The 55842-nt window shown below is 58.7% G+C and carries 57 protein-coding genes and 1 pseudogene (2 of these 58 cut by a window edge); 22 read left to right on the forward strand and 36 right to left on the reverse strand.

All coding sequences use genetic code 11. The annotated features are described in order from the left end of the window. From AC07OV_RS06380 to AC07OV_RS06430, 11 genes are all read right to left on the reverse strand, one after another. Positions 1–595 carry the 5' portion of a type VI secretion system Vgr family protein gene (locus tag AC07OV_RS06380; RefSeq protein ID WP_495091809.1) on the reverse strand. 1367 nt of this gene lie to the left of the window's left edge, so only the first 595 of its 1962 coding nucleotides appear in the window; it begins with the start codon at positions 593–595; its stop codon lies off the left edge, out of view. A gap of 6 nt (positions 596–601) precedes the next feature. Next, positions 602–3238, reverse strand: coding sequence for a type VI secretion system ATPase TssH (tssH, locus tag AC07OV_RS06385; RefSeq protein ID WP_495091810.1), 2637 nt, complete (start codon positions 3236–3238; stop codon positions 602–604). Then, a complete protein-coding gene (gene tssG / locus AC07OV_RS06390; protein ID WP_218172596.1) occupies positions 3231–4244 on the reverse strand; it encodes a type VI secretion system baseplate subunit TssG in 1014 nt (337 codons plus the stop codon). The genes tssH and tssG overlap by 8 nt, the downstream gene beginning before the upstream one ends. Beyond that, complete coding sequence (tssF, locus tag AC07OV_RS06395) at positions 4229–6106, reverse strand: type VI secretion system baseplate subunit TssF (RefSeq protein ID WP_176995463.1); 1878 nt, start codon at positions 6104–6106, stop codon at positions 4229–4231. Before tssF ends, tssG begins: the two co-directional genes overlap by 16 nt. Beyond that, positions 6103–6621, reverse strand: coding sequence for a type VI secretion system baseplate subunit TssE (gene tssE, locus AC07OV_RS06400; RefSeq protein WP_176995462.1), 519 nt, complete (start codon positions 6619–6621; stop codon positions 6103–6105). The genes tssF and tssE overlap by 4 nt, the downstream gene beginning before the upstream one ends. A gap of 169 nt (positions 6622–6790) precedes the next feature. Continuing rightward, positions 6791–7273, reverse strand: coding sequence for an Hcp family type VI secretion system effector (locus tag AC07OV_RS06405; RefSeq protein ID WP_176995461.1), 483 nt, complete (start codon positions 7271–7273; stop codon positions 6791–6793). 21 nt (positions 7274–7294) lie between these two features. Further along, positions 7295–8794 carry a type VI secretion system contractile sheath large subunit gene (tssC, locus tag AC07OV_RS06410; RefSeq protein ID WP_494996854.1) on the reverse strand — a complete coding sequence of 500 codons (1500 nt, stop codon included), beginning with the start codon at positions 8792–8794 and terminating at the stop codon, positions 7295–7297. A 78-nt stretch (positions 8795–8872) separates the two neighbouring features. Next, positions 8873–9373: a type VI secretion system contractile sheath small subunit gene (tssB, locus tag AC07OV_RS06415; protein ID WP_176995459.1), complete on the reverse strand. Its 501-nt coding sequence runs from the start codon at positions 9371–9373 to the stop codon at positions 8873–8875. A 39-nt stretch (positions 9374–9412) separates the two neighbouring features. Next, positions 9413–10450: a type VI secretion system protein TssA gene (gene tssA, locus AC07OV_RS06420; RefSeq protein WP_495091811.1), complete on the reverse strand. Its 1038-nt coding sequence runs from the start codon at positions 10448–10450 to the stop codon at positions 9413–9415. Positions 10451–10528: 78 nt separating this feature from the next. Then, a complete protein-coding gene (locus AC07OV_RS06425; RefSeq protein WP_495091812.1) occupies positions 10529–11563 on the reverse strand; it encodes a catalase family peroxidase in 1035 nt (344 codons plus the stop codon). 51 nt (positions 11564–11614) lie between these two features. After that, on the reverse strand, positions 11615–12550 hold the full coding sequence (locus AC07OV_RS06430; RefSeq protein WP_495091813.1) for an anti-sigma factor family protein: 936 nt from the start codon (positions 12548–12550) through the stop codon (positions 11615–11617). A 488-nt stretch (positions 12551–13038) separates the two neighbouring features. Between AC07OV_RS06430 and AC07OV_RS06435 the strand changes: the two genes are divergently transcribed. Further along, positions 13039–13590: an RNA polymerase sigma factor gene (locus AC07OV_RS06435; RefSeq protein WP_176995456.1), complete on the forward strand. Its 552-nt coding sequence runs from the start codon at positions 13039–13041 to the stop codon at positions 13588–13590. 42 nt (positions 13591–13632) lie between these two features. On the opposite strand, the gene AC07OV_RS06440 is transcribed toward AC07OV_RS06435, so the two are convergent. After that, complete coding sequence (locus AC07OV_RS06440; RefSeq protein WP_495091814.1) at positions 13633–14670, reverse strand: AraC family transcriptional regulator; 1038 nt, start codon at positions 14668–14670, stop codon at positions 13633–13635. 203 nt (positions 14671–14873) lie between these two features. Here AC07OV_RS06440 and AC07OV_RS06445 point away from each other — a divergent pair, with 203 nt between their 5' ends. Beyond that, the gene (locus AC07OV_RS06445; protein ID WP_495091815.1) at positions 14874–15815 is read left to right on the forward strand and encodes a SphA family protein; all 942 of its coding nucleotides are present in this window, start codon (positions 14874–14876) and stop codon (positions 15813–15815) included. A 105-nt stretch (positions 15816–15920) separates the two neighbouring features. On the opposite strand, the gene AC07OV_RS06450 is transcribed toward AC07OV_RS06445, so the two are convergent. The 4 genes from AC07OV_RS06450 to AC07OV_RS06465 all read right to left on the reverse strand — a co-directional run bounded on the left by AC07OV_RS06450 (position 15921) and on the right by AC07OV_RS06465 (position 19896). Then, entirely contained in the window at positions 15921–17129 is a 1209-nt protein-coding gene (locus AC07OV_RS06450) for a DSD1 family PLP-dependent enzyme (RefSeq protein ID WP_495091854.1), read from the reverse strand. 59 nt (positions 17130–17188) lie between these two features. Further along, positions 17189–18517 carry a D-arabinono-1,4-lactone oxidase gene (locus AC07OV_RS06455; protein WP_495091855.1) on the reverse strand — a complete coding sequence of 443 codons (1329 nt, stop codon included), beginning with the start codon at positions 18515–18517 and terminating at the stop codon, positions 17189–17191. 73 nt (positions 18518–18590) lie between these two features. After that, positions 18591–18947 (reverse strand): c-type cytochrome, encoded by a 357-nt coding sequence (locus AC07OV_RS06460; RefSeq protein ID WP_495091816.1) that lies wholly within the window; start codon positions 18945–18947, stop codon positions 18591–18593. 130 nt (positions 18948–19077) lie between these two features. Then, complete coding sequence (locus tag AC07OV_RS06465; protein ID WP_495091817.1) at positions 19078–19896, reverse strand: arylamine N-acetyltransferase family protein; 819 nt, start codon at positions 19894–19896, stop codon at positions 19078–19080. 120 nt (positions 19897–20016) lie between these two features. On the opposite strand from AC07OV_RS06465, the gene AC07OV_RS06470 reads away from it, so the two are divergent. The 3 genes from AC07OV_RS06470 to AC07OV_RS06480 all read left to right on the forward strand — a co-directional run bounded on the left by AC07OV_RS06470 (position 20017) and on the right by AC07OV_RS06480 (position 21906). Then, on the forward strand, positions 20017–20253 hold the full coding sequence (locus AC07OV_RS06470) for a DUF6555 family protein (protein WP_176995451.1): 237 nt from the start codon (positions 20017–20019) through the stop codon (positions 20251–20253). 112 nt (positions 20254–20365) lie between these two features. Further along, positions 20366–21346 carry an AraC family transcriptional regulator gene (locus AC07OV_RS06475; RefSeq protein ID WP_495091818.1) on the forward strand — a complete coding sequence of 327 codons (981 nt, stop codon included), beginning with the start codon at positions 20366–20368 and terminating at the stop codon, positions 21344–21346. 131 nt (positions 21347–21477) lie between these two features. After that, entirely contained in the window at positions 21478–21906 is a 429-nt protein-coding gene (locus AC07OV_RS06480) for a hypothetical protein (protein WP_495091819.1), read from the forward strand. Here the strand turns inward: AC07OV_RS06480 and AC07OV_RS06485 are convergent. Genes AC07OV_RS06485 through AC07OV_RS06495 form a run of 3 tightly spaced genes read right to left on the reverse strand, consistent with a single transcriptional unit; the run spans position 21849 to position 24842 of the window. Continuing rightward, positions 21849–23735: an FUSC family protein gene (locus tag AC07OV_RS06485; RefSeq protein ID WP_495091820.1), complete on the reverse strand. Its 1887-nt coding sequence runs from the start codon at positions 23733–23735 to the stop codon at positions 21849–21851. The genes AC07OV_RS06480 and AC07OV_RS06485 overlap by 58 nt on opposite strands. Then, entirely contained in the window at positions 23735–24643 is a 909-nt protein-coding gene (locus AC07OV_RS06490; protein ID WP_495091821.1) for an efflux RND transporter periplasmic adaptor subunit, read from the reverse strand. The genes AC07OV_RS06485 and AC07OV_RS06490 overlap by 1 nt, the downstream gene beginning before the upstream one ends. 10 nt (positions 24644–24653) lie before the next feature. Next, complete coding sequence (locus tag AC07OV_RS06495) at positions 24654–24842, reverse strand: DUF1656 domain-containing protein (protein WP_176995445.1); 189 nt, start codon at positions 24840–24842, stop codon at positions 24654–24656. Between the two features lie 125 nt (positions 24843–24967). Here AC07OV_RS06495 and AC07OV_RS06500 point away from each other — a divergent pair, with 125 nt between their 5' ends. The 5 genes from AC07OV_RS06500 (at position 24968) to AC07OV_RS06520 (ending at position 28851) form a co-directional block, all read left to right on the forward strand. Then, the gene (locus AC07OV_RS06500; RefSeq protein ID WP_495091822.1) at positions 24968–25783 is read left to right on the forward strand and encodes an AraC family transcriptional regulator; all 816 of its coding nucleotides are present in this window, start codon (positions 24968–24970) and stop codon (positions 25781–25783) included. A gap of 207 nt (positions 25784–25990) precedes the next feature. After that, complete coding sequence (locus AC07OV_RS06505) at positions 25991–26287, forward strand: HEAT repeat domain-containing protein (RefSeq protein ID WP_495091823.1); 297 nt, start codon at positions 25991–25993, stop codon at positions 26285–26287. A gap of 429 nt (positions 26288–26716) precedes the next feature. Further along, the gene (locus AC07OV_RS06510; protein WP_495091824.1) at positions 26717–27295 is read left to right on the forward strand and encodes a hypothetical protein; all 579 of its coding nucleotides are present in this window, start codon (positions 26717–26719) and stop codon (positions 27293–27295) included. A gap of 183 nt (positions 27296–27478) precedes the next feature. Further along, positions 27479–27865: a TIR domain-containing protein gene (locus AC07OV_RS06515; protein WP_495091825.1), complete on the forward strand. Its 387-nt coding sequence runs from the start codon at positions 27479–27481 to the stop codon at positions 27863–27865. Beyond that, the gene (locus AC07OV_RS06520; RefSeq protein ID WP_495091826.1) at positions 27865–28851 is read left to right on the forward strand and encodes a caspase family protein; all 987 of its coding nucleotides are present in this window, start codon (positions 27865–27867) and stop codon (positions 28849–28851) included. Before AC07OV_RS06515 ends, AC07OV_RS06520 begins: the two co-directional genes overlap by 1 nt. A gap of 830 nt (positions 28852–29681) precedes the next feature. On the opposite strand, the gene AC07OV_RS06525 is transcribed toward AC07OV_RS06520, so the two are convergent. Then, positions 29682–30152, reverse strand: a complete 471-nt coding sequence (locus tag AC07OV_RS06525; protein WP_495091827.1) for a hypothetical protein — start codon at positions 30150–30152, stop codon at positions 29682–29684. Positions 30153–30350: 198 nt separating this feature from the next. After that, entirely contained in the window at positions 30351–31574 is a 1224-nt protein-coding gene (locus tag AC07OV_RS06530) for an MFS transporter (RefSeq protein ID WP_495091828.1), read from the reverse strand. A gap of 98 nt (positions 31575–31672) precedes the next feature. Between AC07OV_RS06530 and AC07OV_RS06535 the strand changes: the two genes are divergently transcribed. The 4 genes from AC07OV_RS06535 (at position 31673) to AC07OV_RS06550 (ending at position 34080) form a co-directional block, all read left to right on the forward strand. Beyond that, positions 31673–32623 carry a LysR family transcriptional regulator gene (locus tag AC07OV_RS06535; RefSeq protein WP_495091829.1) on the forward strand — a complete coding sequence of 317 codons (951 nt, stop codon included), beginning with the start codon at positions 31673–31675 and terminating at the stop codon, positions 32621–32623. A gap of 95 nt (positions 32624–32718) precedes the next feature. Further along, positions 32719–33450 carry a hypothetical protein gene (locus tag AC07OV_RS06540; protein WP_495091830.1) on the forward strand — a complete coding sequence of 244 codons (732 nt, stop codon included), beginning with the start codon at positions 32719–32721 and terminating at the stop codon, positions 33448–33450. A gap of 47 nt (positions 33451–33497) precedes the next feature. Further along, complete coding sequence (locus AC07OV_RS06545; protein ID WP_176995429.1) at positions 33498–33743, forward strand: DUF3630 family protein; 246 nt, start codon at positions 33498–33500, stop codon at positions 33741–33743. A gap of 94 nt (positions 33744–33837) precedes the next feature. Then, the gene (locus AC07OV_RS06550) at positions 33838–34080 is read left to right on the forward strand and encodes a hypothetical protein (protein WP_176995428.1); all 243 of its coding nucleotides are present in this window, start codon (positions 33838–33840) and stop codon (positions 34078–34080) included. 649 nt (positions 34081–34729) lie between these two features. Here AC07OV_RS06550 and AC07OV_RS06555 read toward each other — a convergent pair. Then, positions 34730–35668 (reverse strand): tetratricopeptide repeat protein, encoded by a 939-nt coding sequence (locus AC07OV_RS06555; RefSeq protein ID WP_495091831.1) that lies wholly within the window; start codon positions 35666–35668, stop codon positions 34730–34732. 245 nt (positions 35669–35913) lie between these two features. Between AC07OV_RS06555 and AC07OV_RS06560 the strand changes: the two are divergent. Beyond that, positions 35914–38627 (forward strand): annotated as a pseudogene (locus AC07OV_RS06560) (AAA domain-containing protein). A gap of 108 nt (positions 38628–38735) precedes the next feature. On the opposite strand, the gene AC07OV_RS06565 reads toward AC07OV_RS06560, so the two are convergent. Together AC07OV_RS06565 and AC07OV_RS06570 are read right to left on the reverse strand one after the other, a co-directional pair. Continuing rightward, positions 38736–39164, reverse strand: coding sequence for a hypothetical protein (locus AC07OV_RS06565; protein WP_494999194.1), 429 nt, complete (start codon positions 39162–39164; stop codon positions 38736–38738). A gap of 480 nt (positions 39165–39644) precedes the next feature. Continuing rightward, complete coding sequence (locus AC07OV_RS06570) at positions 39645–40667, reverse strand: SDR family oxidoreductase (protein WP_495091832.1); 1023 nt, start codon at positions 40665–40667, stop codon at positions 39645–39647. A 100-nt stretch (positions 40668–40767) separates the two neighbouring features. Between AC07OV_RS06570 and AC07OV_RS06575 the strand changes: the two genes are divergently transcribed. Both AC07OV_RS06575 and AC07OV_RS06580 read left to right on the forward strand, forming a co-directional pair. Then, positions 40768–41685 carry an AraC family transcriptional regulator gene (locus AC07OV_RS06575; RefSeq protein WP_495091833.1) on the forward strand — a complete coding sequence of 306 codons (918 nt, stop codon included), beginning with the start codon at positions 40768–40770 and terminating at the stop codon, positions 41683–41685. Positions 41686–41855: 170 nt separating this feature from the next. Continuing rightward, a complete protein-coding gene (locus AC07OV_RS06580) occupies positions 41856–42311 on the forward strand; it encodes a hypothetical protein (protein WP_495091834.1) in 456 nt (151 codons plus the stop codon). A 51-nt stretch (positions 42312–42362) separates the two neighbouring features. Here AC07OV_RS06580 and AC07OV_RS06585 read toward each other — a convergent pair whose 3' ends face one another. Further along, on the reverse strand, positions 42363–43259 hold the full coding sequence (locus AC07OV_RS06585; protein ID WP_495091835.1) for a LysR family transcriptional regulator: 897 nt from the start codon (positions 43257–43259) through the stop codon (positions 42363–42365). Between the two features lie 117 nt (positions 43260–43376). Here AC07OV_RS06585 and AC07OV_RS06590 point away from each other — a divergent pair, with 117 nt between their 5' ends. The 4 genes from AC07OV_RS06590 to AC07OV_RS06605 all read left to right on the forward strand — a co-directional run bounded on the left by AC07OV_RS06590 (position 43377) and on the right by AC07OV_RS06605 (position 47062). After that, positions 43377–44312, forward strand: a complete 936-nt coding sequence (locus AC07OV_RS06590) for an alpha/beta hydrolase (protein WP_495091836.1) — start codon at positions 43377–43379, stop codon at positions 44310–44312. A 481-nt stretch (positions 44313–44793) separates the two neighbouring features. After that, positions 44794–45264 carry a hypothetical protein gene (locus AC07OV_RS06595; protein WP_495091837.1) on the forward strand — a complete coding sequence of 157 codons (471 nt, stop codon included), beginning with the start codon at positions 44794–44796 and terminating at the stop codon, positions 45262–45264. A 404-nt stretch (positions 45265–45668) separates the two neighbouring features. Beyond that, positions 45669–46526 (forward strand): hypothetical protein, encoded by an 858-nt coding sequence (locus AC07OV_RS06600; protein ID WP_495091838.1) that lies wholly within the window; start codon positions 45669–45671, stop codon positions 46524–46526. Positions 46527–46663: 137 nt separating this feature from the next. Continuing rightward, on the forward strand, positions 46664–47062 hold the full coding sequence (locus AC07OV_RS06605; RefSeq protein WP_495091839.1) for a GIY-YIG nuclease family protein: 399 nt from the start codon (positions 46664–46666) through the stop codon (positions 47060–47062). Between the two features lie 231 nt (positions 47063–47293). Here the strand turns inward: AC07OV_RS06605 and AC07OV_RS06610 are convergent, their stop codons facing one another. The 9 genes from AC07OV_RS06610 to AC07OV_RS06650 form a co-directional block, all read right to left on the reverse strand. Next, entirely contained in the window at positions 47294–48247 is a 954-nt protein-coding gene (locus AC07OV_RS06610) for a restriction endonuclease (RefSeq protein WP_495091840.1), read from the reverse strand. A gap of 775 nt (positions 48248–49022) precedes the next feature. Next, positions 49023–49367: a hypothetical protein gene (locus tag AC07OV_RS06615; protein ID WP_495091841.1), complete on the reverse strand. Its 345-nt coding sequence runs from the start codon at positions 49365–49367 to the stop codon at positions 49023–49025. A 107-nt stretch (positions 49368–49474) separates the two neighbouring features. Then, a complete protein-coding gene (locus AC07OV_RS06620; RefSeq protein ID WP_495091842.1) occupies positions 49475–49777 on the reverse strand; it encodes a DUF7660 family protein in 303 nt (100 codons plus the stop codon). Between the two features lie 164 nt (positions 49778–49941). After that, entirely contained in the window at positions 49942–50313 is a 372-nt protein-coding gene (locus AC07OV_RS06625; RefSeq protein ID WP_495091843.1) for a hypothetical protein, read from the reverse strand. A gap of 63 nt (positions 50314–50376) precedes the next feature. After that, a complete protein-coding gene (locus AC07OV_RS06630; RefSeq protein WP_495091844.1) occupies positions 50377–50556 on the reverse strand; it encodes a hypothetical protein in 180 nt (59 codons plus the stop codon). A 391-nt stretch (positions 50557–50947) separates the two neighbouring features. Then, complete coding sequence (locus tag AC07OV_RS06635; protein ID WP_176995424.1) at positions 50948–51148, reverse strand: hypothetical protein; 201 nt, start codon at positions 51146–51148, stop codon at positions 50948–50950. A gap of 42 nt (positions 51149–51190) precedes the next feature. After that, positions 51191–53089 (reverse strand): MAC/perforin domain-containing protein, encoded by a 1899-nt coding sequence (locus tag AC07OV_RS06640; RefSeq protein ID WP_494999134.1) that lies wholly within the window; start codon positions 53087–53089, stop codon positions 51191–51193. Positions 53090–53549: 460 nt separating this feature from the next. Then, positions 53550–53747 carry a DUF6021 family protein gene (locus tag AC07OV_RS06645; RefSeq protein WP_176995422.1) on the reverse strand — a complete coding sequence of 66 codons (198 nt, stop codon included), beginning with the start codon at positions 53745–53747 and terminating at the stop codon, positions 53550–53552. A gap of 14 nt (positions 53748–53761) precedes the next feature. Continuing rightward, positions 53762–53938 (reverse strand): hypothetical protein, encoded by a 177-nt coding sequence (locus tag AC07OV_RS06650; protein WP_495091845.1) that lies wholly within the window; start codon positions 53936–53938, stop codon positions 53762–53764. A gap of 123 nt (positions 53939–54061) precedes the next feature. Here AC07OV_RS06650 and AC07OV_RS06655 point away from each other — a divergent pair, with 123 nt between their 5' ends. Next, the gene (locus tag AC07OV_RS06655; RefSeq protein ID WP_176995420.1) at positions 54062–54583 is read left to right on the forward strand and encodes a DUF3087 domain-containing protein; all 522 of its coding nucleotides are present in this window, start codon (positions 54062–54064) and stop codon (positions 54581–54583) included. Here the strand turns inward: AC07OV_RS06655 and AC07OV_RS06660 are convergent. Together AC07OV_RS06660 and AC07OV_RS06665 are read right to left on the reverse strand one after the other, a co-directional pair. Next, positions 54580–55047, reverse strand: coding sequence for an MEKHLA domain-containing protein (locus AC07OV_RS06660; protein ID WP_457407879.1), 468 nt, complete (start codon positions 55045–55047; stop codon positions 54580–54582). The genes AC07OV_RS06655 and AC07OV_RS06660 overlap by 4 nt on opposite strands. A gap of 16 nt (positions 55048–55063) precedes the next feature. After that, positions 55064–55842: the 3' portion of an MFS transporter gene (locus AC07OV_RS06665; protein ID WP_494999130.1), read on the reverse strand. Its footprint extends 349 nt past the window's final position; the window shows 779 of its 1128 coding nt (coding positions 350–1128); the start codon falls outside the window, past its right edge; it ends in the stop codon at positions 55064–55066.

Below are 55842 nucleotides of genomic sequence, written 5' to 3' on the forward strand. Positions count from 1 at the left end.
TCTGCGCGTACCCCGGCGCCGGTGAGTGCGCACCGTAGGAGTCAGCCAGCACCAAGGTGTGACGCCCTGCAGCACTCTTGAAGTAGTAGTAGATGCCCTCCTGCTCCATCAGGCGGCTGACGAAGTTGAAATCGCTTTCGCGGTACTGCACGCAATAGGTCAGTGGCTTGTAGCTGCCGCTAAGGCCCGAGGTGTCGACGTCGGCAATGCTGTAGGGCGCGAACACCTGCTTGAGGATGTCCGGCACGCTCAGCTCCTGGAAGATCCGGCAGTCGCTGGTCAGCGTGAGGAACCACAACCACGGGCGCAACACCGCCTTGTAGGTGGCGTAGCGGCCCTGGCGCGTGCTGAACGAGAAGTGGCTGACATGCCCGCTGAAATAGCGACTGCCGCCCTTGGGCAGGTCCACGGCCACGGTCATCTGGGTGGCCAGCAGGTCGTCGATGTTCAGGTCGGCGCGCTCGCTGTACAGCTCCACGTGGTATTCGCTGAGCCGGGACAAGCCTTCGCTCGCCTGCATGCGCCGAAACAGCAGCACGTCGGGGCCGAGGACGCTGGTCACCTGGATCTCGCGATGGGTCTGGGTCGTTGCCATCGGGGCTTACCTCGCGGCCTCGGCCGTAAAGGCATAGGCAAACTCGCCCGCCTCCACGCTGACCTGCACGTGGGTCGCCGGTGTACCCAGCAGCAGGCGGTTGAGGAATTCGGTGCTGATCGCCGGCAGCATCGAGTTGGTGAGGATCGCGTCGATCATGCGCCCGCCGCTTTCCAGCTCAGTGCAGCGGCTGGCGATCAGGTGCACCACGTCGTCGCTGTAGGTGAACGGGATCTTGTGGTTGTCGGCGATGCGTTTTTCGATGCGCCCCAATTGCAGGCGGATGATGCTACCGAGCATGGCGTCGCTCAGCGGGTAATACGGAATCACCACCAAGCGGCCGAGCAAGGCCGGTGGGAACACTTCCAGCAACGGCTCGCGCAGGGCCTTGGCGATGTCATCCGGCGCGGGCATGGTCTTCGGATCGCGACACAGGCGGCTGATCAACTGAGTGCCGGCGTTGGTGGTGAGCAGGATCAGGGTGTTCTTGAAGTCGATGATCCGGCCCTCCCCGTCCTCCATCCAGCCCTTGTCGAACACCTGGAAAAACAGCTCATGCACGTCCGGGTGAGCCTTCTCCACTTCGTCCAGCAGCACCACGCTGTAAGGCTTGCGCCGCACCGCTTCGGTCAGTACGCCGCCCTCGCCATAGCCCACGTAGCCGGGTGGCGCGCCCTTCAAGGTGGAGACGGTGTGGGCTTCCTGGTACTCGCTCATGTTGATGGTGATCACGTTCTGCTCGCCGCCATACAGCGACTCGGCCAGGGCCAGGGCGGTCTCGGTCTTGCCCACGCCGGAAGTGCCGGCGAGCATGAACACACCCACCGGCTTGCCCGGGTTATCGAGGCCAGCGCGGGAGGTCTGGATACGCCGTGCGATCATCTCCAGTGCATGGCTCTGGCCGATGATGCGTTGGCCCAGGCGCTCGGCCAGGCGCAGCACGTTGTCGATTTCGTTCTTGACCATGCGGCCCACGGGGATGCCGGTCCAGTCCTGCACCACCGACGCCACGGCCTGTTCGTCGACGCTGATCAGCACCAGCGGGTGTTCGCCCTGTTGCGCGACCAATTCGTCCTGCAACTGGCGCAACTCGATCAAGCCGGTTTCACGATCGGCGGCATCGACCAACTGGCTGCGCAGGCGCTGGATCTGCTCCACCAGCGCCAGTTCGTTATCCCAGCGCCCTTCCAGCTCATCCAGGCGTTCACGTTCGCTGGCCAGCAAGGCCTCGACCGAGGCGCGACGGCTGGCGGTTTCCACGCCAATCGCGGTTTCACGCTCGATAATTGCCAGTTCGGTTTCCAGGGATTCAATGCGCCGACGGCTGTCGTCCACCTCGGCGGGCGTGGCGTGCAGGCTGATGGCCACGCGGGCACAGGCGGTGTCGATCAGGCTGACGGCCTTGTCCGGCAACTGGCGTGCCGGGATATAGCGGTTGGACAAGCGCACCGCGGCTTCCAGCGCCGAGTCCAGGATGTGCACCTGGTGGTGGTTCTGCATGGTTTCGGCAATGCCGCGCAGCATCAGCAAGGCACGGGCTTCATCGGGTTCGTCAACCTGCACGGTCTGGAAACGCCGGGTCAGCGCCGGGTCTTTTTCGATGTGCTTCTTGTACTCGGCAAAGGTGGTCGCGCCGACGGTGCGCAAGGTGCCACGGGCCAGCGCCGGCTTGAGCAGGTTAGCCGCATCACCGGTGCCGGCCGCACCACCCGCGCCCACCAGGGTGTGGGTTTCATCGATGAACAGCACGATGGGTTTGACGCTGGCCTGCACCTCGTCGATCACCGAGCGCAGACGCTGCTCGAACTCGCCTTTCATGCTTGCGCCGGCTTGCAACAGGCCCACGTCCAGGGCGAGCAACTGCACGTCCTTGAGGCTAGGCGGTACGTCACCCCGGGTAATACGCTGGGCAAAACCTTCGACCACGGCGGTCTTGCCGACCCCGGCCTCGCCAACGAGGATCGGGTTGTTCTGGCGACGGCGCATGAGGATGTCGATGACCTGGCGAATCTCTTCGTCCCGTCCGACGATGGGGTCCATCTTGCTGCTGCGCGCCTGTTCGGTGAGGTCGACGGTAAAACGCTGCAAGGCTTCCCGCTTGCTGGGCGCCACGGCGCCGAGGTCTTCACCCGGCAGCTGATAACCGTCGCTGGCAGCCATCTGCGCTTCGGGTGAGTCGTTGAGCAACGCGCCAAACTGTTCGCTCAAATCATCAATGCCAACCTTATTGAACTCCCGGGACACGCCATACAACCCATTACGCAGGCTCGGGGTTTTCAGCAGCGCCAGCAGCAAATGCCCGGAACGCACCTGGGACTCGCCGAGCATCAGGGTGGCGTAGACCCAGGCGCGTTCGACCGCCTCTTCCACCTGGGAAGACAGGTCGGTGACCGAGGTCGAGCCACGGGGCAGACGGTCCAGCGCGGCGGTCAGGTCGCGAGCCAATACCGCCGGGTCGATGCCGTAGTGGCGCACCAGCCGGAGCAGGTCCGAATCGGTAAGTTGCAGGATCTGCTGCAACCAGTGCACCAGCTCCACATAGGGGTTGCCGCGCATCTTGCAGAACACGGTGCTGCTTTCGATAGCCCGGTAGCACAGGCTGTTGAGTTTGCCGAAAAGCGCGACGCGACTGATATCAGCCATGGGCAGGTCCTTGAGAAGAAATGCGAGGGTTGATCAGCAATTGCCGATCATCGTGTTGGGGGGCTTTGCTGCTCAGCCAACTGGTCCAGCCCAGGGGCGCAGACCCCAGGCGCAGGCCCGGCAGCTGTTCTTTCTTGACGATCAGGTTGACGTCCCAGTCCATCGCCAGGCCGACGTACTGGCGCACCCAGTCCTGCACGCGCTGCAGGCTGTCGCCACCGGGCAGCAGGCGACGGGTTTGCGCGAGGTCCAGCGGGCCGATCAGCAGGCGGAATTTGTGCTGGGTGTTCCAGACTTTCTTGCCCATCACCGTGGTCTGGCCGAGCACGGCGGCGTCGGGGCCGCTGCGCAGCGCGCACAGCCCGTCGGCGGGCAAGGTCATCCAGTGGCCGACAAACTGCTCGACCTGCACCGGCACACCCAGGTAATCGCTGAGCAACGCCGCCAAGCCCTCGGCGTTGCGCGTCTGCGGCCCGAGGCGCCCGGCAAAATGCAGCTTGGCCACGTCCGGCACGGCATTGCGGTTAAGCAACGACGCCTGGCCGATGCCGATCAATGAACCCAGGTACTGGGCGAAACGGTCCGCCCCCGGCCGGTCCAGGCTCACCGCCGGTTGGGCACTGGCCCAGGCGCGGTAGAACAGGCTGATCATGCGGTGGTGGAACACGTCGCAGAACGCGGCCAGGGTCGGGTCATTCAGGTTGCGCTGGCGGTCGCGGATGTATTCGGTGAGGTGGATCGGCAACGGGCCGTTGGCGCCCATCAGGCCGAAAAAATTCAGCAGCAACTTGGGCGTTACGCCCGGCTTGAGCGCGGCGATCATCGCCGGTTCGAACGCCAGCGACGGTTGCTGGCCGAAGCGCACGGGCTCATCCGCCGGGCGCGCAGCCTGGCCAATACGCGGCAATTGCGGGAACGCGCATTCGAGTTGGCGCAGCGCGCCGTAGAAGTCAAAGCGCCCAGGGTGCGCCTCAAGGGCGCTGAGCAGGCTCAAAGGATCTCGCATCTGCCCACCCGCGCCGGCCACTGCATGATCACGCCGCGTGCCGTGCTCTTGATCACCGTTTCAGTGAACGAATTGAGTGATACGTACTTGGCGAAAAACTGCTCCAGCACCGAGCCCAGCACAAACACCCCGGCGCCTTCGAAGGCCGACTCATCCAGGGTCACACCTATTTGCAGGCCGCGCCCGTAGGTGATCGGCCCCGGCAGTGGCAGACGCCGCACGATGCTCTCGGCGGTGACCGAACGCAGGCCTTCGATCTGTTTGTGCGCGGCTTCATCGTCGATGCGGCAATACAGGCGCAGCAGGTCACGCAAGGCGGTGGCGCCCTGCTCCTTGTCCTGGTCCAGCAGCGACAAATAGTTGAGGGACAAATGGCTGACCAACCGCCACGCGGTTTCCCCTTCGGCAAACGACGCCGCCGGCACCGTCGGCCCGGCCACGCAACGCACCGACTGCACCGGCGCGCCACTCTCGACCGTGAAGTCGGTACGGCCGCTGCCCACCGGCATGCTCAACACCAGGTCGCGGTTGCTGCACAGGGTGTCGATGCCCAATTGGCGCAGGTCGCTGCGGTGCGGCGCTTCCTGGGCGTCCACCAGCGACAGGAACAGCTCGCTGCCGATGTAGCTGGAGCGCGGTCCCTGGCGCCGTTGCTGCTCGGACAGCACCCGGGTGTCGCGGCGCACCTGGTAAAAGGCCTTCGGTGGCGTGCGCGCGTGCAGGTCGTTGGCACGGTAGAACGATTCGAACGTCTGGCTGGCCTCGGCGCCGCTGCCGTAACCGGTGACGCCTTCGATCTGGTAGATCTCGTAATCCATCGGCCGCGTGCGGTCCGGGATCACGTGGTATTCCGACTGTTGGTCCGACAGGTGCACACGCTCGGTGCGCATCGGGAACAGGTTGATTGCCGGCGTGCAGTACAGGCCGAAATTGGCCGCGCTGAGGCTCTGTTCCAGCACCGGGTCGAGCTTCTTGAACAGCACGATCACGTCCAGCTGTTCCGCCGCGCAACGGCTCACGCTGTTGGCCAGCCCGACGATGTCGGCAAACATGAAGCGCTGAGGCATGGCGAAGTATTCCTGCAGCAGCCGATAGCCCTGGAACGAGCGCGGGCCCGTGGGCAGCAAGGCTTCGCTGTCGCTGTAGCCTTTGCTGCGAATCGCGCTTTTGGGCAGGAACTGGTGCCAGTCCACATGCTCCTGCACCGGCATCACCAGCACTCCCGCCGCCTGGGCCAGCAGGTGTTCGAGGATGCGCGAGGGCATGGCTTCGCCGCCACGGATGTGCAGCGCCAGGTCGTCCAGGGCCAGGTCGCTGAAGGTCAGCCCGGCGCCCACGCGCAAACGCAGGCGCAGCGCCGCCTTGACCCCGCCGAGACGCGACAGGTCGACCCCGGCCACCTGCGCACCGCAGGCAAAGTAGCGCGCCTCGACCAGCTCCACCGGCCACAGGGTCACGTCATGGGCGGTGCGGAATTCGCAGGCGGTCTGGTCGCCCTTGCCCAACTGGCTGTGCAGGGCGCTGTCACGCGGCACCGTGAACCCGGCCGCGAGGCTGCCTTCGCTCATGTCCGGCTGCAGCTGCACCACGGCCATCGACGGCGTGGGCGCCAGGTATTGCGGGTACACCAGTTCCAGCAGGTGGTTGGTAAAGCGCGGGAATTCGGCGTCGATCTTCAACTGCACCCGGGCCGCGAGGAAGCTGAAGCCCTCCAGCAACCGTTCCACATAGGGGTCGGCGCAGGCGTAGGTTTCCAGCCCGAGGCGGCCGGCGACCTTGGGGTAGTCACGGGCGAATTCACCGCCGACTTCCCGCAGATGGGCCAGTTCACGTTCGTAATAGCGCAGCAGTTTGGCGTTCACCGCACGTCCCTTGTCTCGATATCGAAGACCCGGGCCTCGCCTGCTTCCAGGTCGAGTTCGGTCTTCAGGTACAGGCGCTCGGGCAACGGTTGGCCCCACAACTCGCCATGAATTTCAAAGGCCATCTGGTTAGGACTGGCCGCCGCCCCCGAGGGCGCCACCGGCACCACACGGACGCTGTCACGTAAAATCCGCGGTTCGAAATCCCAGATCGCCTGGCGGATGCGCCGCCCCAGCTCTTCCCGGTCCAAACCTGCGGCGGTCTTGCCGGCAAGGTCCGGCAAACCAAAATTGATCACCGACTGAACCGCCAGCGGGTGTGCGCTGAGGTCGCGGAAACTGCCCAGGCTGGTGCTGTTGAGCAGCCACCCCAGGTCACGCAACACCGCCTTGCGCAGGCCGCGCATGGACAGCACACGCTTGTCACGCGGCTCCACGGCATGCTCGGTGTCGTCGTCGCTCAAGCGATCGAGCAACGACGGTTGCAAACGTTCACGACTGGTCAGCTCTGCCATGGAATTACGTTTCCTGTAGTGAGCGGGCTCGCCCCGCGCCAGCGCCAACACCGTACCAATCAAGGACGCCGTGGCGTTTCAGACAGACCGAAGCGAATGGGTTTGTGGCGGCTTCGCCACCCAGCGCGGGGCAAGCCCGCTCACTACAGAGCCTTTTCCAGAGCCTGAGTCAGATCTTCTGGTTCTTCTCCAGGTCCCACTTCTTCGGCGTGCCGGTGATCACGGTGTCGCCGGTGAAGGAGTCGTACTCGTAGCTGATGGTGGTGAAGTTGATGGAGAAGGTTTCGCTCGGGCGTTCGCCATTACTGCTGGCGGAGTAGGAGCTGATGATGGCCTGGCCGAGGATCAGCTTGAGGAACACCTGTTGCTTCTTGTCCGGGCCGCCGGTCTGGATGAAGTGGATCTCGGCATCGCCCAGGCTTTTGCCGCACACCGCCTGCATGAACAGGTCGGCCGAGGCCAGGTCGGTGGCCTTGGTCAGGGAGATTTCCGAGAACGACGGGTTGCTGGTGTCACGGTCGGTGCCGCCGCCGCTGATGGAGATCGCACGGCCCACGCCCATCTGGATGGCGTCGATGGTGATCCAGTCCTTGTGCGCGTCGACGGTGGAAGTGCCCTTGATTTGGGTGCCTTTGAAGTTGAGCAGGATCATGTTGGTTACCTTTCAGGTTGATCAGTTGGATTTGGTGGACGGCAGCTTGGAGACCAGGCGCAAGGACACGGTCAGGCCTTCGAGCTGGTAGTGCGGGCGCAGGAAGAACTTGGCGCCGTAGTAGCCGGGGTTGCCTTCGATTTCTTCCACCACCACTTCGGCGCCGGCCAGGGGTTTGCGGGCCTTGTCGGCGTCGGTGGCGGTGGCCGGGTTGTGCTCCACGTAGCGGCCGATCCAGTTGTTGAGCCACACCTGCATGTCGTCGCGTTCCTTGAACGAGCCGATCTTGTCGCGCACGATGCACTTCAAGTAATGGGCGAACCGGCAGGTGGCGAACAGGTACGGCAGGCGCGCGGCCAGGTTGGCGTTGGCGGTGGCGTCCGGGTCGTCGTATTCGGCGGGTTTGTGCATCGATTGCGCGCCGATGAAGGCAGCCAGGTCGCTGTTCTTCTTGTGCACCAGCGGCATGAAACCGTTCTTGGCCAGCTCGGCTTCGCGGCGGTCGCTGATGGCGATTTCGGTCGGGCAGGTCATGTCGACGCCACCGTCATCGGTCGGGAAGGTGTGCACCGGCAGCCCTTCCACCACCCCGCCGGATTCGATGCCACGGATCTGCGAGCACCAGCCGTAGTGCTTGAACGAACGGTTGATGTTCACCGCCATGGCATACGCGGCGTTGGCCCAGGTGAAGTCCTTGGCGCCGGCGCTGTCGGTGGTCTCTTCGAAATCGAAGGCTTCCACCGGGTTGGTCTTGGCACCGTAGGGCGCACGGGACAGGAAGCGCGGCATGGCCAGGCCCACGTAACGCGAGTCTTCACTGGCGCGGAAGCTGCGCCAGGCGGCGTGCTCGGGGGTCTGGAAGATCTTGGTCAGATCCCGTGGGTTGGCCAGTTCCTGCCACGATTCCATCAGCATCACGCTGGGGTCGGCCGCCGTGATCAACGGGCAGTGGGCCGCCGCGCTGACGCGGGCCATCTGGGTCAGCAGTTCCACGTCCGGCGCGCTGTTGTTGAAGTAGTAGTCGGCGACAAATGCACCGTACGGCTCGCCGCCGAACTGGCCGTATTCCTCTTCGTAGAGCTTCTTGAAGATCGGGCTCTGGTCCCAGGCCACACCCTTGAACTTGCGCAGGGTCTTGTGCACTTCGTTCTTGGAAATGTTCATCACCCGGATCTTCAGGGTCTCGTCGGTCTCGGTGTTGTTGACCAGGTAATGCAGGCCGCGCCAGGCGCTTTCCACGCCCTGGAATTCCTCGTGGTGCAGGATGTGATTGACCTGTTCGGTGAGCTTCTGGTCGAGGGCGGCGATCAGGCCTTCGATGGTGCCGAGCACGTCGTTGGGCATCAGCTGCGTGCCTTGCAACGCCTGTTCAGCCAGGGTGCGCACGGCGGTTTCCACCGCTTCCTTGGCCTTGTCGGTCTTGGGCTTGAACTCTTTTTGCAGCAGGCTGGCGAAGTCGCCGGCGTCGAACGCCGTGGTGGGGGCAAGCTGCCCTGGCTGTTCAGATTGGGTCGTGGACATGAAGGCATCCTCAAATTTTGGGCAAAGCGTCCCCGTACCGGGGCAAACAGGGCACCGGCGGCGTTAACGTTTTTTCAGTTATTCAGGTTGTTTGGGTGCACTGCTCAAGGCTTGCATCACGGTCGGATCGCTGAGCAGCTTGGCCAGCAATTCCTCGGCGCCCACCTTGCCGTCCATGTAGGTCAACAGGTTCGACAGTTGGCTGCGGGCCGTCAGCAATTGGTTGAGGCTCGGCACCTTGCTGGCGATGGCGGCCGGGGTGAAGTCGTCCATCGATTCGAAGGTGATCTCCACCGGCAGGTTGCCTTCACCGGTCAGGGTGTTGGGCACCTGGAACGCCACGCGCGGCTTCATGGACTTGAGGCGCTCGTCGAAGTTGTCGATGTCGACTTCCAGGAACTTGCGCTCGGCCACCGGTGGCAGGGGCTCTGCCGGTTTGCCGGAGAGGTCCGAGAACACGCCCATGACGAAGGGCAACTGCACGGTCTTTTCCGCCCCGTAGATCTCCACGTCGTATTCGATCTGCACACGTGGCGCCCGGTTGCGAGCGATGAACTTCTGACTGCTTTCTTTGGCCACAGGAATAGCTCCGGTGAGTGGGGGTGAGTACTAAAAGGGTCAGTCGTCGCTGTTGCGAATACCGCTGACCAGCGCCAGTTGCGCGAGACCGTCAGGTGCGAGGTCTTGCAGCAATTCCATGAAATTCTTGTCGATCAGCTTCTTGGCCCGTTGCAGCAGAATCGGCACCGGGCTTGCGGGTTCAAAGGTCTGGAAATAGGTGCACAGGCGGTCGATGGTCTGGCGTGCGTCTTCGCGGCTGTTGATCTCACCGCGCACGGCTTGCGGCGCAGCGACAGCGATGGGCGCCGTGGCAGTGACGACCGGTGCGGCTTCGATGGGCGCAACACCTGGCAGACGGCGACGGATCACTTCGCCGGCGCGGCGCAACAGGGTCGCCAGGCCGCTGAGGTCGATGGCACGGCCCACGCCGACCTTCTCGGTGAGCAGCTGCTCGATCTGCACGCTGTGCTTCAAGGCTTGCGCCAGGGCCGCCTCAGTGGCGCTCAGGTTCTGGGGGTCGGCTTCGGCAAACGCGCCGTCGATGATCGCCAGGTTCGCATTCTCGCCGTCACTTTGCTCACCGGTGGCCGACTCCACCTGCCGCAGGCTCACGCTGCCCAGGCTCCGAGCGCTGACCAGCGGCGCATCCAGCACGTCGCGCAGCAGGCCGGTGGGCTCGCACAGGAACGCAAGAATGTTGATGCGCAGCAGCGGGTCGTTGTCGTCGTCGGGATCGAGTTGTGGGTGCAGGCCGTCCCAGCAGTTTTCCAGCAGGGCCTGCACCAGCGCCAGGCCTGCGGCGAGGCCGACAATACCGTTGAGGTTGAGCTGGGCGCGGGTCAGCCAGATGGCCAGGCGCAAGTCGCGGCTGCGCTCCATCAGCGGCAGCGCGAGGGCCATCACCCGTTTCCAGCTCGGCTCGATGGCCTGGGTGATGGTGTCGCCGTACTGCACTTCGGGCTTGCCGAGGGCTTCTTCTTCCAGCTCGAGAAACTGGGGGTCGTATTCGAAGTTCTGGCCACAGGCGTCGGCCTCGCTCAATGGCAAGGCCAGCGCGGTGAAATCCAGTGGTTGAGCTTCGGTGGGCAGGCCCATCGTACTTCCCTCGTTCAAGTTGTTCTGGGAATAGAACAAGCGAGGGAAATGATTTATTCCGCGCGGCGAGAAAAATTCTTAATGCGCGCTTTCTTCCTCGACGCGCCGCCGGTGGGACTCGGCATACGCGGCTTCGCGGGCCGTCAGCAGCGGGTCATCCGAAGGGCCGATGCCGGCGGGCAGTTCCAGCGGGTTGAAGTCCACATCGCGGCAGGCACCTTCCACCTGGGACTGCTGGCGGTCGATGACCAGGGTGCCGGCGTTGATCTGCCGCCGCCCTTCCGGCCAGCGCACGGTGGCGTCGGTGGTCACATCGCCGGGGTTGGCCAGGGTGATGATCAGGTGCCAGCGCACCGGGCCTTGCTCCAGCCGGGTGGCGAAACCGAAGGCGAGGAAGTCCGGGTCGCGGGACTGCCCGGCTGTCATGGGCGTGTAAGGCGTCTCTGGCACCATGCTCCAGCGCACGAAGTGCACCCGGCCGCTGGCGTCGGTCATGCGAAAGGCATTGACACTGTAGAACGTGGAGTTATCAAACCCCGACGCCTCTGGGTGGGAGGCCAGCCAGTTTTCGAACGGGCGGATTTCGGGGTGGCTGTTTTTGAAGGCCTGCATCTTTTGCGGGTCGGGGCCGCTGCCGCCGTACTCCGGCATCGAGGCGCGCAGCTGTTCGTAGAGGCCTTCGGGGGTATTCACCGGGAACACCGGCACGGAGTTCATCGCCATGTACCAGGCCTCGCCTTCCGCGTCGGCCAGGCGCAGGGCCATGCTGCGGATCATGCCGTGCACGTCGGCCTGGGCCGGGTCGCCCCCGGCCGCCGACAAGCGGCCGATCAACGGGAAGTTGCCACGTTGTAACAAGGACGCGCTGGAAATCTCTACCGCATTACCGTTGCTTTCAAAATGGCCGCTGATGCACTGGCCCTTGGCATGGTTGCGACGAAACCCGGGGTGGGTGCCGCCCGCCACGGCTTCCATCTCATCGACGATTTGCACGGCTGTGGGGGACGCAGGATGGAACGACGGCAGCAGCCAGGCGGCGAGGCCTGTGACCACCACGGCAGCAAGGGCGAGGGGCAGGTAATGACGTTTTTGCAGCGAGAAGGTTGTTTTCATCTAGCTATCTGGGATCGCAGCATTGGGAACCCATGCCCGACCCCAGAGCGGTTATTTCTGGATAGCGGCGATCCACATCGGCGCAGGCACAGCAGCAAACAGCTGGGCCGCACTTCGGTCGGCGACAAGTCGGGCAACGGCGTTGAGGTCTACACCTTGTTCGGGCTCGCCGATCAGCGCGTAGCCCAGTTCAGACTGGCGCCAGGTTACTACGTTCATCTGCGCGACGCTTTGCTGGGTGATCGACTGGTCCGGCTTGGGCTCCTTCATCACGCACAGCGCCACCGGCGCGCCATTGGCCGGCAGGTACACCAACTGAATCAAAGCCTTGTTGTTGAAGCGCAGGCGTTGCACGCGCTTGAAGGTCAGGCCGGCGGAACTCAGGTCGGGCACGCGCAGGGCCAGGCCGTCGATGTCACGGATATCGGCGAGGGTCTTGGTGACCACATCCGAGGGCTGTGCGCCGTAGGCGACGGTTTCACGGGTGTACAGATGCTGGTAGGCGGCCGCCTGCTGAACCCAGGGAGAGGTCTGGGCAACGGCCGGCGCACTTGCATCAAAACCGGGCTTGAGGGCACCGCTGAATGCACCAACCTGGAGCACCAGGGCATAGCAGGCAGCACCGGCAACGAACGTCAGGGCCGGCCATGCAAATTTAGGTTGGAGGAACGCGAACAGGCGCGAGAAAACGCTGTCTGCTTTACCGGACGGATGGGCAGCCGCGCGTTGAGCAGGTGCCGCCTCGGGTTCGGCCGCCGCCGAATGCTGGGCAGCCAGGGCCGCGATACTGAGCTTGAGGCTCTCGGGCACAGGCGGCAGGTTCTGGCGGGCGAAGGCTTCTTCATAAGGCAGGCACGAAGCCATCAACCGAGAGACGCGCTCAGCCAGGTCCGGCGACGCATCGATCAGCCGCTCAAGCTCCTGGTTCTGTTGCGACGAAAGCTCGCCGTCAACATAGGCCATTAGCAAGGCATCATCCGCTACCATGGGGTTATCTCTCCGTTTGTCATCAATCAGTTTCTGCTAGGTGGTTCTCGGCCTTATGGGCCGAAGCGGCGAGTCAGCGGGTAGCGACAAGCCATCATATTGACATCAATCCTGCCCTGGCAACAGGCCAGAACACTTTCTAAAAGCAGCCGCAAAAACACTCGGCGACACGTACAAAGACATTAAGAAAACACCCTGGAACTGAAAATATTCCCAGGGCCGAATAAATCTTATATGTTTCACCATGTGTAGGGGTATTTTTCCTGACACGATTGTCAGAATGTTTGGCCTGGTACCTGCATAAGCTGTCAATAACCTTTCAATACCCTGCCAAACTGATACATTTTGTTAACGACTTGATACAATTCGCCGTCATCAAAGGAGCCCCAGCACCGCAAAAAGGACGCCGCGACACAGGCATCCGCTACGGTATCGACCTCGTAGCCTGACCGCACCATTTTAGGCATCAAGAAATAAAAAGAGGAAATATGTCGATCACCGGTGCTGACTTACCCGCACTGCTTCCAGAACTGCTGCCACGCCTGTGGGCATTCGCGTTGCGCATTTCCGGCGACAAGCACGATGCCGAAGACCTGGTTCAGCTCGCCTGCGTGCGTGCGCTGGAACGCTCCCATCAGCTGCAGCCCGACACTTCGGTACTGAGCTGGATGTTTTCGATTGTCCACTCCACCTGGATCAACGAACTGCGTTCACGCAAGGTGCGCAGCCGTTCGCGCATGGACTGGAACGACGAATTCCTCGAAACCGTCAGTGACCCCGAGGCGCCCAACCCGGAGTCGGACCTGATGCACCGGCAGATCATCGAAGCCGTAGAAAAACTCCCCGACGGCCAGCGCGAAGTCATGCTGCTGGTGGGCGTCGAGCGCTTCAGCTACAAGGAGGCTGCCGAGATGCTCGACTTGCCAATCGGTACGGTGATGAGCCGGCTGTCACGGGCGCGTCAAGCAATCGGCGCGCTTTTTGATTCGCCAAAAAGCAAACCTTTGCGCGCTCGCCCCGCCAATTCGTCAACCTCCTGAAACCGCTCTAGGCCGGCGTCCGCAACGGGACCACCCGAAGGACTACGCCAGCCCTCCTCCCTCCCCGCGAAATGCACTGGGGCTCACCCCCGTCCAGCGCTTGAACGCCCGTCGAAAGCTGCGCACATCGCTGTAGCCGACCTCTTCGGTGATCCGCTCGATCGACAACCCCGGGTTGCCCAGCAAGCCCATGGTGCGCGCACGCCGCACCTGTTCCAGCAGGCCCTCGAAGGTCAGCCCGTGCTCGGTGAGGCGTCGGCGCAGGGTGCGGCCGCTCATGTTGAGGTCGCTGGCGACCTTCTCCAACTGGCTGCCTTGCAGGTCGCGAGAGATGGCGCGTTCCACCGCCTGGATGAGGTCCATCTTCTGGTGCAACTGCGCGCTTTCCAGCTCAAGTAATTCCAGGGCCTGACGCAACGCCAAGGCATGGTGATTGGGCAAACGCACGTCCATCCAATGGGGCGCCAGCACCATGCGGTTGTGCAGGCAGCCGAACCGCACGTCATCGCCGAACAGGCGCTGGTACTCCGCTGCATAGGGCGGCGCGGCGTGCATGAACTCGACCCGCAGCGGCATAAAGTCCGCCCCTACCAACGCGCGGCCGTACACCATGATGCTGGCGAAGAACTCCTCAGCGGCAAACACCTGCACCTCGGCGTAGGGCAGCAGGCACTCCACGTCGATGAATACTTCGTGGACGCTTTCATGGGTGCGGGTGGTGGCGATGCCGCCGGAGGTGTGCTGGTGGCGCTCGCCGATGGCGAAGGCATCGCGCAGGGTCTTGCACAGGGAAATCACGTGGCCGAGCAAGCCCAGGGTGCCCAACACGTTCTGGTGCCCCACACACAGGCCCAGGCCCTGGTCGGGCAGCACCTTGAGCGCGCGCTGGATCATCGCGACCGCTTGGCGATAGGAAATGCGTTGGGCCGGGTCATCCAGGTCGGCCAGGGTGAACCCCAAGCCACGGCACAGGGCTTCGGCACTGGCGCCCTTCTGCGCCACCACCTGCCCAAGGGTCTGCAACAGGAACGGCGACACGAGCGCCAGCTCGAATTGTGGGTCAACGGCTTTCCTTTGCATGGATCACGGGTTCCTGACTGAGTGCTTCAGTTCTTGTTTTAGAAACATTCTGACAATCATAGGCGCTTGCAAGAGTCGTTGCATACTGAGTGAAACCTGTCCGGCAAAGTCCCCTTATCTGTCCTCCAAAACCCTGCCTCACTGCGCGCCGAGGGCTTATTTCTATGGCCTGCGGTGCCCTAACAATAATAAAGAGGCCAGACATGAACCCCACCCGTGCGTTTCACCCCCTGCATTTTGCGCTGTTGAGCCTGATCAGCCTGCCGGCCCTGGCCACCGAAGGCGGCGTCGACAACATCGGCCCCGGCACCGATGGTTTCTACATCCTGCCCCTGGACGTGAACAACCTGCCGGACCATATGTTCGCCTTCAACCTGTATTACAACCACTACGAGGCGCGCAAACTGGACATCAGCTCCCTAGGCGGCAAGGTGCCGGACGTGCGCATCAAGTCCGACGCCATCATCCCGCGCCTGGACTACCTGAGCCCGGTGCGCATCTTTGGCGGGCGGCTGGGTGGCTACATCGCGCAGCCCTACCTCAAGCAGCAGGTGTCGCTGTTCGGTATGGCTGACACCCGCGAAAGCATGGGTGACACCACCGTCGCGCCGATCATCCTGTGGGACATGGGCAAGGACCTGACCCTGGCCGCCGCCGTGGAAATCACCCTGCCCACCGGCGAATACGACGCCACGCGCCTGGCCAACACCAGCAATAACTTTTACACCTACAAACCGCTGGTCTCGGCCACCTGGATGCCCAACGCGCGCACGGAACTGTCGATCAAGACCACCTACAGCTTCAACGAAGAGAACCACGACACCGACTACCGCTCCGGGCAGATCTTCCACTTCGATTATTCGGCCAGCTACAAAGTGACCGACAACCTGAGCCTGGGGGTCAACGGCTACTACCTCAAGCAGACCACCGACGATAAGCAGTACGGGCGCACGGTGGTCAACATCTTCGGCGAGGACGTGAACGACGGCGTGCGCGGGCAGGTGTTTGCGATTGGGCCTGCGGTGTATTTCACCTTTCTCAAATACGCCAGTGCGGAGATTCGCTGGGCCAAGGAATTCGACGTGAAGAATCGCCCGGAGGGTGACATGTTGTGGGCGAAGCTGACGATTCCGTTTGCCCTGTAAAATGTGGGAGCTGGCTTGCCTGCGATGGCATCACCTCGGTGTGACTGACACACCGAGGTGCCTGCATCGCGGGCAAGCCAGCTCCCACATTTTTACCTCGGGGTGTCAGGTGTAGACGGGCCAGGTGTCGACGATCTTGCCGCCACGTACCGCGAGCAAATCACCGAACTGCAGCAGCACGAACTCACTCTGGGTGGGCCGCAGGAACACCTGGTCCTCGACATTCAAACCCACCGACGGCGAGCCGTTGACCATCTCCTGGTTCGAACTGCGCCCATACAGGTCATTGCTTTGCAGCCCCTGGGGCGATTCGAATTCGGCCATCCAGTTGCCGCCATAGATAAAAAACGTGCTGCGCTGGTTCGGGTCCCACCACGAGAACACCCGCGACTTGCCGTCCAGCGCCGGGATGTTCACCGGCCCGGTGCTTTTTAATACCGGCGTGGCAATAAATGCGGCGGGCACGTGCTCGCTGAGGGACGCCAGGTCGTAATGGGTAGGCTTGAGCAACGCCGTGCCCACCGACACTTCCGTGCTCAAGCGTTCTTGCTCATGAATGCGATAGCTCGGGCTGCCGGCGGTGTTCAAGGTCAGCCCTTCCCTCCACAACCCGGTAACGTGCTGGCGGGTGAAATCGACATAACCGTTGTAGCGTTGCATCACCTGCTCGAACAGCGCCTGGGGCGAACCAAGGATCCCCGGCACGCCCATGCCCACGAACGGGTCATAGCCCATGAAACCGGCAAATGCCAGGTGCTGCGGGTGGGTGCCGATCAGCGTGAGCATCTGCCCCAGCACGGCGTGATCGCTGATGCCGCCACGGTGCAACCCCACGTCCAGCTCGATATTGACCTGCAAGCGCGTACCCAGGCCCTGCGCCAACTCCAGGTATTGCTGCAGACGCTGCGGCGTGTCCAGCAACCACTGCAATTGCCGCGCAGGGTCGAACGTGCCCCTGTGGGTTTGATAAAACAGCTCGGCCGACCGCACCGGCAGCGGCTTGCCGATCAGGATATCGGCCTCGGGAAACACTTGGGCGTCATGGTTCAAGAAAGGCTGATGAAACGACATCAAGCGCTGCGTTCCCGCGCGCTTGGCGATGTACGCCAACAGCCCTGGCGACGGCAAAGACTTCTCCACCAGCCGCAGGTGCTTGCCGCCGCGCTTCACCGACTGCATCACCACGTCGATGTTGTGGTCCAGGCGGTCAAGGTCGATCAGCATCACCGGGCGCATCGGCCCGTGGGCCTTGAGTTCGGCATTGAGGGTGCGGAAATACTCGCTGTAGTGGCCGCCGCGATCACTCGGGCGCAGCAGCCAGGCACCGGCCGCCAGCACGGCAGCGCTGCCCAGTACAAAATGTCGGCGGTTCATCAGGCCACTCCCAGGATGGATGACAGGTGTGCATTGAGGAATTTGCCGCTGGGGTCCAGCTCGCGGCGTACCCGGGTAAATTCGTCCCAGCGAGGGTACAGCGGCTGCAAGGTGCGGGCGTTGAGGGTGTGTAACTTGCCCCAGTGCGGACGCCCGGCGTACTTCCAGAAAATCGGCTCCACGGCGGCAAAGAAGTTGTGATGGTCCATCGCGTAGTGCTGGTGCACGGAGATCGAGCAACTGTCGCGGCCTTCGAACATGCTCAAGGGGATATTGTCGGCCTTGACGTAGCGGTACTCGATGGGAAACCAGGTGCGCAGGTCCTTGTCGTTGATCAGCTTGAGGATTTCCCGCAGGCACGCCGGGCCATGCTCAGCGGGCACCGAGTACTCCATCTCGTTGAAACGCACATTGCGCACATTGGCGTACACCTGGAACGACTCGGCCACCCGGTCCTGGAAACTGGCAAAGAACCGCAGGCTGTTGAGCAAGGTGCGGCGCGTGTCGGGGAAATCACTGGCGTACTTGTCGAGCTTCTCGATGATCGTCACGAACTCATTGCCACCCGCCTCGGCCGGGTCGATGGGTGGGGTCTCGGGGTCGGTGGTTTCGTTGAGCGCGATGGACAAGGCGTAGTCGGAATGGGTGACCACCAGCATCTCCCAGTGCTGGTTTTCCCGGGTGTTCTTGTCGACGTCTTCCAGCAGTTCTTCGGTCTTGGCGATCCACTGGCGCTCCCGCAAACGGTACGGCGTGCGGTTCTGCGAGCGGATCCGGGTGGCCACGCCCAAGGCGCCGAGGGACACCCGGGCCGCACTGAATACCTCGGGGTGATGCTCGGCGTCGCAATCAAGCACTTCGCCCTGGGCCGTCACCAGTTGCATGCCGGTGACGCAGCCGGAATACGAGGTGAAGCCCACGCCTGTGCCATGGGTGGAGGTGGAAATCGCCCCGGCCAGGGTCTGGTAATCGATATCGGCCATGTTCGGCAGCGCCTGCCCCACCGCCTTGAGCGCCGGCCCCATGCGCGACATCGGCGTACCGGCTGCGAAGGTGGCTTGCAGGGTGGCAGGATCATGCTCCAACAGGCCATTGAAATAGCTCAGGGACAACAGCGTGCCGTCGGTTGGCACCAGCGCGCTGAACGAATGGGCCGACCCCACTGGCCGAATGGTGCCCGGCGCCTGGCGTATCACCTGCACCAGTTCATCCAGGTCCTTCGGCGCCAGGCGCGCCAAGGGCAGGCAGGTCTGCGCCCCCGACCAGTTGCGCCACGGAATCAGGCGTGGCGCACGCGCCAATTGGGCCAGCACCGGGTTGCTGGTCAGCGCCAGAAAGGCGCCGGCAGCCGCCGAACGTTGCAAGAGTTGCCGCCGTGAAAGCGTCATCCACCACCCCTTCTTATTGTTGGATTTGAGTACCGGACATAAAGCTGATCAGCGCCAGGAACTGCTCTTCGGAACACTGCATGCACAGGCCCATCGGCGGCATGCCGTTGTAGCCGTTGATGCTGTGGTCCAGCAGGGTGTCCGCGCCCTGGGCCACACGCGGGCTCCAAGCGATGCGGTCGCCGGTCAGCGGCGCGCCGGACGCCGGGTTGGCGTGGCACAGCTTGCAACTGGTGTCGTAGACCTGGGCCAGCGCCGGGTCGGCGGGCATGGCGGTGGCAGCGGAGGCGCTTTCAGGACGGGGTTTGGGTTTATCGTCACAGGCCGTCAGCAGGCCGAGCAGAGCCAACAATAACGCGATGCGGCGCATGGCCACCCTCTCTTCTTATTACGGTGGAAAGTGCAGTCCACACTAAGGCAGCCGACTCGCGGCGTTGAGGGTTTTGGGGGACACAAAGGGGGGCTTGGGCGGCCAGCCACCCTGCCCCCGCATTGGGCGGTCAGGCCTGCAGCAGGCCTTCGAGGGCGGTGCGCAGCGCAGGCAGTTGCGCCACACGCAGGCCAAAGGTGCTGCCGAGCAACGCCAGCAATTCATCGGCACTGTCGAGGGTGCGCTTTTCGCTGGGCTGGTCAAGGGAGTGGACCGCGTAGTTCGTGTTGTTCAAGGTATAGCGTTTGCCCGGCGCCAGCAGCGCGGCTTTCAACTGGCCCACGAACGTCGAGCCCGGGTGCGTGGAGACGTACCAGTTGCCGATTTCATAGTCGATAGCCACCTGCTCTTGCAGGTCGAACACATACAGGCCGCGCCACTCCTCGGCGACCTGGGCCCACAGCGTGTACTGCCCCTCATGGTGGGTCAGGCGATAGGGTTCGTGGGCGGTGGCTTGCGGCGCTTCGGTGTCCAGGCGCAACGGGCTACTGGGCACCATGCCGCCAAAGCCGACGTCGGTGATATAGCGCACCCCGTCCAGTGTCACCAGGCTCAGGCGATGGGTACGCCCGGTGCGCACGTCCGGCGGCCCGCCCATCACCACCCAACCGGTAATGCCCCGCGCTTCGAAGCCCAGCTCCTGCAACAGCGCCAGGAACATCTGGTTCAGCTCATAGCAATAGCCACCGCGCCCGTCGAACAACACTTTCTGCTCGACGCTGGCCAGGTCGATCGGCACCGGCAGGTGCATCAAGGTCGACAGGCTCTCGAACGCAAAGGTACACACATGCCGCAGTTGCAGCTCTTGCAAGGTCTGCAGGGTCGGCGGTGGCGGCGCGTCATAACCCAGGCGCTGCAGGTAGCGCTGGCTGTGGGACAGGTGGGGCATGGCACATTCCTTGGGCACGTGGCAGAGGCGTCACTATGCCGCGCCAGCGTGCACCTTGTCATTTTGAATGAACCTTTTGCGACGCCAACCTATCCATCTATAACAAGACAGGGAGGCAACATGAGTTCCGCAAAAATCTACACCATCCATTATCAGTTGCACGGTCAACCGAAGTCCTTTGTGGTACGCGCCGAAGTGATGAACAACGCCGAGGCCTGGCACTGGGCAGCGGTGGATGCCGACATCGCCCACGTCAGCCGCGTGGGGCGTGTGGGGCATGAGCAGGTCAAGAAAACCACACGGCCCTGGGCGGAGAAGTTCGGGATTACTGAGGTGACGTGGGTTGCGCCGAAGTGAAAGGAAAAGCCCCGCCTTATAAGGCGGGGTTTTTGCGGGTTATTTGCCTTTTTCAAAGGTGGCGGGCTATAAAATCAAAGATTCGACAGCTACCTGAACGCTGACATCTAGAATGCCCACCAAACCCTCCGCCCAAGCCTCCCGCGTCGAGTACACACGCCGCATCAACCGTGTGCTCAACCACATCGACGCGCACCTCGATCAACCGTTGGACGGCGCGCAGCTGGCCGACATCGCCAATTTCTCGCGCTTCCATTTTCATCGGATCTTCGCCGCCTGGATGGGCGAAACCCTGGGCAGCTATGCGCAGCGTCGGCGGCTGGAGAAAGCCGCCTTTCGGTTGTCCTGTGGCACTCCGGAAACCGTACTGGAAACCGCATTGGCCACCGGCTTCCAATCCGGTGAAGCCTTTGCGCGGGCCTTCAAGCTCAAGTTCGGCTGCACGCCCTCGGCCTGGCGCGCCACCACGCTTGAGCGGCTCAAAGCCCAGGCCGCCGCGATTGGGCAGTCGCCCGGCAGCCAGGAGAGCAATCCTGATCAGGTCTTCGGCAATCCACATCAGGCGGGCGAGCGCGAGTTCGGCGAATCTGACGGCTCTTATCAGCCAGCGGAAGCCTTTGCCATGGAAGTACGCATCATCGATTTACCCAAAGCACGTGTCGCGTACCAACGTTTGATCGGCCCCTACGGGCCTGCCATCGGCGAGTTCTGGCGCGGGGTCATGGCGCCATGGATGCATTCCCATGGCCTCAGCGATCAAACCTGCTACGGCATAGGCTATGACGACCCGTCGCTCACCCCCGCGAACAAGTGCCGCTATGACGCGTGTGTCGAAGTACCGGCGCAGTTTGTCGCCAGCGGCCAGGCCGATATCCAGACGCTGCCGGGCGGTCGGTACGCCGTGGCGCGCTTCAAGGGCAAACCGGAACAGATCGCCAACGCCTGGATGTGGCTGACGCGAGAATGGATGCCGTCCAGCGGGCTGCAATGCGACGACCGGCCATGCTTCGAGATGTTTTCGGCGCCTGCGGTGATTGATCCTAGGACCGGTGAGTTCAACTGCGAGATTTGCATTCCGGTGCGGGCGTTGTAATGGCAACCCACCGTTGAAGTACCGCCAGGTGCGGGATAGGATCTGGACGTCCGCCTTGGGCTGAGCGTTGCCATCGAACATAGGCAAGTCAGGCCCGATTCTACACCCGTCTAGACACTGAGAACAGCCACATGGGCGCCCCCATCATCATCGGTGAAAGCTACAACCTTTGGATCAGCAATGCCCTGAAGGATGCTTTTTGCGACGTGCTGACCCGTGTCGCAACACTGGAAGGCCACGACATCATGGCCATTTATGAGGACGCGCCAGGGGTGGCGGGCACCTATGGCGTGAGCGGTGTGGGTATTTATCTCGATGAATTTTATCGCTACCTCGGCGGGTTCTCGGGCGTACGGCGCCACATCGATATTTGCCGGGCGCGCTTGCACGAGGTCGCCGAGGCCTGCACGTTGACGCCGTCGGGGACGAAGCGGATGGCGCACATACTGGCGTGGGTGGCCTACCACATGGATGGCAACCCCGTTTCAGAAGGCTGCTTTGTCTATGAAGATTGGCCGCCGGACGCCGCATACGCCCCCAGCAATTGCGCCACCTCCTGATAACACCGCGCCAACTCCCCTGCCCCCAGCAACCGCAACCCCTGTGCCGTGCGTCGAGCCTGAACCGCGTTCATTCCAGGCTCAAACGCATGCCTGGAGAGCCGACGAATACCCCGCTGCGCACACCGCGCAACCGGTGTGCCCGGCGCCAGTTCCCGTGTCCTGGCATACACCCGGCCCAAGCTGCGACTCAGTTGCAACGACAACACGCCCACCGCGTCACGCTCGCCCCCCGGCAAGGCCTGCAACGACACCATCCGGTGCTGTTGCCTGGCCTGCCATTTCAGCAGGTCCATCCGCGCGCCATCGCGCAGTAACCGCCCGGTGCTTGTGTGCAGTGCCCGTCTCAGTGCGCGCACCTGGGCGGCGGGGTTTCTTGGCAATATCTGGAAAGCCAGCATGCAGATCGCCAGCGCCACCGGCCAGGCGAGGGCCTGGTTGGCGAAGTCGGTAAAGTCGTAGTGGGCGGTGCCACCGGTGCCGACCAGCGTGTTGAAGGCGATCAGGTAGGCAATGGCCTGCAAGGCATGACGTGGCTGAGTCGTGGCCTCTATTCCCCACACCCAGAAGGCGATCAGCACCACCGCCAGCAACGCGAAGCCGCTGATGTGCGGCAGCAGCAGAAACTTGCACGCGGCCGCCGCCACGATGCCGTAAATCGTGCCCCTGAACAGACCGGCAAGGCCCTGAGTAGGCGTGGGACTGGTCGCCAGCAAGGTGCAGGATGGGCCCAGCACCGCCAGCAATGTTGGCCCCTGGTCCCACGCCGTGAAGTACCAGACGGCAGCGGTCGTCAGGGTCGCGACCAGGGCGCGCAGGCCGTTGAGCAAGGCGTCGCCGTAGTGCCGGTGGAAGCTAACTGCACGGGCCGGCGCCGGAGTGTTGTGTTCGAGACAGGCGAAGTTCTGTAAGGCATTGGAGAGGTCCGCCAGCGGATCGCTCAGCTGTACCGACTCTTCATCAAGGCCCATTTGCAACGCCCTGACCTGCGCGGCCGTCCTGGAAAAGTCCCCACGGGTTTCAGCTAGTTGTTGCAGGGTCTCAGCCACGCCCACGAGCGGCTGGCTGACCGACAGGTGTTGCAGGGCCACGGCCTGCAGATACGCCAGCCCCGCCTGCAGCGTCGCGGACCTGGTACGGATCAACACGGATTCGCCTCGACCGATCCCCAGCAGGTCATCCACCTTGGCGATGTCGAGGGCGAGTTGGCGCCGTTCGGCAGCGGCTACACCCTCCCCCTTGAACTGGCTCGCCAGCAACCGCAGTGCTCGCGAAGAAACGTCCTTGAGCATAGGGCCCAGACGCCGCTCGACCGTCTTACGCCCAAACAAGGAAGCCACCAGGCTCAGGCTCAACACGCCCAGCACCACCGCCGTGCCCCGCGTGACCAGATGATCAAAGCCTTGCTGCGGCGCGACGATGGCCGGGCCCAGCGCCAGGCACACCGTGTACCCCGCCACCACCGCCGCCGTGGCGTGGTAGTGCCGCAGCAGGGTCATGCCAGCGACACACAGCCCCAACCACACGCCAATCCCAAGGATGAACAGCAGCATTTTCTGCGCGAACAACCCCAGCAAAATCACCGCCACCAGGAGCCCCAGCGCAGTCCCCACCACCCGCATGAAGCCTTTGCCGATCACCGCGCCCTGGAGCGGATGGATCAGCAACAACACCGTCGACGCCGCCGAGAACGGCGAGTCCAGGTGCAATTGAAAACCCAGCCACAACGCCAACGTCGCCGCCATCACACTGCGCGCCACGTAGCCCCAGGTGGCCTGGGTCCACGGCCGAGGCAGTGCGGCCCATAGCCGCCCCACGTACCCGGCCATCACATGAACGCCTGCAGCCAGCGCGACAGCCGCCAATGCGGCGCGCTCCCGGGCTCGGTCACTTCGACACTGGCCGTCATCCCGGCTGCCAGCTCCACGCCCTCGGGCACCGCGTCCAGCTCGATGCGCACCGGCACGCGTTGCGCCAAGCGTATCCAACTGAACGTCGGCGCCACCTGGGGCAAGCCGCTGTCGCTGCGCAACTCGTTACCGTCGGCAATACCCCGGCCGATGCTCGCCACATGCCCTTCCAGCAACGGTGCAAAGCCCATCAGCTTGATCGAGGCCGGCGCACCCACCCACACGCCCGGCAGCTTGGTCTCTTCGAAGTACCCGGTGACCCAGAAACTGTGGCCGTCAACCACATAGATGTTGGTGCTGCCCGCCACCGCGTAATCCCCCGGTTGCAGGCGAAGTTGCGTGACGTAGCCGTCCACCGGCGAACGAATCGTCGTGCGCGCCAGGTCCAGTTCGGCCTGGGCCAACTGGCTCTGCGCCGCGTCCATCCGCGCCTTGGCCACGGCCAGGTCTTGGGCAGCGTTGTCGGTTTCTTCCCGCGCAATCGCATCGCCCAACTGAGTGCGACGCCGGAACTGCGCCGTGCGCTGCGCCAACACACTGCGCGCCTCGGCCAGCTCGGCCATGCGCTGCTGCTGGGCCAACAGGTAGGCACGCTGATCGATCTGATACAGCAACGCGCCCTTGGTCACCCACTGGTTGTCGCCCACCAGCAACCGCTCGACCTGACCGGACACCTCGGGCGCGATCCGCAATACCTGCGCGCTGACCCGCCCGTCCCGCGTCCAGGGCGCCAGCACATAGGCACGCCACAACTGCGTGCAAAACAGCAAGGCCACCAGCCCCAGCACCAGCGTCACCAGGATTTTCAGGGTGTTATTGAGCCTCATGTCGTCGCCCTCACAGCTTCAGCACTAGGGTGGAAAGCACAATCAGCGAGACAAAAAACCGCGTGAGGCTGGGGTGCCAGGTCCAGTCCAGCCACCGGCGCATCAGCCGCTCCAGCACCGCATACATCAAAGCCGCAGCGCCCACATAAAGCAGAAACGGCGGCAGGTAGAGATTGGCAAACGTGATTTCGCTGAGCATTGCAGAAGTCTCACCATCAGCCTTCACCTTGAAGGCCCTGCTGCCATGGTAGGCAGTGCCCGGGCGTGCCGATATTGAGTATGCTGCCAACTTATAATCAAATTCAGACACCTGAGTGCCGCGCAATGGACGAGACAACCCTCTACACCGTGGGCCAGTTTGAACTCGATGATTTCACGCAACCCGCCGTCGCAGTGATGCTCGGCACCCAGCGCAACAACGCCGAATACGCCGTACACACCCACCGCAAAGGCCAACTGGTGGTGGCCTGCCACGGCGGCATCGTGTGCACTGTGGAAGACGGCGTCTGGATGGTGCCCACCGGTTTCGGCGTATGGATCCCCGCCGGCGTCGCCCACAGCAACCGCATCACCGCCAACGGCAAAGTCGGCTTCCTGTTCATCGAACCCGGCGCCGCCACCCTCCCGGAAAAATGCTGCACCCTGGTGCTGTCGCCCCTCATCCTCGAACTGATCCTGCACCTGAGCACCCTGCCTCAGGACTACCCCCCCGAGAGCCCCACCGCCCGGCTTGCAGGTGTGCTGATTGAACAAATGGAACAGGCACCGTCGGAACAGCTGTACCTGCCCCTACCCGCCTCGACTCAGTTGCGCGCCATTGCCCGCCAACTGGCCCAGGCACCAGACAATCGCAGCACCATGGCCGAGTGGGCGAAGCAAGTGGCGATGAGCGAACGGTCCCTGGCGCGGTTGGTGAAGCGGGAAACGGGGCTGACGTTTGGGCAATGGCGCAAGCAGTGGCAGATTATCGTGGCGCTGCAGAGCTTGGCCGAGGGGGAGTCGGTGCAGCGGACTGCGGAGGCGTTGGGGTATGAGTCGGTGAGTTCGTTTATCAGTATGTTTAGGAAGACGTTGGGGGCTTCGCCGGGGAGGTATGTGCGGGGGGTTGGGGGTGTGAGGATTTCTAGGGGGTTGGGGTGAGGCGGGGGGATTGGGTAGAAACTTTGAGGGGGGACTGGCTGCTTTCGGCCAAGAACGGACGCTCAGAAGCGACCGCTACCAACCCTTAATGGCCTGTCATAACAGTAGTTGTGCATTTTTGGGACTAAGTTCCTGAGGTTTCGCCTAGGCAGCAAACTTATGCTAGATGACTTTGCCGGACGCATTCAAAATTCTGATAGGTGAGCGATGTTCAAAGAATATGGGTTGTTTCTGCATTCATGCGACTCTGAAGACTACTGGTCGGATGAAGGCATTGATGTTGCCGGTGCTCAGGTCTCTGAATTCACCGCGTCTGACTGGTGCGAACTTGAATCCGCCATTGTCGTGAAGCCTGATATGTGGCTGCGCCGATGTGCCGAATCGCTCACCGATTGCAATGATGTACACGCGTTGCAGATACTGTTAAGGCTGCTTGAAGCGAAAGAGGAATCGGTAGTCATTCATGCGCTTGAGTCAATCGATGCGCTCTTTTTAGCCAGTTAAATACGGAACGTGAGCCCTGTCATCACGGCCTTGAACGAAAGGGTTGATGCTTCCACTCGGACCCTGGAATTGACGGTGGCTACCTTGATCAGGAAGCTCAAATAACGAACGACGGATGTATTGCCCGGACGGTTACGAAACAGCTCCGAAAGGGGAGGTAATCCCGCAGCCTACTTGGTCGACCGTGGCCATGTGGCCGGTATGTACCATTGAATAGCAATGGGCAAAGTAACCGTTGTCGGGCCATGCGTGAAAACACGAATGCCCGCTTGTGGCCGAAAGCTGCCCGTCACGAACGGCAGAAATCAGCCATAAGGAGCCATTCGGGTAGGCGCACTAAACTGATCTAATTGTACGGCAGCTCTCTAGCACTTTGTGGCTCTTTGATACTATGATGATGCTCTAACCTCGGGTGGTAGCTGCACGCAGATGAAGTCAGATGACGAAGAGTACAAACTTTACGAAAAAATTTACCTCGCAGAGGCTGAGCGAAAAGAAAAATTGATGTCACGTCTCAATCTACCTCTGGCAATGATTGTGGCGCTGCTTAGTTTTCTTTCTTATCTGCTGTCGAAAGCACCAAGCGCCGAAACCACCGAAGGAGTTTTTTTCTGGATCGCTTATCTTATGGCCGGCGTCTATCTCTTGGTGGCGATGTTCCACTTTTCAAAAGCTTGGCGTGTACGTAAGGACGATTTGGTTATTCCTACTGCCGAAAAGCTTGAAGGTCACCGAAAATTTTTGCTCGACTACTACAACGGAAATGTCGTACAAGCCAACGGGCAGTTCATGCTAACCATGATGGACTATTACATTATGGGCGCCACGAGAAACGCGACGAATAATGATAGCCGTAGTGCCCAATTAGACCAGTTTTCAAAATATGTGATTTACGCCGTCATCGCGTCAGTAATCGCTTTTTTTCCAGCTTATAAAGCATCTCACAACAAGGAGATATGTGATGTCCGACCAAAAGCCACCACCGCCGCCACCACCACCGATGCGTAATGTTAGAGGTGATGTTCCATTGCCACGTCGCGAACCACCGCCACCACCACCTCCCAAGAAAGCCTAAGCCGAGAGAAATTTCAGCCCTGAGCAACTTCAGTCGCTCAGGATTGAATCTATTCTTAGCTGAAGTGGACCGGGATTCCGCAATTCTTAATCGCAAATAAACATGGAGTTTTTGCAATGAACAAGCGCGTATTCATTTCTTTTGATTATGACAACGATGTAACCCTAAAAAATTTTCTCGTCGGCCAAGCAAAACTGGAGGGTAGCCCATTTTATTTAGCAGACTGGTCGATCAAAGAGCACATTGACGAAGACTGGAAGGCTAAAGCTAGAACGAGGATTAGGGCTGTTGATGTCGTCTGCGTGATATGCGGAGTTAAGACCGATACAGCAGTCGGAGTAAGCGCTGAAGTAAAAATTGCTCAGGAAGAAGGAGTTCCATACTTTCTCCTTAAAGGCTACTCCGAAGCTGTATGTGTTAAACCTAAAGCAGCGTTACCTGGTGACAAGCTTTACAAGTGGACCTGGGATAATCTGAAGGCCTTGATCGGCGGGGGGCGATGATGAAAAAAGCCCTGGTAATTGGAATCGATGATTATCCAACTGCCCCACTAATGGGTTGTGTCAACGACGCAGTTGCTATCGCGGAGCTACTAGAGAATGACGGAAACGGTGATCCCAATTTTTCCGTCATAAAATTGGTAAGTAACGAGCAGGCGGTCACAAGTGAATCGCTGATCAATGCGATCTCCGAGCTGTTTAGCGGTGAGGCTGATACGGCGCTCTTATATTTTGCTGGGCATGGAATAATCGTACCTGAGACAAATGCGGGATACGTGGTAAGTAGTGATGGACGCCGCGGAGCTTGGGGTACTTCTCTCTCCGAAATTCTTGGGTTGGCAAATAAAGCCTATCCGAAGATTAAGTCTTGCGTGATCATCCTTGATTGTTGCCATTCGGGTTACGCTGGAGAAGTAGCGGGTGTCGATGGGAATGCATCGGTGATCGGAACTGGTGTTACGATACTGACTGCAAGCCATCGCGAGGGTGGCGCGATGGAGGAAGATGGCCGTGGAATCTTCACAGATATATTGCTTGATGGCCTTAGAGGCGGCTGTTCGGATATCTTGGGGAATATCACCCCCGCTGCAATTTATTCTCATGTTGATCAAACCTTGGGGCCGTGGGAGCAACGGCCAATGTATAAAGCGAATGTTCAACATTTTGTAACTTTACGAAAAGTTGAGCCGAAAGTCTCAAAAGAAGTGCTACGCAGGCTAGTGACATACTTTCCAAACAAGACTGATGTTTTCTTACTTGATCCATCTTTTGAGCCAGACAGGATTAATATTCCAGAGGAATATAGGCATCTGCCCGTTAGTGAAGGGAATGTAAAGATTTTTAAAGAGCTTCAAAGTTGTAATCGTTATGGGCTGGTAGTCCCGGTAGATGCCGATCACATGTTTTATGCTGCTATTAACTCCACGGGGTGTAGGCTGACAGGTCTTGGGGCGCACTACAGGAAGCTGGCAGAGATGAAGAGAATATAATTTAAGCGCAGCTTTCTGTTTTGTTGATAAAGCAGTGCAGGTAAATCAAATCGGGAGGGGGCTTAGCGCAGCACCTCAGATTTTTATCTTCGAGACTTTGATCTAGGCGAACAAGTCAATTTGGATGTTGTTGAGGTTGTTCGTCCGATTTTATTTGTTTCAGTATGAAATCCAGATATCGCCTAACTTGCTCTTTATCACTATCCTGTTCTCTTTTTGAGAGATTGTGGTAAGGCGTATTTAGCTGCCGCTCCCATCTCTCAACGAGCTCACGAGGAATCGTCAGGGAGCCGTCATTGTTCTTTGAGCACTGAGAGTGTAGATGTTTTTGCCAATGGGCCCATCGCTCATGTTCGATTGCGGCGAGAGGCTCCACAAGGTCAAGTAAATTCTGCGCTAACATTTGTTTGCTCACTTTGCTTGGTGGATTTTGTTCGGTGTTTTTTATCTTGGCAGTTGCGGTGAGAATCTGCCGCGTCTTGTCTGGTAAGGTATGCGAACTAGAATCAATGCAGGGTAAATTAGAGTGCGTGCCAGAGCAATTCAAATTTACTCGCGTACTTCGCCGTAAACTATCACTTCTCCAAGCTGCTAAATCGCGAAGGGGCGCAGACTTCCAGCCGCTTTTAAAATCTGAATTGCCTTTATTGTTGTAGACACTCGGAATGACTGCTATTGGCCGAAAGCCGCCTGTCACAAAGGACAAACACCGACCCAACTCTACCGGTCATAACAGGCTTCTATCGACTCATAGCTACCGGTCGCCCAAAGTAATTATCACCGTCGCAGCCTTTCAATACCCCACTCCTGCACGAGTACCGTCTAGCCAGTTACAGCTTTTTCTTAATAGCTTCGATGGCTGCCACATACGCATCATTGCCGATCCCGACTTGGCCCCACACCTTACGTTCTTCTCCGCGTTGACGATCATATTGTTCATCAGCATCCCAAAGCGTGAGTATCTGGTTCGGAAAGCAGTACTCGTAAAGGTCGAACTCATGGGAGCCGGAATCGTCCGAGGCAGCCATTAGTGAAAACAATTCAGTCGCAGATATAGAAAAAACATCAACCCCTCTAAACGTGAAGTTGAGTTGAGGGTGTCCGGAGACGCCTATGAACTGGACTTCATCGCCAGGGCCGTACGCAAGCTGGATGGAAGATTCGCAGAAGTAATCGACGCTGCCATAGGCTCGTTCAAGCGGGAATCCACTCACAGACATTGCTTTTCTTGCTGCTGCGCGTGTAGCGCCAAGTCGCGCGGGGCCGATTGCTTCCCGCGGCAAAATCTCAAAAACAGGCATTCACAATACTTCCTGAAAATGAACAGCCTAATCATTAACCGGGTGCGATTTCAACATATTAAAACGTCGTTCCCATAGACCGCTATTGGCCGAAAGCCGCCATAAGCAGAGCCCTCAGCCAACAACAACAACAACAACAACAACAACAACAACAACAACCATCCGCATACCAACAAACCAATCAACCACCAACTTCCCTTACCGACAATCCCCCCCAAACACCTCCCCCTTCCCCACCCAAACAACCATCCCCCCCAATACCAACACCCCCAACACCACCCACGGAATCCCCCCCGCCCCCCACGTCGCCAACATCACCCCACCCACCACCCCACTCCCCGCAAACGCCAGGTTAAAAACCGTCACCAACATCGACTGCGCAATATCACTCCCCTCCCCGGCAACATCCGCCAACGCGGTTTGCAACAAGGTCGGCGCGCCACCAAAGCTCATGCCCCACAGCACCATGCCCATATAAATCGCACTCACAGACAGCCCACCCACCCCAAAGGCAAACGCAACGCAGGTAAAGGCGGTAAGGCTCAGCACCATCAGCCGCCGAACCCTGCCATCAATCAGCACGCCCGTGATCCATAGCCCAACCAACGCCGCCACGCCGAACGCAAAGAGCCCCTGCTCCACCTGGTCGGCCATCCCGACGGAGGCCAGGAAGGCGGCGATGTAGGTGTAGAGCGTGTAGTGCGCCAGTATCCAGAGCATGACCACCGCCAGCACTGGCCGCACACCCGGCGTCAGTAGGACGGTGCGCAGTGGCAGGCGTCGGTCGGGGCGCTGGCCTGGGTAGTCGGGCACGTTGAGGCAGGTCCAGGCCATCAGTAACAGGCTCAGCCCGGAGAGCGTGCCGAACACCCAACGCCAGCCCAGGAGCTGGCCGAGCCAGGCGCCCAGCGGTACGCCGAGGGCCAGGGCCAGTGGGATGCCGAGCATGGCCAGTGCCATGGCGCGGCCGTGCAATGCCGGGGGGGCCAGGCGTCTGGCGTAGCCGGCCAGCAGGCTCCAGGCCAGGCCGGTGGCGATGCCGACGAAGAAGCGCGCAGCCAGCGTCAAGGAGAACCAGGGCGACAGGGCTGTCACCGCGTTGCACACAACAAACATCGCGACGGCCAGCAGCAGCACCAAACGCCGGCTCCAGCCCTGCAGTGCGAGGGTCAACGGAATGGCCGCCAACCCGGAGCCGAGTGCGCACAGCGTCACCAACTGGCCCGCCCAAGCTTGCGATACGCCGAATGCCTCGGCGATTTGTGGCAGCAGCCCTGCGGGGACGGTTTCGTTGGCGGTGGCGATGAAGCTGCCCAGTGTCAGGGCCAACAGGGCCGCCAGTGGCAGGCGTGCGGTGGTGCGATGTTCGTGCTCGCCGGGTGGATTTAAAACGTTATTTTCAAGTTGCGATTCGCCGTTCATGACCTGTGCTCAACGGGATAGGAGGTGCCAGTGTGGGGAATTGCAATGGTTTTGATAATTGGCCTACCCTTTGATGAATTTTCTAAACTGAATTGAATATGGCCACTGACCGGTTGGGTGATATGCGTTTGTTTGTCGAGGCGGCGGCACTCGGCAGTTTGTCGGCTGCGGGGCGCAAACTGGCGCTGTCGCCTGCTGCGGCCAGCGCGCGGCTTATCAAGCTGGAGGCGGCGTTGCGCACCAAGTTGTTTGATCGCACCACGCGCCAGCTGCGCCTCACGGAAGAAGGCCGGTTTTACCTGCAGCAGTGCTGGGTCGCGTTGCGGGCGATCGATGAGGCTGAAGCCGGGCTTCAAGCCAGTCAAACAGAGGTGCGCGGCAAGGTGCGGATATCCGCGTCGGCCGATTTTGGCCGCCACCTTTTGAACGACTGGCTGGAGGCATTCAGCACGTTGCATCCGCAGTTGTGCGTGGCGCTGACCTTGTCGGATTCGGTGTCGAACCTGGTGCAGGACGATGTCGACCTGGCCATCCGGTTTGGCCAGCCCCAGGACAGCTCGATGATCGCCAAGCAACTGGCGCCCAATTGGCGGGTACTGTGCGCCTCGCCCGACTACCTGGCGCGATACGGCGACCCCCAAACACCTGCCGACCTGGATCAGCACAAGTTCATCGTGCTGGTGACGTCCGCAGGCCCCTTGAACACCTTTCACTTCACGGTGGACGGCCAGGAATGGAACCACACCGTGCCCATGAGCCAGGCCTGGGAAACCAACGATGGCGCACTCGCACGCGCCTGGGCGTTGGCCGGGCACGGCATCGCCCGCAAGACCATTTGGGACGCCGCAGCCGACATCCGTGCCGGAAGGCTGAAGGTCCTGTTGCCGGAGTTTTGTGTGCGTGAGGCTGGTGTTTACGCGGTGTTGCACGGCAATCGCTACCGGGTTCCCCGGGTGCGGGTGTTGCTGGATTTTTTGACTGAGCAGTTTGGTCGCGCCACCGAAGAGCTGTTGCTCGACCTTGAGGTGCCGCGTGTGGGGAGGTTGTGAGCCGGTTCTGGCAGCCTGGATGTTTTCTGCCTACGCTGTGCCTGCCCGTTTCGAGCCATTCGCCGATTCAGTCCTGTATCAGAAGGATCTAAACCATGGGACACCTTGTCGTGGCTCACGCGATGAAAATGATGCCGGCGCTGGAGCCACTTTCCACGTTACCCAAGAGCATTGGCTGGTCATTGCACAGGGATGAAAACACCACGTCGTTCTACCTGGACACGTTCAAGGCCGGCACAGAACGCAAATGGCCCTTCACATCCATGCCGCCCATCAAGGATGTACCCCTTGAGCTGCCTGAACAACTGGCAGCGTTGTCGCGGGTGTACACGGTGCTTGAGAGCGCCCGGCTAGCCAACACCTTCAAGAGAGCGTTGTTGAACCTGAACCTGGCGCTCAGTAAAAGCCTTCAATTAGACATTTGCAGCGTTTGCACCGATGACGACGGGCTGGATTTTGTGTGCATCTCGTCGAAGGGTGAACTGCAAAGGTTGCGTTGCGTGTGCGGTGATCTGGAAATCACTTATGAGCCTGGGACAGTCACGGTCCAGCCGCTGCTGCTGGAGGGCGTTGAAGGCTGCGATGTGAGTAGTCTGCATGACCCGGAAAATGGGATACAGGTATTGAGGCGGGATAGAGCGCCGTCATCGCTGCTGCATGGGGTGGCTTCGGCAGAAATCATGGGCTTCCTGCGCGTAGAAAGCCCACCGCTGGGCCTGGGTTGCCTCGATGGCATGGAGGTTACACCGATGAAGATCGCAAGTTCTGAGAGGGCTTCGCTGGCGCCTGAGGTGATTGTTCAGAAGGCCTGGTGGAAGTGGTGGTAGTGCCCTCTATACCCATCCAAGCGTAATCGACTCCCGTAAGGTGAAGCATGGTGACCATAGAAATATCAGAACACGCCGACTGGAAACTTTTCGAGGACGTGGCTCAGAAGCTTGAACAAGCGCTGGGCGGTTACTGGAAAGAAAAAGTCGACGGCCTGGATGAGCGCTACTGGGATCTGATGGCGGGTGAACAGATGCTCACGTTGCACCTTGAACACTATCTGGGCATTTTGGTAGATGTACCTGATAACGCCGATGAGATGGCTCAACGAGTACGTGCGTTGTTTGAATAGGCTGGCTTTAACCATTCTTAGCTGCAGACTGTGAGGGTTGAGAGATTCGTAGTCGGTTCGTAAACTTGAGTCTTTCGTTGATGACTACCCGAAGATGGAAACTAATTTATCGCTGCAGATCGAACGCGCAGTCTATGACGAGTTTATCCGGCTGTGGGGCCAAGGAGGCTTCAAGCATCAGCGATTGGGCCAAGCCTTCTATAACCACTTCAACCTACACAAACTCAACGATCAAGATTCATTGCGCAAACTCTACGAGGCTGATGGTGAAAAAGCTTCGAGGTTAATTTTGCGCCTTTTTCATTTTCACGGACCGGCAGCTTTGTCGTCTGCATGACCCGGAGAATGGGATACAGGTATTGAGGCGGATAGAGCGCCGTCGTCGTTGTTGCATGGGGTGGCTTCGGCAGAAATCTTAGGTTTTCTAAAAACAGGGAGCCCACCGCTGGGTCTGGGTTGCCTCAATGACATGAAGGTCACACCGATGAAGATCGCAAGTTATGCGTTGGCTTCGATCGGGAGTTTCGAACGCCAGTGGTTGACCTTCATACTCCCCTTGAACAAAGCGCTTCGCAAAGCGATGCTCTTATCGAACCCGAATGTTGGACGCTGCTGTGAAGATAGTGAAATCTACCCGTTTTGACGATGTCGACCACGATTTAGGGTATGAGTACCGTGGCTATAATCACAGCGTGCAGAACGAAGGGAATATGTTCCTGATCAGAACATACGATAACGAACCAGGGCGTGCGACTGTCGTGAGTCCGACCAGGACACAGGCCAACGGCCCCCTTGGGCAGCTTGTCGCTTTCTTGCAGACGGAGCTGGGGGTCTCTCGGATCTGGCTCTACAAAAGTGATGTGGGAAGCTACGCCGAGATCGACCTTGAAACATTGGAATTCCTTACCATATAAATTCAACGGCGTTGGCACGTGGTGTTTTTACAAAGTCCGAGCCGGCAATGACGCCAATGACAACACGCAATTTCAACCAGCACTGGGCATCAGCATGATCGGAACTTGAATACTTGGAGCCCCCTTTCCTCCCGGAGTCAAATAGAGGTCTTTCATGGATAGGCGGTCCACGGCCGCCACAACGAGATTGTCGATCATCGGATCGCCACAGCTCTTGACCAGATAGGCCTTGGAACGGGTCTCCCCCACTGCAAACTGATAAAGCACGGTGACCGTGAAGGTCTGACCGGATGCCCTGACATGCTTGAACACCGAAGACATCACCAAGCGAATGCGTTGTTGGCGTACCAATCCTTCAATCCATAACCGGTTGTATTTCTGCACCTGCTCGGCGTCGAGTTCAACCCCTCGCGCCAACAACGGCCGCATCGCCTGCCAGGCTGAGTCGCCATATTTCTGCGTCGCCTCAACATAAAGCTTCAAAGCTGCGGGCACATCATGTGTACCGCCCTGACCGTGCTCCATCATCCCACCCAGCGCCACCGCACCCGCTCGCCCCGCCAGTCGGTAGTAATCACGGGCCTTGACCAGATCAGCGGGTTCGCCCACCCCATCGTGCGCCATGCGTCCGAGTTCGACATAGGCATATGGGTCATCCTTTGCCGCTTCGAGATACAGGCTGCGGGCCTTACCGAAATCCTGAGTGACGCCATTTCCGCTCTCGTAAAACGTGCCGAGTACATGCTGGCACGTCGCATTGCCAGCATTGCTCCCCTCCTTCACCATTTTCAGGCTAGCGGATGCAATCTCTCTGCTATAAATGGCTTCATGGCAGGCATTGCTCTGGCTGTCGTCATATTTGTAATCGAAGGCGCCAAGGGGCTCGAAGCGGTTGTGTTGTAGATCCATTGGTGTCGGCTTATTCCGTGCCGTCTTGATGTAGTCCGCGGTGTTTTTCCCCATGTCGCCCAGGCTTTGGCAACCAGCCAAGGCGAACAACAGCGCAATCAACGAGAGGTTCCGAGTCATACTTTACCTGTGTCCGTACATGCCATGACGGCTGTTGGCTTCCATCGTTCATTCAATCCTTAGTTATTTACTTGCGCAGCCGGCTCATTAGCAACTGCTGCCTCGATCGCGTACAACTTCCACCGTCTTTCTACCCTCCACGCAATGATGGCAATATAACTCCTCTTGGAGAAAGTAGCATCCGGTGCACAGCAAAGCCGGATGTCAGACGCATAGGGAAATGGAAGATGGCTTCGATTCAGATGGATGGTGAGGACAAGACTGCAAAAATCAGCGACTGGGCGATTCGCTGGAGCGAAAAGTACGAAGCCCTGGAGCTGACCTGTCACTTCCCCTCCAACAAGAAATACACTCGCCCGCTCAGTAACTGCCATGTTTCGCCCACCCGCGAATTGACCGATGTACTGATGCACAAATCCGGCAGCGCGGTCGTCACGCCCATTGCTAAAGCGACGATTTACGGCGAGCGATATGCCGTCGTGCACTACACGGGAGCCAAAAAAAACCCTACGTTTACAAGATGGACGGTATCGGCTTTACGGCCGCGACATCAATGAAAGAATCGCCTGTCTTCCGCTACTTCACTACCGTGGCGAATGCCCGACAGGATCACGCCGAGTCGAAGACTGACCGTGAAATTGCCAACAATGTGGTGCGCCAGCTCGGAAAACTGCCCGCCATTGCTGGCACCGCCTTGCAAGCCTATTGTTCGGGGCGTAATGGCACGCTGGCGCCAGGTCAGGACCTCATCTATCCGTTCGGGCTTAACGAAAGTCAACTTCAGGCGGTAGAGCGGGCGTTCAGCGCGCAAATCAGCATGATCGAAGGTCCGCCCGGGACCGGCAAGACCCAGACGATCCTCAACATCCTCGCCAATATTCTGTTACGTGGGCAGACGGTAGCGGTGCTGTCCAACAACAATGCTGCCGTGGAAAACGTCTACGAAAAGCTGGAGAAGTACGGTCTGGGCCACTTGGTCGCCAAGCTTGGCAACCAGGACAAACGTGAAGCCTTCTTCGCCGAACTGCCTGCGTGGCCATCAAGCGCGCCTGAGCCGGCACCGTCCCTGGATGAGATCCAGGCCTTGCTGACTCGCTTGAAGAAGCACTTGCAAGACCATAACAGGGCGGCACAACTGCAAATCGAGCTGGACGAGCTGGTCATTGAGCGGCGCTACCTGCAACAGTGGCAAGCAGAAAGTGATGTGCAGACCACAGGTTCACTCGACAAGTACGGCCTGACACCGCGCAAGACTGCAGACCTCATAGCCTACCTGGCTTACCTTGGCGAGCAGCGCATTCATTTCAAAGACCGCATCGAGCTACTGTTCAAATTCAGGATCTTTCGCACACGGCCATTCGCTGAGGGCGAGGCGCGCCTAGCGGTTTTCCACGCATTGCAGATGCATTACTACGACAAGTCGGTACGGGATAAGGAGACGGAGCTACGGGAGTGCCGCGAATCGTTGGCACGCGCGAATTTTACGGCCCTGCTGAAAGAGCTGACAACAGCATCGATGCACCACCTGAAGCAGCACCTACAACTTCAGGAGCCGCCATCGGGCAGCTTTGATGCCAAAACTTACTGCAAGCATTTCGATGCCTTCGTGCAGCGATTTCCTATACTGGGCAGCGGTACGCACTCTATCGTCAATTCGATCGCGCCGGGAGCGGTCCTCGACTACGTAATCATCGACGAAGCCTCTTTGCAGGACATCGTGCCGGGCATCCTGCCACTGGGCTGCGCAAAGAATCTGATCGTCGTTGGAGATAACCGTCAGTTGCCGCATATCCCTGTGGCACTGGGGCTTCAAGCACCTGACGAGGCCTATGACTGCGAGGTCTACAGCCTGCTGGATTCGTGCATTGCCGTATTCCAGGACGCGCTGCCCAGAACCCTGCTGAAAGAACATTACCGCTGTCACCCCAGGATCATCCAGTTCTGCAACCAACAATTCTACGACAACGCACTGGTGCCGATGACCGAGGACAAGGGCGAAGCCCCCCTTCGCCTGGTGGTGACAGCCAAGGGAAACCATGCCAGAAAGAACACCAACCTTCGGGAATTGGACTCCCTACTGAAGGTGCTCGAGGACGAGGGGCCTCCGGTGGGAATGGACGACGAAGGTCGTGGCTACATCGCCCCGTTCCGGGCGCAAGTCAACCTTTGCGACACACACTTGCCGACGGATTTCGTCAAGGACACCGTGCACAAGTTTCAGGGCCGCGAATGCGACGAAATTGTCTTCTCCACCGTGCTGGACAAGAAGCGCTACAACCAGACGCGAACACGCCTGGATTTCGTCGACGACCCCCGCATGGTCAACGTGGCAGTTTCCCGGGCCAAACATCGCTTCACCCTGGTGACCGGCGACGAGGTATTCACTGACAACAATAGCCACATCGCCGCACTGATCCGCTACATCAGCTATTACGCGCAAGATGAGCAGATCGTACGCGCGCCGGTGGTGTCGGCATTCGACCTGCTGTACCGCGAATGCGACCAGTCTCTGGCGCGCTTGGAGGCTCGCCTGCGGTCCGAGGATTCACGCTACAAGTCCGAGCAGATTGTGGCGCAGTTGCTGCGCGAAGCGCTGTCAGCCCCAGCGTGCCAGGCATTGAAGTTCCACACACAGATCGACCTGGATAAGATTGCCTCGCCGGGTAGCCTCGACTGGACGGAGCCCCAGCGAGCGTTCATGAGGCGCGCCAGTTGCGATTTCGTGATCTATTTCAAAGTAGGCAAGAAACCGATAGGGGTGATCGAGGTCGACGGCGGGTACCACGACCACCCCGTGCAGGCTGCTCGGGACGCCATGAAAAACGAGATTCTGGCGAAAAGTGGCATTCCTATTTTGCGGCTGCGGACAGTTGAAAGTGACATCGAACGCAAAATTGGCGGTTTTATAGGACAGTGGGCCAGCCATGCCCATGACGCATAAACACTGAGTTAGAGGTCGTCAGTCGATGATGGTAGCAATCGACCCAATACGGCCCCGCGCGGGTAGTCGCTTCCTGAACACGGGAAAGCCTTTTCAATGAGCGAAGCATTAGAGGGGCGACTCATATTGCGGCAACGCAAGGAGTTGCCGTCTTACCTCTAAAGCTATAGCTGCAAAACCTTTTCTCACACCTCTTTTTGACACCGAGTAATCCTGATGGGCAGAGATGTCCTCCCAGCGCTCGACTGTTTGAATCGTCAGGTGTGCACTATCAGTTTCAATCTCGAACGCAATGAATTGTTCGGCTTGAGTGAGCAGTAGTCCGAATAAGCTGGGCATGCCGGGAAAATCTATTTCCAATTTGAGAACGACGGTATCGGACCAGACTACACCTTGGCTTTCGGCGTACTCGGCCAAGCAAGCAGGAACTCCCCTGCCCCGCCAATAGCTAGCGGTGACCGAGATCTTATGTGCCGTGATCGTATTCTGTTCTTGAACGTTAAGTTGCCGCTTTTTCAGTAGCCGGTTGATATCCAAGAGAGGCCTCTAAGCACAAGAGAGTCATAAAATCAGAGTGACCGCAGTCAGTCATCGTAGGATATCTAGGCCAGAACGTCCGCCCGACAGTGATGGCGTAATTACACACGTTATCAATGTATCCACCAACGCAACGGACTTCGTTGCATCAGCTTCTGGCCTAGAGCGTGTAACGTCAGACTGGGCTTTCTATATCGACGCGAGAAGACCGCTCTCAGGTTTCGCGAGCGGATCAAGGTTACGACGTTTTCTGGAACAGTTAAAACGGCGAAGCAACCTCTTACAGCCCTTTAGCTGAGGTAAAAAACCGTTTTTTATGCCGTTAACATTTTCATCAAGTCAGTGGTGCCGATGATTCCCGCTCCGCGCGTCATCATGGAGCGGGCTTATGGGCAACCCCTCACATCAGGCTGCTTTCGACCCGAAGCGCACGGTTGCCAGCCATCAAACGCCCACACCCCTCACCTCAGCGAGGTTCAATCAGCCGAGTTCGATAAAACTCCTGGCCGTTGCAACAATGGCGTCTTCCGGGCTACGAGGTGCCCAGCCTAACAGTGTCATGGCCTTGGCCGCCGTGACGCTCATATCGACGCCCAACAGCTTGACCATGCCCAGCATCATCGGATTCGTTTTGGCAGCGGCACGAATGTTGTCATCGCTCAGCGCCTGAGTGGAAACATTCCTGGCCGCCTCACCCAGATGATCGCGCAGCGTGCGTGCGACCTGCACCATCGGCAAGCTGTCGCCCGAACTGGCCAGGAAACGTTCGCCGTTAGCGGCCGGATGCGTCATGGCCAGCAGATGCAACTCGGCCACATCCCTGACATCCACGAAACACGAGTTGATGTTCGGGCAGCCAGGCTGTCCTTCCAGCATGTCTTTGATGATCCGGGTGGAGTGAGAGTAGGTTGCGCCCAATACCGGGCCCAGCACCGCGACCGGGTTGATTGCCGCCAGTTCAAGACCTTGCCCCTCAGCACTCTGGATGAATTCCCAGGCCGCGCGCTCCGCCAGCGTTTTTGATTTCTGATACGCCCAGACATCACCGCTGACATCACTCCAGTCGGTCTCATCAAACGGACGGCGGTAGTCAGCTGAATGGCCGACACCAACCGCACCGAACGCCGAGGTGAGGACAACACGCCTGACTCCCGCCTCGCTCGCGGCGCGCAGTACACGCAAGTTTCCTTCAATGGCTGGGTTGACCCAGTCCGCTTCAGTCACCTGGTTGCCTGACGGCGTAGGCGATGCACCGTGAATCACGTAGCGACAACCGGCGACGGCTTCTTTCCAACCGTCATCGGACATCAAGTCGGCGACCACAAACGACAGGTCGCTCCCTGGGTCGACATTGCGTTGTTTCAGGTGCCTGCGCACTTCAGCTTCGCGCGCCAGCGTGCGCACAGTAGTACGAACCTTAAAGCCATTTTCCAGCAGTGTGATGATGCAGTATTGGGCAATAAAACCTGTGCCCCCGGTTACCAATACAGTTTGCTCATTCATGTCCGCCTTCCTCACCGGATTGATCGTCAGGAAAGGCTACCGGCCTGCTACCGGATTCTGAATATTTGATCGTACGCCAGGCTTGCGCGATAGTACGGACATGCACAACGATCCTTTTTCCGACATCCTCAAACTCGCCCGCGCCGAATCGCTGGTGACAGGCGGTTTTACCGCAGGCGGGCGCTGGGCGCTGCGTTTTCCTGCTCCGGACAACATTAAATTCTTTGCGGTCATCAAAGGCAGTTGTTGGGTCACGGTCGACGGCGACGACAGCCCGACGTTGTTCCGCACGGGTGATGTGGGGCTACTCAGTGCCAAACGCGCTTTCGTGCTCGCCAGTGATCCGGGGGTCGAACCCACCGATGCAATGGCTGTGTTTTCGGGCCCGGGCAAATCCCACGTGCCCATTGGTGAAGGCGACGATTTCGCACACATTGGGGGTCACGTGCTACTCGACCCTGTCAGTGGGAGGCTGTTGAGACAGGTCCTGCCGCCGTGGATTCACGTGCCGGCTGCGGCGCCTGAAGCCGCTTCTTTTCGCGGGCTGCTTGATCAACTGGTGCAGGAACGGTTAACCCCAAAGCCAGGCGCGCAATTGGCATCCGCCCACTTGGCTCAACTGCTGTTCATCCAGATCCTGCGTGCTCACCTGGAAACCAACGGTTCACCGCTGGCGGGATGGCTGGCCGTGCTTGGCAATGCCCGTCTTGCACCAGCCCTGCAATTGATACATGGCGATCCTGCCCGCTCGTGGCACCTGGAAGACCTGGCACGCGCATGCGCCATGTCACGAACGACGTTTGCACAACACTTTCGCACCGTGGCAGGGATGACGCCAATCGCATATCTCACACATTGGCGGATGCGGCTGGCTGAGCGCGCGCTACGTGAAGGCAACGAACATATCGGCACGGTTGCGCAGGCGCTGGGGTACACCTCCGAAAGCGCCTTCAGCCATGCTTTCAAGCGGGAGACGGGGCTCGCACCCAAGGCGTGGCGGTTTGCTGCGAAAGGATGAGTCAGTTGAGTGCCTTGATCTGTTCAAAGCTGGGCATAGACACCTCGACATGGCTTGACCCCTTCAGCAACCGTTGTACCTGGCGATAACCTGTTCAGTGACTCACGCAGACTCAAGCGCTTTCCCACCAAGCGCCCCCCCCCGGCCCTTTATCGTTGAATGGACTCCCTATGCATCGCCGCATCCATGCCGCTTACCATCAAGCGAAATTCAGCCGTAGCCGTTGTGCCTGGCTGTTTATCGACGATGTACCGATCGAGGAATGGCTAAACAGTCACCTCGAATACCCCGATCTCGACCTGAACGGTCTTTCATTGATCTGGTTGCTGGACGAGGAAGAAGGCGCGCTCGCCCAGCGGCGCTTTGCGCCCGCAGAAGACGGCACATCGACGCCAGTCCCGCTGCTGGTCTGCAGCGATGACATGGACTTCGATTGCTTTGTGCTGATGACCGAACAGGTGATAGACGGAGAGACGCTGCACTGGCGCCGTTTTGGATTGAGCGTGTCCAGTGGTCTGGAAGTCGGTATCACCACTCGATGGGACGTCGAGAATCGCCCGATCAGCTTTTCCCTGACGGAATTTCGCCAGGCGCTGGAAGACTTTTACAGGATGGTGAAAGCCTGAAGGGCTGAGTGCTGGATCACTTGCTCTGCCCTCCGGCATCTGCATTGAAATTCAGCATTTCCAGCGTTCAACCATCAAGTCAATGAAGCCCCGAACCTTCGGGGGTAAATGACGCTTGCTGGGATAGATGGCTTGGACGGGCACCTCTTCGGTGCCATACGCCTGAAGCATTTGCTTCAGGCGGCCATCCTCAAGGTAGTCAGCCGCCAGGAACGCCGGCAGGTAAGCGAGACCCAGGCCCAGGAGAGCCGCATCTCGAATGGCCTCTGCGCTGTCCAGCCTTAGCCGACTGTTCGGACTGACCTTCAGCCACTCGCCGCTTGCTTCTTGCAATCGCCAGGGTTGGCGCCTCATGCGGCTGCTGAACACCAGGCATTGGTGATGCAGAAGATCATCCGCCGTTTGAGGAACGCCATACGCCTGGACGTAAGCGGGAGCGGCACAGATGACTGCGCGATGATGGGCCACCGTGCGAGAGACAAGACTGGAATCGGTTGCAGGGTTGCCAATGCGCACCGCGAGATCGAAGCCTTCGTCAATGATGTCCACCACCCTGTCCGAAAAGCTTGCATCGACCTGAACATCGGGCCACAGCCGTTGATACTCGGCCAGCAAGGGAAGTACCAACAACCGGCCAAGTGCATCAGGCAGACTGATGCGCAGATTACCTCTTGGTGCACCTGCCTTCTGCCCCACACTGTCTTGGGCTTCTTCCAACTGGCTGAAGATCTGAATGCAGTGCTGGTAGAACAATTGACCGTCATCCGTGACGCTCATGTTTCTCGTCGTGCGATTGAGGAGCCGCACACCAAGATGGGCTTCAAGGCGAGTAATTGCCTTACCGGCTGCCGAGCGTGTCAGCCCGAGCGAACGGCCACCCGCAACGAAGCTTCCGGTCTCGACCACGGCCATGAACGCGCTCATTTCATCTAGATTCAAACGACTCACATGCAACTCCAAGCGGCACCACAGAGGGGAAATCTGTTCGTCAATGAGAAGAATACACTGGAACCACAATCGCCAATCCTGATGCGTTGCATCGGCATCTCATGTGAGGAACCACCCATGCCCTTCTCTCCCCTTGTTCAGGCCCGTCTCGACGCCTGGGTTGCATCTGCGGCTGACTTTGGGCCCTTTCTGCTAGGACAGGAAACGAACACGACCCTTGATGAGCAACGCAAAGCATACGAACAGGTGTTATCCACGCACCCGGTTCCCGCAGGCGTAACCTGGCATGACGTCGATATGGGCGGTGTACCCGGCAAGGTTGTGGTGCCCGATGAGCGTGAGGGCAATCGGATTCTGCTCTACATCCATGGCGGGGGTTATGTGGGCGGCAGCCCGACTGGCTATCTGGGTCTGGCTGGGCACTTCGCAAAACGACTCGGAGCCAACGTCTTTCTGCCGGACTATCGCCTGGCGCCTGAACATCCATTCCCGGCCCCCATCGATGACACACTGGCGTCCTATCGATGGCTGCTCGACCAAGGTCACGATCCCAAGTCCATCGTGTTCTGCGGCGACTCCGCTGGAGGTGCAATGGTCGTATCGGTGATGGTCAAGGCCCGCAACGCAGGCTTGCCGTTGCCAGCGGGTGGAGCCGCCTTGTCCCCTTGGGCAAATCTGGAGCACACGGGTGCATCCATCGACAACCGTGACGGCCTGGATCCGCAAGCATCACGCCTGGGCCTTACGTTGCTGGCCAAAGCGTTTCTCAATGGTGCGCTGCCCAATGATCCCGATGCATCACCCGTCTTCGCGGACGTCAGGGGCTTGCCACCCATCCTTGTGCAAATAGGTGAAAACGAAGTGATGCTCAGCGACGCCATGCGGCTCGCTACCCATCTGGGAGAAAACCGAGTGCGTGTGTCATTGGAAGTCTGGCCGGGGATGTTTCATGTCTGGCATATGTTCGCAGCCATCTTGCCGGAAGGGATGCAGGCAGTAAAAAATGCGGCCTTGTTTTTGGATCAGGCCCTACGTGAGCGTCATCCCAGCTAAGTTTTCAAGAGGTAAGACCAGGGGACGCTGCGGCCACTTGAGTATCACGTTGACGTTGAAGGGTTTTGAGTAAGCGCTTCGTTGAAGCATGGAAATCCTGACATTAAGGGCTATCGCGTCGGCCTAAGAATACGCAGGCACCCTGGTTCTTGATGCTAGCGTTTGGAAGGAGAATTGGTCGGACGCTTACGGGTGGACGCCTTTGGGTGCAAAAGGATGCCAGTGATAGATGTGTTTCCTATGTCCCTGAGGATTACGCATAGAGGGCGATCCTGTCAGTGGTATCAGGAGAGTCTTAGAACCTAGATCAAGCCTGCGCGATGGATCGAAAGCTTGAGTTGCAATTGGCTGCATTCGACCCAAAGCTACCTGTCAGCAACGGCAGAAGTCGGCCAAAAGCGGTCTCTGGGGACGACGCTTTAACATGTTGAAATCGCACCCGGTTAATGATTAGGTTGTTCATTTTAAGGAAGCATTGTGAATGCCTGTTTTTGAGATTTTGCCGCTGGAAGCAATCGGCCCCGCACGACTTGGCGCTTCACGCGCAGCAGCAAGGAAAGCAATGTCTGTGAGTGGATTCCCGCTTGAACGAGCCTATGGCAGCGTCGATTATTTCTGCGAATCTTCCATCCAGCTTGCGTACGGCCCTGGCGATGAAGTCCAGTTCATAGGCGTCTCCGGACACCCTCAACTCAACTTCACGTTTAGAGGGATTGATGTTTTTTCTATATCTGCGACTGAATTGTTTTCACTAATGGCTGCCTCGGACGATTCCGGCCCCCATGAGTTCGACCTTTACGAGTACTGCTTTCCGAACCAGATACTCACCCTTTGGGATGCTGATGAACAATATGATCGTCAACGCGGAGAAGAACGTAAGGTGTGGGGCCAAGTCGGGATCGGCAATGATGCGTATGTGGCAGCCATCGAAGCTATTGAGAAAAAGCTGTAACTGTCTAGACGGTACTCGCGCAGGAGTGGGGTATTGAAAGGCTGCGACGGTGATAATTACGTTGGGCGACCGGTAGCTATGAGTCGATAGAAGCCTATTATGGCCGGCAGAGTTGGGTCGGTGGTTGCCCCTCGTGACAGGCTGCTTTCAGCCAATAGCGGACACTAACGATGAGGAAGAATCACCGGCCCATCAAGTCAGCGATATCAGCTACGCACAGCCATTACTGGACGATGTCTACATCCCGACGAGCAAATTCGGCCGATCTCGCGGGCGCTGTCGTTGACTTTGGACCGGGAACGCACAACTGTCTTATATGTGAGGATTACAATACGATTGAGTGCTGCATTCCGGCGAGAGTCTTCTTGCACTAGCCTTTGAAACAGATTGCCCAAGGAGAAGGTATGAGCAATTTCATATACCACACGTTGATGCTGCTGGAAGACGCTGGGATGCATGTGCGATACCCACAAATCCGCCACATCACACTGGATGAAGACGGCAACAGCACGAGCCACTCGCGCACCTCTCTCATACAGGGGCGGCGAGTGAGCATCGAGCAGAATCCACAAATGAAGTTTTTGATTCTATTTGCGCTTCTAGACTTTCATGTGGACTCCACATATCCTGAATTAGAAGGGAAAGGCTATCGAGAAAAGTGCGAGACTCTCCCGGCTCTAGGAGACTTCAACCTCATCCTGCGCCAACTCTATCGAGTAGCGAAGGTCATCAGAAATGCGCTTGTCCATAATCAGTCATCTTTCACTGTTACAAACGAAATTATCAGTGTGGACTACGCGCATGGCAAGCATCACTTCTCCCTAAAGATATCGCACGATTCGTTCACGAGCTTCCACACCGCCATAGTAATGTACATAAAAGGAGATATGGGCAAAGGGAATTATTTCCTAGGCCTCATGCGCTCATTGTACGGAAATATCATGGCTGGTATCACGCAATTCAGTGATGAATTCGGCGGCGTACTTGAACGCCCCTCATCCGGCATTAAGATGCGGAGAAGTATGCGACAGGTCGTCATGAATCCGCCATATAAAACCTGCGGCGACACTCTTCGCTTTCCTATCGCTGAATTGAAAACACCAGACTGGGAAGGTATGGATATTTACATTGTTATAAATGATGAGGAGTTTATTATTCCGCGGGAAGCTTTGGACGATAACCTGTCGATCACCGAACGTGACTTGATCGCTGACTGGAAGCGCGAAGGTCATTTCCCACCGATCATGGTGCAGCAACTATAAGTAGAAAATGGGACTGATTTGTCTTCAAGCAGAAAATTGAGAAATAAATCAGTCCCCTTTCTTTCTCAGTTAACCGCTCGTGCTCCTCCGAGCGTGCTAATTTAATCTTGTGACGGTCGTGTTAGGTAGCTGAACATATGCCAATCTTCGAAAAACTCCGGCAAGCAATTGAAGACGCTTCAAGCGAGGCCGAAAATCTTTTTTATTCGAACACAGAGCCTAAGGATCGCAAAACTTATTTTGAGAGAGGTAAGCTAGGGGATAATGGGAAAGGTGCGGTGTATGCGTATTTCAGTGAGGATGGGAAAGCTCTCTATGTTGGGCAAGCCGGCCGACGTATCAAGCTAAGACAACATGATGAGACTTCCCCACATAAAAGAAAGCCATGGTGGAATATTTGGAAAACTGTTCGTTTCATACAAATCAGCAATGAAACCGATAGACTTGCGTTTGAATGCCTTCTTATTATCGCACTTAAGCCCCCGCATAACTCAAAACCAGGATCGCGGGAAATCCAGGCCATGTTCTGTAGCTAAGAAGAAAAGGGGCTGATTCATTTTATATATCAGCGTTCCAGAGATAAATCAGTCCCCTTTTCTCTGATGATGAAAAAAGATAGGCTAAGGGTTTGGAGGTGCCTAACATGATGTCATTAGATTCGGTTTCCAATGCGGCGGACGAATTTCACCTTTTTCTTCGGGTCGTTAGCTAACGAAATCGAACGTCCGCATTTGGCTGGAAGCTACCCGATCACGTGCCAACCGCTTTCAACTTACTTTAGCGGTATGCTTGGCTTGATTTCGCTGCTCCGCGCTAATTAGAGATGGTAAGCGCTCACTCCATCGTGCACCAAAATACTCGTTGAATTTAAGGTTCAATGCCTTGTAATCTAGGAGCTGAATCCTCCCTGTAGTACTAGCAAACTCCACCGCTGGTGAGCTAAATTTACTAGAGGTTACAACCCAGCCGCTCGTGGCTCCGGTTTCGCTCACAACTCCTGCCAGCTTACGAATCACCTCAACGCCGATTGTGCCAGTGTGGTGCTTGCACTCAATCAGTAACCTTTGTTTTATGGGGGTATCGAGTGAACTGCATATTATGTCAGCCCCTCCATCCCGTGACTGCTTTGTGACTTTTGCTTGATATTTCTGCTTTCTAAACAAGGCCGCGATGAGAAATTCAAAATCCCTTGAAGAAACATCGTTTAGTATGTCGCGAGGATTAGATGAAAGTAGATATTTGTGGCGAATTATCGAAATTGCATCACTCAGGCCCCATATACGGTCATCGGAGAGGTAGAGTGTATGCGCTCGTATGAACGCGTCCAATGCGTCAATAGCGTGTTGAGGCCAATCGGGAAGGAGATCTAAAATCCAAGTCAAACCTTCCCAACCTTCATTTCTGAAAAGACGACGAGCATACTCGTTTTTATCAATCATTTGGAGAAGATCACCATTATCTACCCAATGGTGAAAAAATTGATGATCATGTCCCTGCACCCCAGGGGGGATCAAGAACGAGCGTATTAGATGCTTAGTTTCAACCTCCGATCTTAATTCAGCGGAGGCAAGATATTCGGCTGCATGGGAGTCCGTTGGAAAGCGAAAATCTATGAATCTATATTTTCTCTTTTCTTTGTAAGTGAAAACCATGGAAAGCCACTCTTCAAGGCTAATATTGGTTGTATCAAAAACTGGTTTTTCTCTTTTTGCTCTTGCCATGTCAATTCGCGGCTGCTGTGGGTTTGGGTTGGAGGAAGGCGCCATTTGTGGGCTGTATGCTACTTACTATAGATCTCAAGGTCTCGTTCGGGACTGATCCCATCGACTGATAACACCTAGCCAGCAGCGATCCTTTGAGACGGGCAGCTATTGGCCGATTGCTGCCGTACGCAACTGAATGCTTCCGCCCCAATAAAGCGGTCCTTAATCGCCAAATAAATACTAAGAAACCTGATCACCTATCACTATGATGGATGCTCCGAAGATCACGTGAGATAGCCGGGTAACCTCAGCCAATGTCCGTAATGGGGCAGGCAAATCGAATAGTTTCAGTGGATTCTGGGGACGGTATTGCAGCTCATACCCCCTCAACGCCTGGCATGAATCGCGATGAACGTCCGACCAGTCGTAAGCAAAGAACCCACGTTTAGCAAATTCAACGAAAGCGTTTGCACCAGCCCGGGCAGTGGCCTGATCTACATCGGACACTTTCGGCAAGGAAAGGACAAATTCTTCGGAGTTTTCGACGGAGGGTATCGCGGAATCAGGAACTGGTCCGGGGCCACCTGTAGTGAAGAGCGCGACCTGTCCGAGGGCGTCGGTAGCGATCCATCCAACGTCAAAGTCCTGAAGAACGAAGGGAGCCATCATTTGCACCTACTTTTGAAGATGGGACGAGTTGATTTCCCAGCTCTGCTTACCAGCCCAGAGAGTGTTCAAGTGCGTAGACAACTCTCAAAGCGGGAAGATATTCCAAGGATTCATTTTTTCCAGCTTAAAGATCTGCTTCTGGCCGATATCCGCTACCACCCTGAAACTCACGGACTATCTGCACAACCAGCGACTTCACATATTTCTCGATCGCATCAGTCTCCGGCGGATCATCATGGCGCTCCCACTCCCCCTGATCAAAGGCCTGAAAAAGCGAGAAAGCAGGCTGCGGCATGTCATTGGTCATGCCCACATCAACGATGGCAGCGATGAGCCCGTTCATGACGCCATCGCAGAACTCGTAAGTCAAAGTCCCTGCCAAGTAGTCGTCAGCAACCGCTATGGATAGCTCGTTCAGCAGATCGCGGGGGGGCCACGCCGAATTCCTCGCAGGTGGCAGCAAGGTCATTCAACGTTAAACCGTAGGCTTCGGCTTCAAGCAGAAGCTTATTGCGTTGGTTCTTGGGCAACCTCCCTTCCGCGGTTCCCTTCCACGTTGCGTATGTCGTACCCGTGTCACTCATAATACTTCCCAGCCAGCAAAATGGCCGCACAGCGATGCCAAACATTGGGTGTCGACCTATCCTCTTGAGCAAGTTGGGAACTGGCGTCTGCCCACGAAGCTGCCGCATCGAAAAACGCGTCAATAGACACATTTTCCCAGCCTAGAGCACTTGGCCCATGGGCCGATGAAGGCGATGTCTTTTCAATCAAACGTCCGCTGGCGAAATCTACACCGAGGGCTTTGATAAATCGTATGAACGACGGTTCATCTCTGACGTGCGCCAGCAATTCATGAAGATCTACAGGGCAATACATAGGTTTCCTAGACGCACTTAATGATTGACCACATGCTGCTGCACTGCATCGTGAACGGTCAACTCGGCTGTCCAGGCTGTCAGGCTGGGGATGTGATGCGGAGCGACTGCTTCTGGCCGAAAGCGTCCGTTCGGGAAATGCCGTTAATGGACAGAAGCCTCCCGTCACGATTCACGACCAGACAGCGCTGAATAAACAGCCCTGAGCTTTGGAATGAGGTGATCTGTCGACCCCAACTCCAACTCCTTTGCCACCTGAGCAATAAACTCTTGGGCCTGTTCAAGCCCAAGACCCATAATTTCAAAGGGTAGCCAATCATCATTCATAGCGTGCTCATATGCCTCGATCACGTACAACAGGTAATTGCCTTCAGGAGTATCCCGAAAGGCTCTGTACATCGTTGGAGAACAGAGGCGCGCGCTCAACTCGACTATTTGCGCCGCCCCCGGAGTGTCTGGATATTGCCAACGCGGTGACGCCGCTAGTTCCCTGACTTCAGCGACCAAATGAGCGGTGATGACGGGGTTCAAAATCATAGGCGGGCTCACCTGTAATTGAAGGAACTGAGGGAGCAATTCGCGAGTGACCACCGGGGACGCTTACGTGACCATCACAGCAAGAATCGCCAAATTCACCCCTATCCCAACCACCACCCACGCAAACGCCACCAGCGCCTTGAACACCTTGCGCGAGGGGCTGAAAACAACGCCAAGCAAGGCGCCGATGGCGGCGAGCGGAATACGCGTGAGCTGTGGAGGATTGTTTTCTACTGATCTCATTTCCTGTGACCTTTTTGAAGCGGGTGCGTGAAGAATGCGAAGCAACGTGGACGAGTCAGGCTGAGGTGAATGGCCCGCATTGGCCGCCGTTGTTTATGGTCAGAGTGGGAACCACAGTGAAAAGTCAGTTATCGAGTACTGACTGTCAAATGCGCGCTTTGGGTGAGTTTCTGCCTGTGGCGACTGGCAGGTTTGGGTTTTTCATACGATTGGCGCGGCGATTAGTGAACGGATAAACACAGTGCAGATCATCGCCGCAGTTCTCGCAGCGGCTAATGCCAGTCAGTCAAGCTGACTGGCATTAGCCATCAAGAGCCGGCTGTTGACACCCCCGTCTGTCGACGAAGTGGCTGGCCGTCTGCGTCCTTTACAGCACCTGGAGCGCTTGCGGTCAGGTCGGCCAGATCGTGGCTCGGGCCGGCTGGCTGTCGAGAGGGTATTTGTAGTCCTTGGTGTCCGAGGCCTCGATCTTGAAGTGCTTCAATGCATCAGCCACCCATACGGCAGAGAGCTCGTGATTGGCATATTTCTCTTTGCTGCAGTAGGTAATGCGGGTCGATTTCTGCAGAAACGACTGGTATCCCTTAGCCATTTTAATATTCCTTTTCAAATAGGAGGACGGAGCAAACAGGGGTCAGAGCACACGACTGACTTCACTTGGCGACCAACGCAGTTCTGTGTCCCTGCCCCGGTAGGGCGCCACTTTCACGCGCCGATCTCCAAAGGCACGCAGGTCCCAGCTCGGGTTGTAAGACAGGCACACAATAAAAGGGTAGCCCAGGTGCCACAGGTTGATGTCGAGATTGGGGGCGAACGGGCGCAGCACGGCCTCCTTCTCTTCGGCCGCTCCGCCACTGTCCCATTGCAGAACGCCGCAGGTCTGGGCGTTGATCAAGTAGAAAGGTTGAAAGCCGTATTTTGGCGGTACCGGCTGCGCGTACCACAGTGCCTTGCTGGCATCACCCGCACTGTCGTTTTCCAATATGACGCGCCCCGGAACCTGAGGGTCGGCGGCGATCTGCCAGGTGCTCCAATGTTCGCTGCGGAACTTCAGGAAACGGATCGCTTCCCCCTGGAAGATATCGTTGCAAGTGACCTTCGCCGTACCGTCTTCATCGGTATGGAGGTCAGCGGAAATCTGAAGCTCCAGCCGCAGCGTTTCACCCGGATTGCCGAAGCCGATCACGTAGGCATCGCCACCCTTGTCCTGGAAGGTGCCCCTGCCGTAGCCGATCAGCCCATAGCTGGCGCCGGCATAGGGGCATGGCACGCAGCGAAGGGAATCATCGCGCCAGCGATGCAGGGTCGCCTCCGAGCCGCCGCATTTATGCCTGAGGAAATCGATGATGTGATCCGGCGGGCTGTAGCGACTTTCCCGTGGCCAAAATTCCGTCGCCAGCAGTACGATTGCGCCCTCGAGTCCCATGGATTCGACACCGGACTCGAACGTATTCCAGAACTGGTTGATCTCGGGTACGGCGCTACCGATAGCGGGGGCCGTGAAATACTCTTCCCGTCCCTCCAGCGTCTTGCGGTCGATCACGCGTACCTTGATACCGGGCCTGCCGACGGCACCGGCGGCCGATTTTTGCTGTGTCATGTTGCCGACGGTCAAGCTGGAGTAAGCCCAGGTCGAATGGACGTTCAGGTAGCGGCCCAGATAGTGGTCCAAGGCCTTCTGTGCCGCGATGCGTCGCTTGTCGTCGGCAATGAAAGCGTAGACCGGCTTGAATTCCCGTCCGACGACGACTGGTTTTTTCCCGACGGAAGTCACCCAATCGTTCGTCTTTTCGGCATACCTCGCCGGCTTCGTGAAGATGGCGTCGGAGAAGATGTTGTTGTTGCCGCCCTCAGTGGTGACTGAGGCTTCACGGCTCTCGATGTACTGCCTGCGCTCGACCGTATCATCAAGCGAACCGTCAGCCTTGAAGAAGCTGCCGTACTCGGCCTCCAGCTCGACCTTGATCTTTTCGAGCTCCGTCACTTTGGATTTCTGCACCAGGACCTGGAAGTACAGATTGCCGCCCAGAGCGATCGAGGTCACCACGTCGGTCCCGAACATGTCGAAGAACCTGTAGAATTTATGCGCTTCTTCGTGGTTAAACAGTGTAGGCAGGCGGTCGACTTCTGCGCTGAACTTGGACGAAAGCACCGCGGCCGAGACCGCGTCGAGCTTCGCGCCGCCGAAGACCAGGCGCAGGGTCCGCACGGCGGCCGTGTTGTCTTGGTGGGAGGTGTATTTACTTTCAAAGTTGAAGTGAAATTCGGCGGAAAATTTGCCATAGCTGGCAGTCGTATTGAATTCGAGCTTAGTTTCGCGACGGTAATCCAGAATCGATTTGTAGAATGATGAGTAATCTTCGCGACGTGTGTCTGTGTGCCGCTGGATGCCAGCGCCGGATGCCGGATCAAATACGCGTTCTTTCGGTGGCTGGGCTGCGCTGAGGCGGTTTCGACCATGGCCGAGATCGCCGTTGAGCTCCTTGTAATCCGCAGTTTTGATGACGTTGGCTGTGTCTATTTCGCCATTCATGGCTCGCTCCTGCCCAGTAGTGGGTTAATTGATCATTGTGTTATCGAGTTTGGCGTTGGCCTTATTGGGGCGAGTCAATATGGCGGCGGTGGCACTCATGGCGCCAGGCCATGGCGGGATCACTTCGGTATCAGTTCGGTATCAGACGCGACGATGGGAAAGAAGTGAGCCCCGATGGGGCGAGGACTGGGCTTCGCCAGAGGACTTTATCCAGGCGCAGTGGCTAAGCGTTCAGGGGCAGGAGCGCGTACACAGCCGCTTCTGCTCTGGCTGCGATGTGCGAGACGATGTGCTGATCAGCGACTTTGACTGAATGAGCACGGTTCCAGCGATGGCCCGAAACAGGACCTTCACTTTCAAAGGCAAGCGTTCGTGTTGAAGCGACTCGACTTGGAGTTGGAACAGATGAGCTTCGATCCATCTGTCCCCTCCGCTCCCCAGCAATGGCGAGCCGCTACCGTCATGGCTTCAGATCACCCAAAGGATCATAGGGCCGCGGTTTCTGCGCCGGCGCTTTCTCCTTGTCCAACGGCGCAATCGCCGGACCTATGGGGTCAACCTGCGGGTCTTCCAAATCCGGCGAGTCCGGGTCGAAGCCCAGTTCATCTTCGCCACTGCGATGTTCGTCCGAACGTGGGCCTTTCGGGGGATGGCTCATGGTGGTCTCCTGATTTAACGCGGACGTGCCTTGTCGTGAAGGTTTTCCAGGTCCTCTTCTACCTGTTCCACATCGTTGTCCTGACGCTCCGCCGGGTCATTGGGGCGTAGCGCATCGTTGTCGCGCTCCTCTTCGCCGGGTGTGCGGTCAGGGTTGGGCGTGCCAGGCGGCGGCTGTTTGTATTCGGGCATGACTGTTCACCTTTCAAGTGGGTGGCCTACACCGTTTTAGAGAAAGCCCCGCGAACCATCGTTCAACTCTTTTGCGCAAGCATGAGAAGATGCCGCCCTGCCCCTCCTGGAGAGCTGAACCGGATGTTCGAACTCAAACCCTGCGATCCCGCCACCTACCGCCAACTCACCCGCCGCAGCACGCTGATCATCGCCGTGGTGTTCGTGGCCCTGGCCATGCTGCTGTCGAGCCTGGCGGTGATGCTGTTTGGGGAGCCCGGGGGTGACAACTTCCGCTTCAATGTGGGGGGTGTGTTTGCTGGCGTGCTGGTCACCGTCGCGCTGGTGCGTGGCCCGCTGTGGAACCAGCCATGGCTGGCGCCGGCGTTGTATGGCTGGCAGCTCAAGCGCAGCCTGATGAGCATCACCAACGTGATGCACCGGGTCACCGAGGGCGTACAAGCCAACGACCCGACCGCCCTCAAGGTGCTGCGTTTCTATCACCTGGGGCTCACGCAGATGCATGCGCTGGATGCCAATTCCAGCGCCCAGGCGCAGTTGGTGGGCGAGCTTGAAGCGCATAAGGCGAAGCTACAGGCGCTGGGGATCGACACCGAGCAAACCCGGTTCGACCCCGCCTGGCTGGAACGCTTTAAAAGCGCTTAAGCGAGCACGCCGATGCGCTGCTCATCCGGCCAGAACAGCGCGGCCTGCCCGCAGGGTTGGCCGGCGTTATCGAGCAACGTCCACACTACCCCGGCGTGGATCATGAACGGCTCACCCTGCGCGTCCACCCGCCAGCCGCTGTATCCGTCGGCAATACCATTGGCAGTGACCTGCTCCAGCAGCACCTGGCGTGCAGCGCGGTCGAGTTCCGAGGCGCTGAAGCGCGACGGCATGCCGATGAAGTCTTCACGCGGGTACTTGAAGCAGCTCAGCGCGCAGGCGTTGACGTAGGTAAACAGCGGGTCGGCGGCGCCGTCATGGGCCAGCAGGCTGTAGGGCGCCTCAGCGTGCAGCCAGGCCAGGCGTTGTTGCGGGTCCAGGTGCTCGGGGGCCGGCAGTCCCTGGCCGGTCCAGTGTCGATACGCCTCATCCAGCACGCTTACGAAGTTTTCTTGAAGGGACACACACAACCTCACATCGTCAGTGGGAAACCTTTGCCCGCCAGCAGAACACCGCGCTCAGTGCGATCGCGGCGCCTGCCAGTCCGAATACCCAGGGGGCCGACGCCACCGGCAGCAACAAACCGGCCAGCAGCGGCCCGAGCCCCGCGCCCACGTCGCGCCACACCGCGTTGGACGCCAAGGCAGAAACCCGCATCGAACCCGGGTTGCGCTCGGCCACCAGGGTGGTCACCAGCGGCAGTTGCAGGGCTCGCAACACCAGCACCGCCGCCGCGCCGACGATCACCCAGTAGCTGCCAAACGCGGTCAGGGCCAGGGCACTCAGGAATGAAAACAGCAACAGCATCGAGGTGGCACCAAAGCGTTGCGCGGCCCGGCCACCGAGGGGGCTCAGGAGCATTTCCGAGGCATACCGTAGGGCCATCAGGCCACCGGCGATCAGCACCGCGTTGCCGCCCAAAATCTTCTGCGCCTGGATCGACAGACCAAAAATGAACAGCCCATCCAGCGCCACGCCTTCGATAAACGACCAGGTTGCCACGCTGTCCGGCCATTTGAAGCGCCGCCCGGTGCTGTGCAGATCATGCCCGGTGCGCGGCAGGCCGTGGGCCGCCCACAGCCCCAGCAGGCAGCAGCCGGCCAGAATCGCGAAGATCGGACGCGGCCCCGCCCACAGTGTCAGCCAGCCGCCCAAGGGCAATGCGAGCATCGGCCCCAGCGCGATCATGGCCCGCGAGCGCCCTGCCCGGCGCGCCGCGCCTGCGGGTTCTGAGGTGGCCAGTACTTGGGTCGACAGGT

The sequence above is a fragment of the Pseudomonas sp. GW821-FHT09A09 genome, from assembly GCF_059418405.1.

Bases quoted from the DNA above. Each gene is read 5' to 3' on its own strand.
- AC07OV_RS06645 (WP_176995422.1), bottom strand. From the start codon at position 53,747: ATGAGCCATCCCCCGAAAGGCCCACGTTCGGACGAACATCGCAGTGGC.
- AC07OV_RS06465 (WP_495091817.1), bottom strand. From the start codon at position 19,896: ATGCCCCACCTGTCCCACAGCCAGCGCTACCTGCAGCGCCTGGGTTAT.
- AC07OV_RS06550 (WP_176995428.1), top strand. From the start codon at position 33,838: ATGGAAACTAATTTATCGCTGCAGATCGAACGCGCAGTCTATGACGAG.
- AC07OV_RS06650 (WP_495091845.1), bottom strand. From the start codon at position 53,938: ATGCCCGAATACAAACAGCCGCCGCCTGGCACGCCCAACCCTGACCGC.
- AC07OV_RS06490 (WP_495091821.1), bottom strand. From the start codon at position 24,643: ATGAGGCTCAATAACACCCTGAAAATCCTGGTGACGCTGGTGCTGGGG.
- AC07OV_RS06495 (WP_176995445.1), bottom strand. From the start codon at position 24,842: ATGCTCAGCGAAATCACGTTTGCCAATCTCTACCTGCCGCCGTTTCTG.
- AC07OV_RS06470 (WP_176995451.1), top strand. From the start codon at position 20,017: ATGAGTTCCGCAAAAATCTACACCATCCATTATCAGTTGCACGGTCAA.
- AC07OV_RS06580 (WP_495091834.1), top strand. From the start codon at position 41,856: ATGCATCGCCGCATCCATGCCGCTTACCATCAAGCGAAATTCAGCCGT.
- AC07OV_RS06535 (WP_495091829.1), top strand. From the start codon at position 31,673: ATGGCCACTGACCGGTTGGGTGATATGCGTTTGTTTGTCGAGGCGGCG.
- AC07OV_RS06515 (WP_495091825.1), top strand. From the start codon at position 27,479: ATGAACAAGCGCGTATTCATTTCTTTTGATTATGACAACGATGTAACC.
- AC07OV_RS06655 (WP_176995420.1), top strand. From the start codon at position 54,062: ATGTTCGAACTCAAACCCTGCGATCCCGCCACCTACCGCCAACTCACC.
- AC07OV_RS06600 (WP_495091838.1), top strand. From the start codon at position 45,669: ATGAGCAATTTCATATACCACACGTTGATGCTGCTGGAAGACGCTGGG.
- AC07OV_RS06610 (WP_495091840.1), bottom strand. From the start codon at position 48,247: ATGGCAAGAGCAAAAAGAGAAAAACCAGTTTTTGATACAACCAATATT.
- AC07OV_RS06510 (WP_495091824.1), top strand. From the start codon at position 26,717: ATGAAGTCAGATGACGAAGAGTACAAACTTTACGAAAAAATTTACCTC.
- AC07OV_RS06525 (WP_495091827.1), bottom strand. From the start codon at position 30,152: ATGCCTGTTTTTGAGATTTTGCCGCGGGAAGCAATCGGCCCCGCGCGA.
- AC07OV_RS06475 (WP_495091818.1), top strand. From the start codon at position 20,366: ATGCCCACCAAACCCTCCGCCCAAGCCTCCCGCGTCGAGTACACACGC.
- AC07OV_RS06520 (WP_495091826.1), top strand. From the start codon at position 27,865: ATGAAAAAAGCCCTGGTAATTGGAATCGATGATTATCCAACTGCCCCA.
- AC07OV_RS06430 (WP_495091813.1), bottom strand. From the start codon at position 12,550: ATGGTAGCGGATGATGCCTTGCTAATGGCCTATGTTGACGGCGAGCTT.
- tssG (WP_218172596.1), bottom strand. From the start codon at position 4,244: ATGCGAGATCCTTTGAGCCTGCTCAGCGCCCTTGAGGCGCACCCTGGG.
- AC07OV_RS06575 (WP_495091833.1), top strand. From the start codon at position 40,768: ATGCACAACGATCCTTTTTCCGACATCCTCAAACTCGCCCGCGCCGAA.
- AC07OV_RS06460 (WP_495091816.1), bottom strand. From the start codon at position 18,947: ATGCGCCGCATCGCGTTATTGTTGGCTCTGCTCGGCCTGCTGACGGCC.
- AC07OV_RS06620 (WP_495091842.1), bottom strand. From the start codon at position 49,777: ATGTATTGCCCTGTAGATCTTCATGAATTGCTGGCGCACGTCAGAGAT.
- tssH (WP_495091810.1), bottom strand. From the start codon at position 3,238: ATGGCTGATATCAGTCGCGTCGCGCTTTTCGGCAAACTCAACAGCCTG.
- AC07OV_RS06540 (WP_495091830.1), top strand. From the start codon at position 32,719: ATGGGACACCTTGTCGTGGCTCACGCGATGAAAATGATGCCGGCGCTG.
- AC07OV_RS06480 (WP_495091819.1), top strand. From the start codon at position 21,478: ATGGGCGCCCCCATCATCATCGGTGAAAGCTACAACCTTTGGATCAGC.
- AC07OV_RS06635 (WP_176995424.1), bottom strand. From the start codon at position 51,148: ATGGCTAAGGGATACCAGTCGTTTCTGCAGAAATCGACCCGCATTACC.
- AC07OV_RS06615 (WP_495091841.1), bottom strand. From the start codon at position 49,367: ATGACCTTGCTGCCACCTGCGAGGAATTCGGCGTGGCCCCCCCGCGAT.
- AC07OV_RS06530 (WP_495091828.1), bottom strand. From the start codon at position 31,574: ATGAACGGCGAATCGCAACTTGAAAATAACGTTTTAAATCCACCCGGC.
- AC07OV_RS06625 (WP_495091843.1), bottom strand. From the start codon at position 50,313: ATGATTTTGAACCCCGTCATCACCGCTCATTTGGTCGCTGAAGTCAGG.
- AC07OV_RS06590 (WP_495091836.1), top strand. From the start codon at position 43,377: ATGCCCTTCTCTCCCCTTGTTCAGGCCCGTCTCGACGCCTGGGTTGCA.
- tssE (WP_176995462.1), bottom strand. From the start codon at position 6,621: ATGGCAGAGCTGACCAGTCGTGAACGTTTGCAACCGTCGTTGCTCGAT.
- AC07OV_RS06435 (WP_176995456.1), top strand. From the start codon at position 13,039: ATGTCGATCACCGGTGCTGACTTACCCGCACTGCTTCCAGAACTGCTG.
- AC07OV_RS06505 (WP_495091823.1), top strand. From the start codon at position 25,991: ATGTTCAAAGAATATGGGTTGTTTCTGCATTCATGCGACTCTGAAGAC.
- AC07OV_RS06405 (WP_176995461.1), bottom strand. From the start codon at position 7,273: ATGATCCTGCTCAACTTCAAAGGCACCCAAATCAAGGGCACTTCCACC.
- AC07OV_RS06640 (WP_494999134.1), bottom strand. From the start codon at position 53,089: ATGAATGGCGAAATAGACACAGCCAACGTCATCAAAACTGCGGATTAC.
- AC07OV_RS06500 (WP_495091822.1), top strand. From the start codon at position 24,968: ATGGACGAGACAACCCTCTACACCGTGGGCCAGTTTGAACTCGATGAT.
- AC07OV_RS06595 (WP_495091837.1), top strand. From the start codon at position 44,794: ATGCCTGTTTTTGAGATTTTGCCGCTGGAAGCAATCGGCCCCGCACGA.
- AC07OV_RS06570 (WP_495091832.1), bottom strand. From the start codon at position 40,667: ATGAATGAGCAAACTGTATTGGTAACCGGGGGCACAGGTTTTATTGCC.
- AC07OV_RS06605 (WP_495091839.1), top strand. From the start codon at position 46,664: ATGCCAATCTTCGAAAAACTCCGGCAAGCAATTGAAGACGCTTCAAGC.
- tssA (WP_495091811.1), bottom strand. From the start codon at position 10,450: ATGGGCCTGCCCACCGAAGCTCAACCACTGGATTTCACCGCGCTGGCC.
- AC07OV_RS06425 (WP_495091812.1), bottom strand. From the start codon at position 11,563: ATGAAAACAACCTTCTCGCTGCAAAAACGTCATTACCTGCCCCTCGCC.
- AC07OV_RS06630 (WP_495091844.1), bottom strand. From the start codon at position 50,556: ATGAGATCAGTAGAAAACAATCCTCCACAGCTCACGCGTATTCCGCTC.
- tssC (WP_494996854.1), bottom strand. From the start codon at position 8,794: ATGTCCACGACCCAATCTGAACAGCCAGGGCAGCTTGCCCCCACCACG.
- AC07OV_RS06440 (WP_495091814.1), bottom strand. From the start codon at position 14,670: ATGCAAAGGAAAGCCGTTGACCCACAATTCGAGCTGGCGCTCGTGTCG.
- AC07OV_RS06445 (WP_495091815.1), top strand. From the start codon at position 14,874: ATGAACCCCACCCGTGCGTTTCACCCCCTGCATTTTGCGCTGTTGAGC.
- AC07OV_RS06545 (WP_176995429.1), top strand. From the start codon at position 33,498: ATGGTGACCATAGAAATATCAGAACACGCCGACTGGAAACTTTTCGAG.
- AC07OV_RS06485 (WP_495091820.1), bottom strand. From the start codon at position 23,735: ATGGCCGGGTACGTGGGGCGGCTATGGGCCGCACTGCCTCGGCCGTGG.